At 63.1% G+C, this 56,457-nt stretch carries 56 protein-coding genes (2 of these 56 cut by a window edge); 17 read left to right on the forward strand and 39 right to left on the reverse strand.

The genetic code is table 11. The annotated features are described in order from the left end of the window. From EN808_RS14855 to EN808_RS14895, 9 genes are all read right to left on the reverse strand, one after another. Positions 1-1,141 carry the 5' portion of an FMN-binding glutamate synthase family protein gene (locus tag EN808_RS14855; protein WP_015318914.1) on the reverse strand. The gene continues 188 nt to the left of window position 1, outside the view, so the window shows 1,141 of its 1,329 coding nt (coding positions 1-1,141); its start codon is at positions 1,139-1,141; its stop codon lies off the left edge, out of view. Positions 1,142-1,147: 6 nt separating this feature from the next. Continuing rightward, on the reverse strand, positions 1,148-1,870 hold the full coding sequence (locus EN808_RS14860; RefSeq protein ID WP_135916235.1) for a GXGXG domain-containing protein: 723 nt from the start codon (positions 1,868-1,870) through the stop codon (positions 1,148-1,150). A gap of 4 nt (positions 1,871-1,874) precedes the next feature. Beyond that, positions 1,875-2,771, reverse strand: a complete 897-nt coding sequence (locus EN808_RS14865) for a glutamine amidotransferase family protein (RefSeq protein ID WP_127870649.1) — start codon at positions 2,769-2,771, stop codon at positions 1,875-1,877. Between the two features lie 84 nt (positions 2,772-2,855). Then, positions 2,856-3,185, reverse strand: coding sequence for a hypothetical protein (locus tag EN808_RS14870; RefSeq protein ID WP_127870650.1), 330 nt, complete (start codon positions 3,183-3,185; stop codon positions 2,856-2,858). Continuing rightward, positions 3,182-3,871, reverse strand: a complete 690-nt coding sequence (locus tag EN808_RS14875; RefSeq protein WP_167531348.1) for a hypothetical protein — start codon at positions 3,869-3,871, stop codon at positions 3,182-3,184. The genes EN808_RS14870 and EN808_RS14875 overlap by 4 nt, the downstream gene beginning before the upstream one ends. A 45-nt stretch (positions 3,872-3,916) precedes the next feature. Then, positions 3,917-5,323 carry an APC family permease gene (locus EN808_RS14880; RefSeq protein ID WP_127280936.1) on the reverse strand — a complete coding sequence of 469 codons (1,407 nt, stop codon included), beginning with the start codon at positions 5,321-5,323 and terminating at the stop codon, positions 3,917-3,919. A gap of 14 nt (positions 5,324-5,337) precedes the next feature. Beyond that, entirely contained in the window at positions 5,338-5,499 is a 162-nt protein-coding gene (locus EN808_RS14885; RefSeq protein WP_127280937.1) for a hypothetical protein, read from the reverse strand. A 32-nt stretch (positions 5,500-5,531) separates the two neighbouring features. Continuing rightward, complete coding sequence (locus EN808_RS14890) at positions 5,532-5,909, reverse strand: hypothetical protein (protein WP_127870651.1); 378 nt, start codon at positions 5,907-5,909, stop codon at positions 5,532-5,534. 11 nt (positions 5,910-5,920) lie between these two features. Further along, a complete protein-coding gene (locus EN808_RS14895; RefSeq protein ID WP_127870652.1) occupies positions 5,921-6,208 on the reverse strand; it encodes a hypothetical protein in 288 nt (95 codons plus the stop codon). A gap of 287 nt (positions 6,209-6,495) precedes the next feature. On the opposite strand from EN808_RS14895, the gene EN808_RS14900 reads away from it, so the two are divergent. The 4 genes from EN808_RS14900 (at position 6,496) to EN808_RS14915 (ending at position 10,358) form a co-directional block, all read left to right on the forward strand. Continuing rightward, positions 6,496-7,629: an aminomethyltransferase family protein gene (locus EN808_RS14900; protein ID WP_127870653.1), complete on the forward strand. Its 1,134-nt coding sequence runs from the start codon at positions 6,496-6,498 to the stop codon at positions 7,627-7,629. Between the two features lie 40 nt (positions 7,630-7,669). After that, positions 7,670-8,266 carry a dimethylamine monooxygenase subunit DmmA family protein gene (locus tag EN808_RS14905; protein WP_127870654.1) on the forward strand — a complete coding sequence of 199 codons (597 nt, stop codon included), beginning with the start codon at positions 7,670-7,672 and terminating at the stop codon, positions 8,264-8,266. Further along, complete coding sequence (locus EN808_RS14910; protein WP_135916236.1) at positions 8,263-9,228, forward strand: PDR/VanB family oxidoreductase; 966 nt, start codon at positions 8,263-8,265, stop codon at positions 9,226-9,228. The genes EN808_RS14905 and EN808_RS14910 overlap by 4 nt, the downstream gene beginning before the upstream one ends. Positions 9,229-9,317: 89 nt before the next feature. Beyond that, entirely contained in the window at positions 9,318-10,358 is a 1,041-nt protein-coding gene (locus tag EN808_RS14915; RefSeq protein ID WP_135916237.1) for a DUF3445 domain-containing protein, read from the forward strand. 151 nt (positions 10,359-10,509) lie between these two features. Here the strand turns inward: EN808_RS14915 and EN808_RS14920 are convergent, their stop codons facing one another. Then, complete coding sequence (locus EN808_RS14920; RefSeq protein ID WP_127278422.1) at positions 10,510-11,223, reverse strand: XRE family transcriptional regulator; 714 nt, start codon at positions 11,221-11,223, stop codon at positions 10,510-10,512. 260 nt (positions 11,224-11,483) lie between these two features. Between EN808_RS14920 and EN808_RS14925 the strand changes: the two genes are divergently transcribed. Continuing rightward, positions 11,484-12,842, forward strand: a complete 1,359-nt coding sequence (locus EN808_RS14925; protein WP_127873042.1) for an NAD(P)/FAD-dependent oxidoreductase — start codon at positions 11,484-11,486, stop codon at positions 12,840-12,842. A 19-nt stretch (positions 12,843-12,861) separates the two neighbouring features. On the opposite strand, the gene EN808_RS14930 is transcribed toward EN808_RS14925, so the two are convergent. The 7 genes from EN808_RS14930 to EN808_RS14960 all read right to left on the reverse strand — a co-directional run bounded on the left by EN808_RS14930 (position 12,862) and on the right by EN808_RS14960 (position 21,623). Then, positions 12,862-14,844, reverse strand: coding sequence for an ABC transporter permease subunit (locus tag EN808_RS14930; protein ID WP_135916238.1), 1,983 nt, complete (start codon positions 14,842-14,844; stop codon positions 12,862-12,864). Continuing rightward, positions 14,841-15,914, reverse strand: coding sequence for a glycine betaine/L-proline ABC transporter ATP-binding protein (locus EN808_RS14935; protein WP_127278418.1), 1,074 nt, complete (start codon positions 15,912-15,914; stop codon positions 14,841-14,843). Before EN808_RS14935 ends, EN808_RS14930 begins: the two co-directional genes overlap by 4 nt. A 76-nt stretch (positions 15,915-15,990) precedes the next feature. Further along, positions 15,991-16,965, reverse strand: a complete 975-nt coding sequence (locus EN808_RS14940; protein WP_135916239.1) for an ABC transporter substrate-binding protein — start codon at positions 16,963-16,965, stop codon at positions 15,991-15,993. Between the two features lie 423 nt (positions 16,966-17,388). Further along, a complete protein-coding gene (locus tag EN808_RS14945; protein WP_135916240.1) occupies positions 17,389-18,153 on the reverse strand; it encodes an SDR family oxidoreductase in 765 nt (254 codons plus the stop codon). Between the two features lie 57 nt (positions 18,154-18,210). Then, complete coding sequence (locus EN808_RS14950; protein WP_135916241.1) at positions 18,211-18,792, reverse strand: hypothetical protein; 582 nt, start codon at positions 18,790-18,792, stop codon at positions 18,211-18,213. A 100-nt stretch (positions 18,793-18,892) separates the two neighbouring features. Next, positions 18,893-19,690, reverse strand: a complete 798-nt coding sequence (locus tag EN808_RS14955) for a DUF427 domain-containing protein (RefSeq protein WP_245525076.1) — start codon at positions 19,688-19,690, stop codon at positions 18,893-18,895. A 277-nt stretch (positions 19,691-19,967) separates the two neighbouring features. Then, positions 19,968-21,623 carry an ABC transporter substrate-binding protein gene (locus tag EN808_RS14960; protein WP_135916243.1) on the reverse strand — a complete coding sequence of 552 codons (1,656 nt, stop codon included), beginning with the start codon at positions 21,621-21,623 and terminating at the stop codon, positions 19,968-19,970. A 116-nt stretch (positions 21,624-21,739) separates the two neighbouring features. Here EN808_RS14960 and EN808_RS14965 point away from each other — a divergent pair, with 116 nt between their 5' ends. Continuing rightward, complete coding sequence (locus tag EN808_RS14965) at positions 21,740-22,642, forward strand: LysR family transcriptional regulator (RefSeq protein ID WP_127873046.1); 903 nt, start codon at positions 21,740-21,742, stop codon at positions 22,640-22,642. A gap of 32 nt (positions 22,643-22,674) precedes the next feature. On the opposite strand, the gene EN808_RS14970 is transcribed toward EN808_RS14965, so the two are convergent. The 8 genes from EN808_RS14970 to EN808_RS15005 all read right to left on the reverse strand — a co-directional run bounded on the left by EN808_RS14970 (position 22,675) and on the right by EN808_RS15005 (position 32,441). After that, positions 22,675-24,717 (reverse strand): ABC transporter ATP-binding protein, encoded by a 2,043-nt coding sequence (locus EN808_RS14970; RefSeq protein ID WP_127873047.1) that lies wholly within the window; start codon positions 24,715-24,717, stop codon positions 22,675-22,677. Then, on the reverse strand, positions 24,710-25,582 hold the full coding sequence (locus EN808_RS14975) for an ABC transporter permease (protein WP_127279103.1): 873 nt from the start codon (positions 25,580-25,582) through the stop codon (positions 24,710-24,712). Before EN808_RS14975 ends, EN808_RS14970 begins: the two co-directional genes overlap by 8 nt. Further along, positions 25,579-26,532, reverse strand: coding sequence for an ABC transporter permease (locus EN808_RS14980; RefSeq protein WP_127279106.1), 954 nt, complete (start codon positions 26,530-26,532; stop codon positions 25,579-25,581). The genes EN808_RS14975 and EN808_RS14980 overlap by 4 nt, the downstream gene beginning before the upstream one ends. Before the next feature lie 70 nt (positions 26,533-26,602). Beyond that, a complete protein-coding gene (locus EN808_RS14985; RefSeq protein WP_127873048.1) occupies positions 26,603-28,267 on the reverse strand; it encodes an ABC transporter substrate-binding protein in 1,665 nt (554 codons plus the stop codon). A gap of 258 nt (positions 28,268-28,525) precedes the next feature. Beyond that, complete coding sequence (locus tag EN808_RS14990) at positions 28,526-29,710, reverse strand: mandelate racemase/muconate lactonizing enzyme family protein (protein ID WP_135916244.1); 1,185 nt, start codon at positions 29,708-29,710, stop codon at positions 28,526-28,528. Further along, positions 29,707-30,813 carry a mandelate racemase/muconate lactonizing enzyme family protein gene (locus tag EN808_RS14995; protein ID WP_135916245.1) on the reverse strand — a complete coding sequence of 369 codons (1,107 nt, stop codon included), beginning with the start codon at positions 30,811-30,813 and terminating at the stop codon, positions 29,707-29,709. The genes EN808_RS14990 and EN808_RS14995 overlap by 4 nt, the downstream gene beginning before the upstream one ends. 33 nt (positions 30,814-30,846) lie before the next feature. After that, on the reverse strand, positions 30,847-31,539 hold the full coding sequence (locus tag EN808_RS15000) for a GntR family transcriptional regulator (RefSeq protein ID WP_127279207.1): 693 nt from the start codon (positions 31,537-31,539) through the stop codon (positions 30,847-30,849). A gap of 113 nt (positions 31,540-31,652) precedes the next feature. Beyond that, positions 31,653-32,441, reverse strand: a complete 789-nt coding sequence (locus EN808_RS15005; protein ID WP_135916246.1) for a 2OG-Fe(II) oxygenase — start codon at positions 32,439-32,441, stop codon at positions 31,653-31,655. 114 nt (positions 32,442-32,555) lie between these two features. Between EN808_RS15005 and EN808_RS15010 the strand changes: the two genes are divergently transcribed. Beyond that, positions 32,556-33,464, forward strand: coding sequence for a LysR substrate-binding domain-containing protein (locus tag EN808_RS15010; protein ID WP_135916247.1), 909 nt, complete (start codon positions 32,556-32,558; stop codon positions 33,462-33,464). Positions 33,465-33,508: 44 nt separating this feature from the next. Here EN808_RS15010 and EN808_RS15015 read toward each other — a convergent pair whose 3' ends face one another. Further along, positions 33,509-34,660 (reverse strand): efflux RND transporter periplasmic adaptor subunit, encoded by a 1,152-nt coding sequence (locus EN808_RS15015; RefSeq protein WP_127279204.1) that lies wholly within the window; start codon positions 34,658-34,660, stop codon positions 33,509-33,511. Between the two features lie 15 nt (positions 34,661-34,675). Then, a complete protein-coding gene (locus EN808_RS15020; protein WP_135916320.1) occupies positions 34,676-37,852 on the reverse strand; it encodes a multidrug efflux RND transporter permease subunit in 3,177 nt (1,058 codons plus the stop codon). A gap of 491 nt (positions 37,853-38,343) precedes the next feature. On the opposite strand from EN808_RS15020, the gene EN808_RS15030 reads away from it, so the two are divergent. Next, complete coding sequence (locus EN808_RS15030) at positions 38,344-38,934, forward strand: TetR/AcrR family transcriptional regulator (protein ID WP_127278974.1); 591 nt, start codon at positions 38,344-38,346, stop codon at positions 38,932-38,934. Between the two features lie 305 nt (positions 38,935-39,239). Here the strand turns inward: EN808_RS15030 and EN808_RS15035 are convergent, their stop codons facing one another. The 5 genes from EN808_RS15035 to EN808_RS15055 form a co-directional block, all read right to left on the reverse strand. Next, entirely contained in the window at positions 39,240-40,262 is a 1,023-nt protein-coding gene (locus tag EN808_RS15035; RefSeq protein ID WP_135916248.1) for a LacI family DNA-binding transcriptional regulator, read from the reverse strand. Positions 40,263-40,289: 27 nt separating this feature from the next. Next, positions 40,290-41,081 carry an ATP-binding cassette domain-containing protein gene (locus tag EN808_RS15040; RefSeq protein WP_135916249.1) on the reverse strand — a complete coding sequence of 264 codons (792 nt, stop codon included), beginning with the start codon at positions 41,079-41,081 and terminating at the stop codon, positions 40,290-40,292. Between the two features lie 3 nt (positions 41,082-41,084). Continuing rightward, complete coding sequence (locus EN808_RS15045; RefSeq protein ID WP_135881563.1) at positions 41,085-42,071, reverse strand: ABC transporter permease; 987 nt, start codon at positions 42,069-42,071, stop codon at positions 41,085-41,087. Between the two features lie 116 nt (positions 42,072-42,187). Continuing rightward, positions 42,188-43,123 carry a substrate-binding domain-containing protein gene (locus EN808_RS15050; protein ID WP_127278978.1) on the reverse strand — a complete coding sequence of 312 codons (936 nt, stop codon included), beginning with the start codon at positions 43,121-43,123 and terminating at the stop codon, positions 42,188-42,190. A gap of 293 nt (positions 43,124-43,416) precedes the next feature. Further along, entirely contained in the window at positions 43,417-44,574 is a 1,158-nt protein-coding gene (locus EN808_RS15055) for a fumarylacetoacetate hydrolase family protein (RefSeq protein WP_135865253.1), read from the reverse strand. Between the two features lie 295 nt (positions 44,575-44,869). Here EN808_RS15055 and EN808_RS15060 point away from each other — a divergent pair, with 295 nt between their 5' ends. The 5 genes from EN808_RS15060 (at position 44,870) to EN808_RS15080 (ending at position 49,533) form a co-directional block, all read left to right on the forward strand. Continuing rightward, positions 44,870-45,754 carry an ABC transporter permease gene (locus EN808_RS15060; protein ID WP_135881561.1) on the forward strand — a complete coding sequence of 295 codons (885 nt, stop codon included), beginning with the start codon at positions 44,870-44,872 and terminating at the stop codon, positions 45,752-45,754. Next, the gene (locus EN808_RS15065) at positions 45,751-46,572 is read left to right on the forward strand and encodes an ABC transporter permease (protein WP_189524119.1); all 822 of its coding nucleotides are present in this window, start codon (positions 45,751-45,753) and stop codon (positions 46,570-46,572) included. Before EN808_RS15060 ends, EN808_RS15065 begins: the two co-directional genes overlap by 4 nt. Positions 46,573-46,601: 29 nt before the next feature. After that, complete coding sequence (locus EN808_RS15070) at positions 46,602-47,672, forward strand: ABC transporter substrate-binding protein (protein WP_135916251.1); 1,071 nt, start codon at positions 46,602-46,604, stop codon at positions 47,670-47,672. A gap of 177 nt (positions 47,673-47,849) precedes the next feature. After that, complete coding sequence (locus tag EN808_RS15075) at positions 47,850-48,458, forward strand: cupin domain-containing protein (protein WP_127278569.1); 609 nt, start codon at positions 47,850-47,852, stop codon at positions 48,456-48,458. Continuing rightward, positions 48,448-49,533, forward strand: a complete 1,086-nt coding sequence (locus EN808_RS15080; protein ID WP_135916252.1) for an ABC transporter ATP-binding protein — start codon at positions 48,448-48,450, stop codon at positions 49,531-49,533. Before EN808_RS15075 ends, EN808_RS15080 begins: the two co-directional genes overlap by 11 nt. 165 nt (positions 49,534-49,698) lie before the next feature. Here EN808_RS15080 and EN808_RS37615 read toward each other — a convergent pair whose 3' ends face one another. After that, positions 49,699-49,830, reverse strand: a complete 132-nt coding sequence (locus EN808_RS37615) for a hypothetical protein (protein WP_272483024.1) — start codon at positions 49,828-49,830, stop codon at positions 49,699-49,701. Positions 49,831-49,992: 162 nt separating this feature from the next. After that, complete coding sequence (locus tag EN808_RS15090; RefSeq protein ID WP_135916253.1) at positions 49,993-50,697, reverse strand: SOS response-associated peptidase; 705 nt, start codon at positions 50,695-50,697, stop codon at positions 49,993-49,995. A 166-nt stretch (positions 50,698-50,863) separates the two neighbouring features. On the opposite strand from EN808_RS15090, the gene EN808_RS15095 reads away from it, so the two are divergent. Continuing rightward, positions 50,864-51,217 carry a nuclear transport factor 2 family protein gene (locus EN808_RS15095; RefSeq protein ID WP_127278566.1) on the forward strand — a complete coding sequence of 118 codons (354 nt, stop codon included), beginning with the start codon at positions 50,864-50,866 and terminating at the stop codon, positions 51,215-51,217. A gap of 99 nt (positions 51,218-51,316) precedes the next feature. Here EN808_RS15095 and EN808_RS15100 read toward each other — a convergent pair whose 3' ends face one another. Both EN808_RS15100 and EN808_RS15105 read right to left on the reverse strand, forming a co-directional pair. Then, on the reverse strand, positions 51,317-51,796 hold the full coding sequence (locus EN808_RS15100) for an SRPBCC family protein (RefSeq protein WP_127278565.1): 480 nt from the start codon (positions 51,794-51,796) through the stop codon (positions 51,317-51,319). Then, positions 51,793-52,149: a metalloregulator ArsR/SmtB family transcription factor gene (locus EN808_RS15105; protein WP_127278564.1), complete on the reverse strand. Its 357-nt coding sequence runs from the start codon at positions 52,147-52,149 to the stop codon at positions 51,793-51,795. The genes EN808_RS15100 and EN808_RS15105 overlap by 4 nt, the downstream gene beginning before the upstream one ends. 151 nt (positions 52,150-52,300) lie before the next feature. On the opposite strand from EN808_RS15105, the gene EN808_RS15110 reads away from it, so the two are divergent. Beyond that, positions 52,301-52,654: an ArsC family reductase gene (locus tag EN808_RS15110; RefSeq protein WP_135916254.1), complete on the forward strand. Its 354-nt coding sequence runs from the start codon at positions 52,301-52,303 to the stop codon at positions 52,652-52,654. 61 nt (positions 52,655-52,715) lie between these two features. Here EN808_RS15110 and EN808_RS15115 read toward each other — a convergent pair whose 3' ends face one another. Genes EN808_RS15115 through EN808_RS15125 form a run of 3 tightly spaced genes read right to left on the reverse strand, consistent with a single transcriptional unit; the run spans position 52,716 to position 55,341 of the window. Next, a complete protein-coding gene (locus EN808_RS15115; protein WP_135916255.1) occupies positions 52,716-53,072 on the reverse strand; it encodes a DUF488 domain-containing protein in 357 nt (118 codons plus the stop codon). A gap of 14 nt (positions 53,073-53,086) precedes the next feature. Then, positions 53,087-54,352, reverse strand: coding sequence for an aminopeptidase (locus tag EN808_RS15120; protein WP_135916256.1), 1,266 nt, complete (start codon positions 54,350-54,352; stop codon positions 53,087-53,089). Positions 54,353-54,375: 23 nt separating this feature from the next. Further along, positions 54,376-55,341: a LysR substrate-binding domain-containing protein gene (locus tag EN808_RS15125; protein ID WP_135916257.1), complete on the reverse strand. Its 966-nt coding sequence runs from the start codon at positions 55,339-55,341 to the stop codon at positions 54,376-54,378. Positions 55,342-55,435: 94 nt separating this feature from the next. Here EN808_RS15125 and EN808_RS15130 point away from each other — a divergent pair, with 94 nt between their 5' ends. Beyond that, positions 55,436-55,660 (forward strand): hypothetical protein, encoded by a 225-nt coding sequence (locus EN808_RS15130; RefSeq protein WP_127278571.1) that lies wholly within the window; start codon positions 55,436-55,438, stop codon positions 55,658-55,660. Between the two features lie 71 nt (positions 55,661-55,731). Then, positions 55,732-56,457, forward strand: the 5' portion of a protein-coding gene (locus tag EN808_RS15135) for a YbfB/YjiJ family MFS transporter (RefSeq protein ID WP_135881556.1). The gene runs 435 nt beyond the window's last position; 726 of the gene's 1,161 nt are visible here — the first part of the coding sequence; its start codon is at positions 55,732-55,734; its stop codon lies off the right edge, out of view.

The raw sequence follows: 56,457 nt of genomic DNA on the forward strand, positions 1-56,457 counted from the left end.
CGGCGGCCACGGGGTCGACCCGCTTCATCAGTTCCGGGTCCTGCGTGGTGATGCCGGCAGGGTCCTTGCCCTCGTGCCAGTCGTCATAGGCGCCTGATGTGGTGCCGAGTTCGTTGTACTCCGCCTCCCAGCGGGGATCATTGTCGCCGAGCGCGACGAGCGCCGCGGTGCCGATCGACACCGCGTCGACGCCGAGCGCCAGCGCCTTGGCGACATCGGCGCCGTTGCGGATGCCGCCGGAGACGATCAGCTGCACCTTGCGGTGCATGCCGAGGTCCTGCAGCGCCTGCACCGCCGGCCTGATGCAGGCGAGCGTCGGCTGCCCAACATTTTCGATGAACACTTCCTGCGTCGCCGCCGTGCCGCCCTGCATGCCGTCGACCACGACGACGTCGGCGCCGGCCTTCACCGCGAGCGCTGTGTCATAGTAGGGGCGGGCGCCGCCGACCTTGACGTAGATCGGTTTTTCCCAGTCGGTGATTTCGCGCAGTTCGAGGATCTTGATCTCGAGATCGTCCGGGCCGGTCCAGTCGGGGTGGCGCGAGGCCGAGCGCTGGTCGATGCCTTTCGGCAGCGTGCGCATTTCGGCGACACGGTCGGAAATCTTCTGGCCGAGCAGCATGCCGCCGCCACCCGGCTTGGCGCCCTGGCCGACGACCACCTCGATGGCATCGGCGCGGCGCAGGTCGCGCAGGTTCATGCCGTAGCGCGACGGCAGGTATTGATAGACCAGTTGCTTGGAATGGCCGCGCTCTTCCTCGGTCATGCCGCCATCGCCGGTCGTGGTCGAGGTGCCGGACAGCGTCGCGCCGCGCCCGAGCGCTTCCTTCGCCGGGCCGGACAGCGAGCCGAAGCTCATGCCGGCGATGGTGATCGGAATTTTCAGTTCGATCGGCTTCTTCGCATGCCGCGACCCCAGCACCACGGATGTGTCGCAACGCTCGCGATAGCCTTCCAGCGGATAGCGCGAGATCGAGGCGCCGAGGAACAGGAGGTCATCGAAATGCGGCAGCTTGCGTTTGGCGCCGGCACCTCTGATATCGTAGATGCCGGTCGCCGCGGCGCGGCGGATTTCGGAAAGCGTGTAGTCGTCGAAGGTCGCGGATTTGCGCGGTGTCGTCGGCGGGTTGCGGTACGTCATCTTGCCTCAATACGCGTCGGCGTTGTCGATATTGAAATTGTAGAGCGTGCGCGCCGAACCGTAGCGCTTGAACTCCGACGGCTTTACCCCAGTCACGCCGGCGCGGTCGAGCAGGCCCTGCAGCAATTCCAGATGTTCGGGCCGCATCTCCTTGGCGATGCAGTCGGCGCCCAGACTATCGACCTTGCCGCGCACGAAAAGCCGTGCCTCGTAGATGGAATCGCCCAGCGCATCACCGGCATCGCCCAAAACCACGAGATTGCCGGACTGCGCCATGAAGGCCGACATGTGGCCGATATTGCCGTGCACGACGATGTCGATGCCCTTCATCGAGATGCCGCAGCGCGACGAGGCATTGCCCTCGATGACCAGCAGCCCGCCCCTGCCGGTGGCGCCGGCATACTGGCTGGCGTCGCCTTTCACCGTTATCGAGCCCGCCATCATGTTTTCACCGACGCCGGGGCCCGCAGAGCCGTGCACGGTGATGGCGCTGCCCGAATTCATGCCGCCGCAATAATAGCCGACGCTGCCGCGCACATCGATGCTGACGGGCTGGTCGACACCGACGGCGACCGAGTGGTTGCCTTTCGGGTTGAGCACTTCCCATGCCGTCTCATTCGAGCCGGCGGTCAGCTTATGGAGCGCCTGGTTGAGTTCCCGCAACGACTGGACGTCGAGGTCGAAGACGCGCGCATGGCTTTCGCGCGTTGCCTTGGAGGTTGCCGGCATGAACTCAATGCTCCCAGAAATAAACGGTTGCGGGCTCCGGTTCCCAGACCCTCGCATTGTCGATGCCGGGCAGTTTGGTCAGTGCCCGATATTCCGAGCCGAAGGCGACATACTGGTCGGTCTCGGCCATCACGGCGGGCTTGCAGGCGATCGGATCGCGCACCACGCCAAAACCATTCTTGGTGCCGACGACGAAGGTGAAGAAGCCGTCGAGGTCGGAGAGCGTGCCTTCCAGCGCCTCGCCGAGATTCTTGCCGTGCGCCATCTGCGAGGAAAGGTAGGCAGCGGCGACCTCGGTATCGTTCTCGGTCTCGAATTTCATGCCTTCGCGCACCAGCTCGCGGCGGACATTGTTGTGGTTGGACAGCGAACCATTGTGCACCAGGCACTGGTCGGCGCCGGTCGAGAAGGGATGCGCGCCCATCGTCGTCACGGCCGATTCCGTCGCCATGCGGGTGTGGCCGATGCCATGCGTGCCGGTCATCTTGCGGACATCGAAGCGATCGACGACGGCCTCCGGCAGGCCGACTTCCTTGTAGATTTCAACCGCTTCGCCGGCGCCCATGATGCGGACATCGGGCCTGAGCGACTGAAGGGCTTCACGCGCCGCGTCGACCTTGTCGGGCGTGGTCCTGACCACCGCGTGTGTCGATTTCACCGCAATGCTCACCGGCGCTCCGAGAGCCTTGGCGAGTTCGGCGTCCAGCCCGCGGAAATCGCGGTCAGGCTTCGGCGACTGGATGGTGATCTTGGCCTCGTTGCCCGATGTCGCGCCATAGATGGCGATGCCGGCGCTGTCGGGGCCACGATCGCTGAGCGATACCAGCATCTCCGACAGCATCGCGCCGAGCTTCGGCTCCAGCGCCTTGTCCTTCAGGAAAAGTCCAACGATTCCGCACATGTCAGCCTCCCGACGTTTGTGACTAGAGATGATGTACCGAATGAAATCCTTGAATTCAATGGGATGAAAAAAATTTTCCTCTGGTTACGTATGCGGCTCAATGCCACTCTGCGTAACATCGCCCTCGCGCTGGGCATTATGAGCCCATTTGGCGGCGCGGATACGGGCGATCTTATAGGCGTCGAGGATCGACAGCGCATAGATCAGGAAGCCGCCGGCGTGACGGCCGACGAAGTTGGCATCCGGCGGCGAAATCTTGGCGGTCACCCAGGCCAGAATGACCATGAAGAAAAGGAACTGCAGTCCGCGCACCGGTACGCCAAGAATGACATGCCCGCTTGCCGGCAGCACGATTGCGGCGCCCAGGACGAGATAAGGGCTCACTGGCGCCGGCGAAGTGTTTGAAGTGCTCATGCGGCCTGCCGTTCGCTTCGGTTGATGGCGTCGCGCAGCTTCGAGAGAGATACGAGCAGCCGTTCGATCAGCGTCGCATCGATACGCGTGTCACCGAACGCGGCCTGCCTGAAGACCCCGTAGCGTGCCCGCTCGGCCTCGGCCAGCAACCACACGATGCGCACTCCGTTTGGCGTGATCAGCAGCTCCTTGGCGCGGCCATCCGCAAAGGGTTCGAGATGGCCGGCGATGATGCCTTGCGGAAAACGCGTGCCTCTGCGGTCCGTCCGCAGCACCGCTTCGGCCGGAAATCCCGGAGCTTTCGGCAGCGTATGGTCCAGATGGTCGAAATTGGAGAATGTCGTCGGCGAGCCCGGCCGCATCATCATGTCGAACACCGCCGGCACCGCGACCTTTTCGGTAAGGGACACCGACAGCCAGCGCGCCGGCAGCTTTCGTGTCGCAAGCGTGTCGACGATGGTGCGCAACTGGACATGATGGCCGTTCCACGATCCTTCCCAGGTGATGACGCCGGCCGTGCCCTCCGAGACATTGGCCACGTCCGCGACGACGGTGCGAATGCTGGCCTCGTCGGCGGCGAGCGCGGCCGAGGCCCTGTCGCGGCTGCGGCGTGCCAGCCACGCAAAGTGAAGGACGAGAGCCAGGACAATTGCCCCGGCAAGCAGTGCTGATGTCACCTCGGACATTTTATCGTGCAAGGCCCGTCCAGATCCTGGGCGGGCCTACTCCCATCAATAGCCCTGCGGTTTCGGCCACGGCATGGTGAACTGGTCGCCACGCCGCACGAATTTGTAGCGGTAGAAGTGGAACCACAGCGAGATCAGGAAATAGAAAGCGACCATGGCGATCAACTGCGAGCCGAAGCCGAGGAAGATGGCGAAGAAGGTCACCACGCACAGGCAGAACAGCACGATTGCCGGCAGCGGATGGAAGGGGTGCGTGTAGCCGCGGCGGATCGACCCCAGCGGCCACTTCTTGCGGAACATCATGATGTTGATGCTCATGAAAGTGTACTGCAGGACCCCCGACAGGATCGAGAAGGTGATCGCCTGGTTGAGATCGGCGATGAAGGCGAAGGCCAGCGCGATCGGCAGCAGGAACAGGATCGAGCGGTAGGGCGTGCGGTATTTCGGATGCACCGCCGAGAACCAGCTCGGCAGATAGCGGTCGCGGCCGAGCGAGAACCAGGCGCGCGCCGCGTCGTTGATGCAGCCGTTTGCCGAGGCAAGCGCGGCGAGCAGCGTCGCTATGAACAGAAGGTTCTCGAGCAGCGGGCTTCCGGTCAGCTTGCCGGCATCCCACAGCGGATAATAGGTGATGCCGAGATATTCCCAGGGCATCAGCGAGGCGCAGACATACCAGGTCATGGCGGCGGCGATCAGAAGCGTGATCATGCCGGCCATCGTGCCGTAGGGCAGCGAGCGTGCGGGCGAGCGCACCTCTTCGGCCGCCTGCGTGGTGCCTTCGATGCCGAGATAATACCAGATGCCGAACTGGAAGGCGGCAATGACCCCGATCCAGCCATAGGGCAGCGCGTTGCCTGGAGTGACCAGTTCGTTGAGCTTCAGCACCGCGCCTTGCGTCCACGGGCTGACCGAGAAGAACAGGACGACGATCGAGACATAGGCGATTGCCGTGATGACGAAATTGACGTTGAGCGTCATCAGCACGCCGCGATAGTTGAGCCAGGCCAGCACCACGATGGTCGCGGCGATGAAGGAATTGTGGGTTAGCCCTTCGACTCCGGCCTTGGCGACGATCGTGTCGCCGAGCAGGATGGCGTCAGACACTTCCAGCATCGTGTAGGCAAAGACCAGGAACAGCGCGACGTTGAACGCCATCAGCGGGCCCACGATGTGCTTGGCCTGGGCGTACTGGCCGCCGGCGGCGGCGACAGTCGACGTCACCTCGGAATCGATCATGGCCACCGAGGTGTAGAGCAGTCCGACGACCCAGCACACGATCAGGGCCGCCAGCGCGCCGCCCTTGTCGGCCGAGAAATTCCAGCCGGTGAACTCGCCGACCAGAACGATGCCGACACCGAGCGCCCAGACATGGGCCGGGCCGAGCACCCGAAGCAGCGATACCCGGTCGCCGTGAATTGTGGTGGTGATGTTGTTTTCAAGCGCGACCGTCATCGATCAATCCCCACTCAGATCCGGTGTTTTTCGGAAGCGGCTTCAAGCTCGCCTTCACGCGACGAGGTCAGAACGTCCTCGGAGTAGTTTGTATCGATCTTGAACCAGTCGTAGAGCATCCACAGCGCGAGCACGATCGAGATGCCCCAGCATGCGTAAGAGAGTGCCACCCACATGATCGTGTCCCCAAATTCTTCGTCGCCAAACTCTATTTGTCGTCGAACTTCTCGTTGATGACATCGCGATATTCGCGGTCGGATGCCCGGAACAGGAACACGAAATAACCGATCAGGACGGCCGCCATGATGATCAGTGTCGGCCAGTCGATGATGTAGTGGAACCGGTTCTGGATGATGTCGTGCGCGGTCTCCGGCGTATAGCCGAGCTTTTCCCAGATCGAGGCCATGGTCGGATTCTGCCCGAGCGCTTCCCAGGTCTTGGCATCGAGTGCATCGATGGATTTTGCGGCCCCGGCAAGACCAAGCTTCAGCGGTAGCCACAGCGCCACGAAGATGGCGACCACGACAACGGCGATGTCGAAGACTTGCGCGGCCTTGCTCTGCTCCGGCGGCGTGTAGCGGGACATTGTTTCTCCCCTCAGGACTTGCGGTTGCGGGACGCGTCGGCGTTCTTGATGTCGAGCCCGTAGATGAACTCCTTGTCTTCCTTGTAGTGTTTGACCATCGCCAGGATGGCCGCCGTGTTGAAGATGAGCACCGCGGCGGCGGCCATGGCTACGACGGCCTTGATGCCGCCCTGCGGAATGTATGGCCAAGTCATGAGGAGGACGAAGAGGATCGTCGCCCACAGGCAGACGATCAGAAGCGCGGATCCGCGCAAATCGGAGCGGTACAGCGCTTCGATGCGCTGCTGCAGGTCTGACATCGGTTTTCCCCTTCTTTGCCGACGCCCGGTTCCGAATCCACCGCCCGCCGCCCTCTTTCAAGAGAGTGAAATTTTTTTCATAAGTTCCGCTCGAATCCCCGACTTGTCAAGACGAATTTGCGTAGAGTTAACCGCTCGCTTCGAGTGAACAATTTTGCCTGACAATGAAATTATTTGCTTCAAGGGGATTGCAGGCTTCCCGCGTTTGCGGTCAATATTCCATCCAAAGCTCCGGCCTCGGGCAAAGGAGCAGGGAACAGCATGATTTTCGAACGGAGGACGAGCGGATGACGGCATCCTGGAGATTTTCAACCCTGGCGGATCGCCATCGCGCTCTGGGGTCGAAACTCGAAGACTGGAGCGGAATGGGCACCGCCTGGACCTATGACAAGGATGCCGATGAGGAATATGTCGCCATCCGCACCAAGGCCGGACTTATGGATGTTTCCGGCCTGAAGAAGGTTCACATCACAGGGCCGCACGCCTCGCACCTGATCGACCTCGCCACCACGCGCGACGTGGAGAAAATCTATCCCGGCAAGTCGGCTTACGCCTGCATGCTGAACGAAGCGGGAAAATTCACCGACGATTGTATCCTCTACCGTACCGGGCCGAATTCCTGGATGGTGGTGCACGGCTCGGGCACCGGCCATGAGGAATTGCAGCGAGCGGCCATGGGCCGGGACGTGTCGCTGCGCTTCGACGACAATCTGCACGATTTGTCGCTGCAGGGGCCGACGGCGGTCGACTATCTGGCCAAGCACGTGCCGGGCATTCGCGACCTCAACTACTTCCATCACATGCAGACGCAGCTCTTCGGCTTCCCCGTCATGATCTCGCGCACCGGCTACACCGGCGAGCGCGGCTACGAGATTTTCTGCCGTGGCCAGGATGCCGGCACGATCTGGGACAGGATCCTCGACGAGGGCAAAAGTCTCGGCATCATTCCCTGCCGCTTCACCACGCTCGATATGCTGCGAGTCGAGAGCTATCTGCTCTTTTACCCCTATGACAATTCGCAGAAATACCCGTTCGACAATGAAGGCCCCGGCGACACGCTGTGGGAACTCGGCCTCGACTTCACCGTCAGCCCCGGCAAGACCGGTTTTCGCGGTGCCGAGGAGCACTATCGCCTGAAAGGCAAGGAGCGCTTCAAGATCTACGGCGTCCTGCTCGACGGCAAGGAGCCAGCCGATGAAGGCGCGCCGGTCTATCGCGACGGTAAAAAGGTCGGCGTGGTGACCTGCGCCATGTATTCGCCGCTGGTCAAGAAATCGATGGGCATCGCCCGGCTCGACGTCGACTGCGCGGTCAAGGACACCAAGCTCGAAATCCGCAACAAGAGCGGATCGATCAAGGCGACGGCGCAGCCCTTGCCGTTCGACGATCCCAAGAAGACCAAGCGCACGGCGAAAGGCTGAGGCATAATCGACAGCGAGGGTTTCGAGGCACAAAGACAGAATGGCAGCCAAGACCATCATCAGCCGGCCCATTTACGGGACCCTGTCTCCGCAGCCGGGCAAGCATCATCTTTTCGTGGCGGATGCCGAAGGCGCGCTCGCGATAAAAGACATGGCCGCCAGGGCTCCGGCCGGATTCTTCGACGGAGCCGAAATCGTCTTCATTGCCGGTCCAGACGGCAAATACGTTGCCGCTCTCGAAGCCTTGAAGCCGGCGCAACTGCACATTGCGCCGTCCTTCGCTAGCCTGCTGCCGCGTCTGAAGCAGACCCTGACCAACGCGCATATGGGCTTGCGCCTTTATCTTGCCGGCACCGAAGGGCTGATCGGCCAGGCCATGCAGGTGGCGCTCGAAGCCGGCATCGACCACACCTCCATGCAGACCGAGCATCGCGGCTCGCTGGCGCGGCGCATGCAGTGCGTGCACTGCAAGGGCATAACCGAAAATGTGACGACGCAGCCCGCGACCTGTTCGCATTGCGGCCTGCTGCTTCTGGTGCGCGACCACTATTCGCGACGGCTCGCCGCCTTCCAGGGCGTCTGCATCAACGCCGAGGACCGCTCCGAGATTCCTCCGACCGAGGAGGCCTTCCCATGAGCACCGGCACCACCAAGCTCGATGTCGTCGTCAGCGACGTTGTCCCGGTCAATGACCTGGTCACCCGCTTCCATTTCCGCCGGCGTGACGGCGGGTTGTTGCCCACCTTTTCTGGCGGCGCCCATGTCGTGGTCGAGATGCGCGATGGCGAGCGCACAAGGCTCAATCCCTATTCGCTGATGGGCTCGCCGCTCGACACGCGCGAATACACCATCTCGGTGCGCCGCGACGATGTCGGTCGTGGCGGCTCGCTGTTCATGCACAACCAGGTCCGGCCGGGGCTGGAGATGGTGGTAAGCTATCCGGTCAACCTGTTCTCGCTTGATCTCAGGGCGAAAAAACACCTGATGCTGGCCGGCGGCATCGGCATCACGCCGTTCATGGCGCAGACCGCGCAACTGGCTGGCGAAGGCGGCAATTTCGAACTGCACTACACCTGCCGCACCGCCTCGCTTGGTACCTATGCCGACCTGCTCCGGGAACGCTACGGCCGTCGGGTCCGACTCTATCACGATGACCTTGAGGAGCGCATCGATCTCGACCGGCTGTTGTCCTCGCAACCGCTCGGCACGCATCTCTATGTCTGCGGCCCCGCCGGCATGATCAACTGGGTGCGCGACCGCGCCGCCGCGCTCGGCTGGCCGCCGGAGACCGTGCACTACGAGCATTTCGCGGCGCCCCAGCCCGGCCTGCCATTCGACGTGACGCTCGCCGTCAGCGGCAAGACGATCCGCGTCGGCTCGCAGCAGAGCCTGCTCGAAGCCATCGAGGCGGCCGGCGTCGATCCACCCTATCTCTGCCGTGGCGGCGTCTGCGGCCAATGCGAGACCAACGTCATCTCGTGCGACGGCAAATTCATCCACAACGACCATTGGCTGAGCGAGGAAGAACACCGTTCCGGCAGGAAGATCATGCCGTGCGTGTCGCGCTTCGAAGGCCGGTCGCTGGTGCTGGAACGGTAGAGCATTTTGCAGCCAAGTGGATACTTGGCGTCGCAGAAATGCGGCTAAAACAAAGAGATAGAGCGGGCATCCCGCTCTAGGAGGAAATCATGGGCATCACCTTTCGCAAGGAAACGTTCCGCGACGACTTCACCTTCAGGAACAGCCCTGAGCACATCAGACGATTTCCGTTCCCGTTCCACGAAGACAGCTACATGTATGCAGTCAATATCGAGCCGCATGTCGTCGGCCCGAAGGGCTCGGTGCTGGAGAACCTGATCGACGTCGACGAACACTATGTCGCCGAGATGCAGGACCGCGCGATGGTGCTGGCAGAGGATCCGCTGCGCTGCCAGTCGCTGCCGCACATGACGCTCGCCAGCTGGGATCTGCTGGAACTTTTGATGGAGCAGCAGGCACTGGGTTACCCCGAGCATTTCACACTGATGCGCGACGGCGATCGCTGGCGCTGGATCAACCGGCCGCTCGGCATCGATGACACCTTCACCTTCGGCGACACCTCGACTTTGCCTTACGGGCCGATGGAATACATCACCCGCCAGAGCCAGGGCGATTTCTGCATCCTCGACCAGCGCGACGGCAATCTGTGGATGGATGCCGGCATGGTCACCACCCAGGCCGACTGGTCGCTCGATTTCGACATCGGCATGAATTTCTTCGAGTGGCACGCGCCGGTGCCGCTGGCGCATGAGAAGGGGATTTTCGTCAGGGCGCTGAAATTCCTCACCAATATCCAGCAGGGCAAGCCGGCCAGGCGACTGAACTGGACGATGACCATCAATCCGCGCCTCGATACCAGCCCCGAAAACTACCACAAATGGGGTCCGGACCGGGCAACGGTGACGCCCGAGAACGTCGGCGACAAGGTGCATCTGCGGGTCGAGTTGCAGAGCTTCTGGCGGCTGCCGCGCTCCAACGGCATCGTCTTCCCGATCCGCTGCTACCTGATCAAGATGGACGAACTGGTGACGCAGCCGAAATGGGCGCGGCGCCTGCATCGCGTCATACGCGACCTGCCGGAGGAACTCGCCACCTATAAGGGCTTGACCCGCTATCGGTCGACATTGGTCGAGTGGCTGTCGAAGCTGGATGATGGGAGCGCGACATCACCGGGGTTTGGGCCGGATTGACCTCCAAAGACTTGGGTTCCTCGCCCCCGCCAGAGGCGGGGGAGAGGTGTCCGCGAAGCGGACGGAGAGGGGGCCTTCGTAGGGCGCTCCCCTCTCCGTCTCGGCTTCGCCGAGCCACCTCTCCCCACTACAGGGGCGAGGAACCAAGTGCCTAACCAGCGCTGTTCTGCGGATAGCAGATAATCGAAAGGTACCGCATCGGCAGCCGCGTCAGTTCTTCCGGCCCGTGCGGCGCGTCGGCGTCGAAGAACAGGCTGTCGCCGGGCTTCATCGGATAGAGGTTGCTGCCATGCCGGTAAACGACCTCGCCCTCGAGCATGTAGAGGAACTCCATGCCTTCGTGCTGGAAGGTCGGGAACACGTCGGAATCCTCGGTCAGCGTGATCAGATAGGGCTCGACCACGACGCCGCTGGTGTTGGAACCGATATGACCGAGCAGATTGTACTGGTGGCCGGCGCGCGTGCCGCGGCGTTCGACGTCAAGGCCTTGGCCGGCCTTGACGAAGACAGCGCTGCGTTCTTCCTCGAAACGGCGGAAGAAGGCGGTGACGGGAACGCCGAGCGCCCGCGACAGCGCCTGCAGCGTGGTCAGCGACGGCGAAGTGATGCCGTTCTCGATCTTGGACAGCATGCCCAGCGAAATGTCGGTGGCGACGGCGAGATCGGCGACGGTGATGCCGAGTTTCTTGCGGAACGCCCGCACCTCGCGGCCGATCGCCACCTCCAGCACCTTCTCGCGGGTATCACGGATGGCGTGCGGGTTCTGCGTCAGCGGCGCTCGGATAGTCTTGCCGTCCGCCGAGACCTTTGGCTGCGGCTTTGGTTTGGCGCCGGCAAGCCCGGCCTTGGTACTGTCTTTCGCCATGTCGCCCCCGGACTTCGCGGATTTATTTCACTCAAGGTGAACATGTCAGGTGGCGATACAGCAGCGCAACCGCAACGGCAAGCCGTCTTGTGGTGCATGCGCCGGTCCTTTGAGTGCGAACGTCGCGGGTTTTTCGCCAGGAATCGATTGTGCGCAAATGCCGTTTCCGCAGATCGCTGTTGACAGCACGGAAGGGCCAATTACTGTCCTGTCAGTGAAATTTGTTTCGCTGGGGAAATCAAAAAAGAGGAGGCCCGGAAATGAAAACTCGTGTTGCCGTCATTGGAGCCGGGCCGTCCGGTCTGGCTCAGCTCAGGGCCTTCAAGTCGGCTGCCGACAAGGGCGCCGAGATTCCCGAGATCGTCTGCTTCGAAAAGCAGTCCGACTGGGGCGGCCTGTGGAACTACACCTGGCGCACCGGGCTCGACGAACATGGCGATCCCGTGCACGGCTCGATGTACCGCTACCTCTGGTCGAACGGGCCGAAGGAATGCCTGGAATTCGCCGACTACACATTCGAGGAGCATTTCGGCCGGCCGATCGGCTCCTACCCGCCACGCGCCGTGCTGTGGGACTACATCAAGGGCCGCGTCGAGAAGTCGGGCCTGCGCAAATGGGTGCGCTTCAACAGCCCGGTGCGCATGGTGACCTTTTCCGACGAGACGAAGAAATTCACCGTCACCGCGCATGACCGGACCAACGACGTGACTTACTCCGAAGAGTTCGACAACGTCGTTGTTGCCTCCGGGCACTTCTCCGTGCCCAACGTGCCTTATTTCGAGGGCTTCTCGACCTTCAACGGCCGCATCCTGCACAGCCACGATTTCCGCGACGCGATGGAGTTCAAGGGCAAGGACATCCTGATCATCGGGCGTTCCTATTCGGCCGAGGACATCGGTTCGCAATGCTACAAATACGGCGCTAAATCGATCACCTCCAGCTATCGCTCCAAGCCGATGGGTTTCAAATGGCCGGAGAATTGGAAAGAGGTGCCGCTGCTGCAGAAGGTCGTCGGCAAGACGGCGCATTTCAAGGACGGCACGACCAAGGATGTCGATGCCATCATCCTGTGCACCGGCTATCTCCATTCCTTCCCCTTCCTGACCGATGACCTCAAGCTCAAGACAGCCAATCGCATGTGGCCGCTCGACCTCTACGAGGGCGTGGTCTGGGAGAAGAACCCGAAGCTGTCCTATATCGGCATGCAGGACCAGTTCTACACCTTCAACATGTTCGACGCGCAGGCCTGGTTCGCCCGCGACGTCATCATGGGCCGCATCAAGCTGCCCTCGGCCGAGGCGATGGCGGCGCATGGCGCCAAATGGCGCGCCCGCGAGGAGACGCTTGAGGACGCCGAGCAGATGATCTGGTTCCAGGGCGACTACACCAAGGAATTGATGGACCAGACCGACTATCCCGGCTTCGACGTCGAGGCGGTCAACCAGACCTTCATGGAGTGGGAGCATCACAAGGCGGAAGACATTATGAGCTTCCGCGACCATTCCTATCGCTCGCTGATGACTGGCACCATGGCGCCGCTGCACCACACACCGTGGCTGCAGGCGCTGGACGATTCGATGGAGAGCTATCTCGAAGTGAAGGGCGTCGCGGCGGAGTAGCCGCCGCGCACCTTGCTGACTATCCCAATCTTGCCCGCGCCTTCGCCGTCCAGGCGTTGAACACCCGGTCGGCGACGATGCCGATGAAGGCGATGGCGAGGCCGGCGACAATGCCGCGGCCGGAATCGGCCTTCGACAGCGCGATGAACACTTCCTGGCCGAGGTCGCGGGTGCCGACCATGGCGCAGATGATGATCATCGCCAGCGCCATTAGGATCGTCTGGTTGACGCCGAGCATGATTTCGGGAAGCGCCAGCGGCAATTGCACACGGAAAAAAGTCTGGCGCGGCGTGCAGCCGGAAACCTTCGCCGCCTCGATCAGTGCCGGCGGCACCTGCCTGATGCCATGATTGGTGTAGCGGATCGCCGGCACCACGGCGAAGGCTATCGTTGCGATCATTGCGGTGACATCGCCGACACGAAACAGCATCACCACCGGAATGATGAAGCAGAACGACGGCAACACCTGCAGGGTGTCGATGACGGGCGTGACGATCTTTTCGAAGCGGTCGCTTCGCGCCGCCGCAAGCCCGATCGGAATGCCGATCAGGCAGGCTATGAAGGCCGAGATGCCGCAGAGATAGACCGTCGCCATGGTCTTTTCCCAAAGGCCTGTGATGGCGCAGAAGGCGGTGAGTGCCGCGACAAGTGCAGCCAGCCGCAAGCCTGAGAGCTGGTAGCCGGCAAGGCCGAGCAGGAACACCGCGCCCAGCCAAGGAAAGCCCTCGCAAAAGGCACGCAGCGGGTTAAGCAAGTTGAGGATAAGCGCCACCCGAAACGCTTCGATGATGTCGAAGAAGTTGATCGTCACCCAGTTCACCGCCGCTTTCCACAATGGCGCGGTGGTGAAGGTGATCGCCTTCGGCACGGCCGCGAAAGCCGGCACGAACAGGCCGAGCAGCGTGGTGACGGCAAGAATCGCAATGGCCAGCGTCAGATTGGGGTAGCGCCGCCAGAAACGCGGGCTGGCGGACGACCGGTGGACATTGCCTGTTGCCTGTTTGTGGGCGATGGCCTGGCTCAGCCGGTCGAGCGCGATGGCGAGCGCGACGATGGCCAGCCCGGCTTCCATCGCCTCGCCGACCTTCAGCGCGCGCAGGGCGAGCAGCACGTCGTAGCCGAGCCCGCCGGCGCCGATCATCGAGGCGATGATCACCATATTCAGCGCCAGCATGATCACCTGGTTGACGCCAACCATCAGCGTCGGCCGTGCCGAGGGCAACAGCACCCGCCACAATTTCTGCCGCGCGGTGCAGCCGGCCATGTCGCTGAACTCGCCGATCTCCAAGGGCACCCGCGTGAGGCCGAGCATGGTTGCCCGCACCATCGGCGGCGTGGCGAAGATGGCGGTGGCGATCATCGCCGAGACCGGGCTGTTGCCGAACAGGAGCAGCATCGGGATCAGGTAGGCAAAGGTCGGGATCGTCTGCATGAGGTCGAGGGCAGGGGAGACGATGAGCCTCTCCGCCCACGGCTTGCGCCACGCCCAGATGCCGGCGAATAGCCCGGTGAGAATGCAGAACGGCACCGCGATCGAGATCAGCGCCAGGGTCAGCATGGCGCTGGTCCACTGGCCGAACAGCGCGATGTAGAGGAAACAGCCGCCAACCAGCATGCCAAGTTTTCTGCCGCCGGCTGCATATCCTGCAATGAAGGCGGTCGCACAGACGCCAACCCAGGACAAACGCGGCAGCACGAAAGCGTCCGCGCCGTGACCGATCTTGAAATTCTTGGCCAAGAGGTTGAGCGCGAAGTCGAGCGGCACGCCGAGCATCGCGGTGACCGAGCGGGTCAGCCAGGACAGGTTCGACTTGATCCAGCCCATCAGCGCGCTGACCCAGTCGGCGACGGGCACGACGGCGCTCGCCGGATAGTCGACAGCCCAAGGGACGACGTCCTGCAGCAGGAACACCACCAGCACGGCGGCAAGCGCCAGCACCCAGATCACCAGCCACCGTTGAATCGGCGGCCTTGCCTGGCTGCTGCTTGCCGTTACAGTCATGCGCCGGCTCGCTCGATGCCGGCCAGAAGATCGATCACCGCTTGCGGCGTCACCTCGCCGATCGGCTTGCCGGTGCCGTTGACCACGGCGAACGGTTTACCGGCGGCAACGATGCTGGCCGAGAAGCTGGCGATCTTGGCCTCCGGCGCCACCGTGCCGCCATGTTCGGCGCCATCGCAAGGGCGCATCAGGCTGCGTGCCGAAATCACCTTGGCGCGGTCGACGTCACGGGTGAACTCGGCGACGTAGTCGGTCGCCGGATTGACCACCAGTTGCTCCGGCGTGCCGATCTGGATGACTTCGCCGTCCTTCATGATGGCGATGCGGTCGGCCAGCCTTATCGCCTCGTCGAAATCATGGGTGATGAAGACGATGGTCTTGTGCAGCATGGTCTGCAGCCGCATCAGCTCATCCTGCATCTCGCGGCGGATCAATGGATCGAGCGCCGAGAACGGCTCGTCGAGAAACCAGATTTCCGGCTTGGTGGCGAGACTGCGGGCGATGCCGACACGCTGCTGCTGGCCGCCCGACAATTCGCGCGGATAGAAATGCTCGCGCCCGCGCAGGCCGACGAGTTCGATGACTTCCCGGGCGCGAGCCTCGCGTGTCGAACGATCCTGTCCCTGGATGCTGAGCGGGAAGGCGATGTTGTCGAGCACGTTCAGATGCGGCAGCAGCGCAAAATTCTGGAACACCATGCCCATGCGGTGGCGCCTGAGTTCGATCAGCGCGGCATCGGAAATCTCGAGCAGGTCCTTGCCTTCGAATTCGACCTTGCCATGTGTCGGTTCGACCAGCCGCGACATGCAGCGCACCAGCGTCGACTTGCCAGACCCTGACAGGCCCATGATGATGAAGATCTCGCCCTGTCGGATTTCGAGGTCGACGGCGCGCACCGCGCCGACCAGCCCGGCTCCGGCTATGTCGGCTGCGCTGGCCTTGCCGTCGCGCTCGCGGATGAAATTGGCGGCGTTCGTCCCAAACAGTTTCCAGACATTGCGGCAGGCAAGTTTTATCGGCCGGGGATCTTTCCCCGTTGCGTTCGATGCCTGTTCAATAGCTTTCGTCATTCAGTCGTCCTTCTGGAACACCAGGAATTGAGACCCGGCTGGTACCAGCCGGGTCTCCCTTTTCCAGTCGGAGCGATCACTGCGCCCAGGCTTTCCAGTCGGCTTCGTGGGCGGCGATCCAGGCAGCGGCGACATCCTCCGGCGTCTTGCCGTCGAGATCGATCTCGCCGCTCATCTTGTTCAACTCGTCGGTGTCGATCGTGTAGGCTTTGGCCACCTTGTAGGCGACCGGCCATTTGTCCTTCATGCCGTTCCAGGAATATTTCCAGATCTCGCCATGCGGCTTGCCGCAGTCGTATTTGGCGTCCGGGTTCACGCCCCATTTCGGGTCGTTGTAGCACTCGGGTGTGTATTCGGGGAATTGCACCCATTCGCCCTTGTATTTTGCAGGCGCCCAATGCGGTGAGTAGATCCACAGCATGATCGGCGCCTTGCGCTGATAGGCGGAATCGAGTTCGGCGAACATCGCCGCATCGGTGCCGGCATGGATGACGGTGAAGGGCAGTTTCAGCGCCGCGACACGTTCGTCGTCAAAACCTTCCCAGGTCACCGGGCCACCGAGATAGCGCCCTTTCGGTGCCGTCTCGGCGGTCGAGAACGATGCCGCGCAGGCGGCGTCGAGCAGGGCGTGCCAGTCCGGCAAGGTCGGGCACTTTTCCTTCATGTATTCGGGAAACCACCACTCTTCCTTGGCTTTTGGGCCGAGCTTGCCGAGCCGTTCGGTCTGGCCAGTGGCGTCGGAGGCCTTCATGGCCTCGCCGGCGGTGGTGTCCCAGAACTCCAGGCCGACATCGATGTCGCCATTGGTGAGGCCGGTGGTCAGGCTGGAGAGATAGTCGGCGGTCGGATATTCGACGGTATAGCCGAGCTTTTCCAGGATGCCGCCGAGGATCTTGGCGTTGAGGTTGACGCTGGTCCAGTCGAACAAGGCAATCTTGATCGGGTCGTTGGACTCCGGTGCCGCTGCCTGCGCTGTCGGCGTCATGACACTTGCCGCGGCAAGTGCAAAAGCTCCCATTGAGAATTTCGAAATCACACTGCGAACTGGCATTGCTTGGTTCTCCTTCAAGCTGTGACGTTTATTGGTCGTTCCCTTCTTGCGTCTTTTCTTGATTGTGTTGGAAAGGCTGGCTGTTGCGCAAGGCTGTTGTCGCCAGCGGCGCAAGGCCGGCGCGGCGATGCTCGATTTCGATGATGACGGATGCTGCCGGGGCGGCCCAGTCTCATGGCCGATCGATCGCCGCGATAGCAATCCGCGGATCACTTGCCAGTCCTGCGGCGCTCTGCAAGGTGCGAGCCATCAAGGTCATGATCTCGGCTGTTGGCCGGCAAGCCCCGTCTCGCCAGCGCGTTTCATAGGATGAAATTATATATACCAACGTTCATGCCGCGCAACGACTAACGCTACGTTCGCGGCGTATTTCAGGCTGCAGGCCAAGTCGGCCGACGCCGACGGACAGGGCTCGCATGCCTGTTACCAGCAGACGTAGCCGCCGTCGACGATCAGGTCGAGGCCGGTGACGAAGCTCGACGCCCGGCTGGCCAGGAACACTGTCGGCCCGACCATTTCCTCGGGCGCCGCCATTCGTCCCATCGGCGTGTCGCGTTTGAAGATCTTGACCTCTTCCGCAACCTCCGGCCGCTTGTTCATCGGCGTCAGCGTGTAGCCCGGGCTGACGACGTTGACGCGCAGCCCGCGATCGGCCCACTCCATGGCCAGGCTCTTCGACATATGGATGACGGCGGCCTTCGAGGAATTGTAGTGCGCCTGCGTCAGCCCGCGATTGATGATGGTGCCCGACATCGAGGCGATGTTGATGATCGAGCCCTTGCCGCGCGCCAGCATCTTGCGCGCTTCGGCCTGGCAGGACAGGAACACGCCGGCGACATTGACTTCGTGCACCCTCCGCCATTTGTCCAGCGACAGCGCCTCCGCCGGTTCCGAGCCGGCAATGCCGGCATTGTTGACAGCGACCGTCAACGCACCGAGTTCGGCTTCGATGCGATCGATGGCCGTGGCCAGGTCGCTCTCCGACGTCACCGTGCCTGTCAGCACCAGCGCCCGGCGGCCGAGCGCGGTGATCCGGTGGGCGGTTTCGTCCAGCCCGCCCTTTGATGCATGGCCAAAACAGGCGACATCGGCGCCGGCTTCGGCCAGCCCGATGGCGATTGCCTGGCCGATGCCGCTGCCGGCACCGGTGACCAGTGCGACGTCACCATTCAGTTTGAAAAGATCCATTGCTAGCCCTCCCTGTGCGGTGAGGGTATTCGCTATGCCGTCTCTCGATCAACCTCTTCAGAAATCACAGGCCTTCGGGCGCATTTCAGAGGACCAGTCCTTCAGCGGTACCGGTTTGAACTTGCCCTTGATGGGTTTGCCCGCCTCCAAATCCTTGGAGACGGTACCCTTGCCGGTGAGATAGTTGATGTCGCAATCGCCAAGCGTCGTCTCGACGCCGCTCGACGTCTGCTGGTTCCAGTCCCAATTGCGGCTATAGCCGCCGACCAGGAACTTGCCCTGGCGATGCACGATCGTCAGCGTCTCTTCCGTCGATTTGCTGGCGCCGCAGCCGAAGCAGGACGTAACCGACAGCGATCCCTTGTCCTTGCTTTCGAGATCGATGACCCGGTCTTCCGTCAGCCCTTTCCTGACGAAATCCGCTTGGCGTGAGGGACCGGGCTTTTCCGCGTCCAGATAGATGTAGAGATCGGCGGGGCCGCCGGCCTCTTGCTGGACGACCGCCCGGTCGCTCTTGCCGTCCCGATCGATGTCGAGCTTCAACTCGAAGGCGGGAGCGTTCTTGGCAAGCACCGGCATCGGCGTCGCCGCCAGGGCGACAAGCCAGGGCCAAATCGCATGATGGAGTGCTTTCCTCATAAGCAGGTGTCCGCCGCGGCACAAAAATAGCACCGCTGCCGACGGACGCAAATGCGAAACGCAAGGCTGAACCAGGTCCTGACCAGTCGAGCGTGAAGGCTCAGAAATATCCGTCGGACGCGGCCGTGGCCTCCTTAGGGATTTCGACGCCGTCGACCAGGATCTTGTCGACCAGTTCGTGGTGGAAACAGACCAGTCCCTTGATGCGTTCTGCTTCATGCACCGGCTCTGGATAGTACCAGACCAGGTTCTCGTGGCGCTTCTTGGCTGTCGTCACGTGATAGTAGTTGGAGATGCCCTTATAGGGGCAGCGTGAGATGTAGCGGCTGGGCGCAAACATATCGAGCCGTGTGTCCGAAATGGGCAGATAATGGCGCACTGGATGCCCGGTCTCGAACAGGAACACGCCGCGCCGTGAATCTGCGACCTGCTCGCCATCGAGGATAACCTGTACGCGCCGCGAGGAGGGCAGGCAGTCGACGCGGCGGAACGGATCGCGGGCATGGACGAAGATCTCCTCGTCCTCCTCGAACCAGTGGCCCATCTTGCTCCACACGAACGACATGTAGCCTGAGATCGGCGGGCAACCCTTGACGGGATCGAGATAGCGCCATGCGCCATCCTCGACCAGGGTGATGCCTGTATTGAGCGAGTAGTGCGTGGCGACGCCCTTATATGGGTCTTCCGTCGTCGTCTTCGAGGGCAGCAGGAATTCCTCGCGCACGTCCTCGATCGGAAAATAGTAGACCGGCAGATGGTCGGATTCGTACAGAACCAGTGCCCTGGTGGTGTCGGCAACGGTCATCGAACCGACCTGGACCCGCAGCCGCTTCAGCGAGGGCATGGCGAAGGCGACATAGCCGGGCTCGAAATCGTACTGCACGATAGTGTCGAGCACGGGGAAATGCGGTCCGCGACCGCGCAGATGAGGCTTGCGAATGGTAGTCTCCCGTTTCTTGTCTGTCGTGGCCGGACGAGGGCGCATGGCTAGGGCGATATGAGGCCGAGCCGATGGCCGGCGAGGGCTTCCGGGCGGCGGGCGTTGCCGGTGTCGAATCGCTGGAACGATGGCCCCCCATCGTTCGTCGCGGCCCTGCTGCCGGATAGCCCCACCGCCCGAAACCCGGAGCGGTCCGATCTGGCCTCTGCCTGTTCGAGCATGATCTCGGCAGCCTCTACCCCAGCGACACACGATCGAGCAGCAACCCGGCGGCGATCGGCGGCAGGCCGCTGACATTCTTGCGCACCGGCACCAGAAGGTCCGGGAAATAGCTGAAGATCACAGGCGTCTCGTCGAGCAGCAGTTTCTGGATGTCGGATGCAGCCGCGCGCTGCGCGCCGATGTCGAGCGCCTTGAGGTAGCTGGCGACCATGCCGTCATAGGCAGGGCTCTTGAAATGCGCGGCGTTCCACGGGCCGTCGCTGACCAGCGGGCTCTTCAAAAAGACATTCGGCACGCTGCGATGCGCGTAGTCGGTGATCCCCAACGGGCTGTCCAGCCAATCCGATTGGCCAAACACCGCCTTGCCGTAATATTTGTCCTGATCCTCGATGTTGAGCGAAATGCGGGCGCCGATCTCCTTGGCGAAATTCTGGAACAGTTGCGCATAGCCCGGAATGTCGGAATAGCGCAGCGTCGTCAGCGTGATGTCGAAGCCGCTGGCGAGGCCCGCCGCATCCATGAGTTGCTTGGCCTTGGCGATATCCTGGGTGCGCTGCGGCACCGACTTGTCGGTGGCGGGGAAGGCCGGCGCGAACGGGCTGTCATTGCCGGTGGCCGCCATGCCGCGGCACAAGCCGTCGACCAGCTTGGACCGATCGATGCTGAGCGCAAGCGCCTGGCGCACGCGCTTGTCGGTGAAAGGCGCCATGTCGCAGCGCATGTGAAGCTGGCGGTGCGCCGTCGAGGCGACGCGCAGCACCGTGATGTCGGGGCTGTTCAGCACCACCTGGCTGACATCGAGCGGAACCGCGTCGAGAATGTCGACCTCGCCGGCCTGCAGCGCCAGGATGCGCGGTTGCACATCACCGTAGAACTTGAATTCGAGACGGTCGGGCAGCGCTTTTTCGCCCCAATAGTCGGGGTTGCGGACGAAGGTCGCACCGACCTTGGGCGTGTAGGTCTCCATCCGGAACGGCCCGGTGCCCTCGAAGGTCTTTTCGTAGTCGCCCTTGTAGCTCGCCGGCAGGATGACGGCGTTGTAATTGTCGATCGACACCGAGTAGGGAAAACTGCCGTTCGGCGCGTCGAGATGGAAGGCGACGGTGTGGTCGTCAACCTTCTGGGTTCCGCCTTTCGACAGCAGGCCCTTGAACACCGACAGCGCGTTGGAGGCGCCATTGGGATCGGCCAGCCGATCGAACGTCGCGACAACGTCCTCGGCCTTGAAGTCCTCGCCATTGTGGAATTTCACGCCCTTGCGCAGCTTGAAGGTCCACACGCTGCCGTCTTCGTTGGGCGACCAGCTTTCCGCCAGAACCGGTTTCAGGGTCAGGTCCGGCTGGGTGATGCAGAGGAATTCGGCGGTCTGGAAAACCAGCTGGTAGCTGCCGCTGTCATAGAAGGTGACGGGGTCGATGGCGCCGCCCGGCGTCGCCACGCCGGCGCGCACCGTGCCGCCCGGCTTCCCCTCGGCGAGGGCCTTTTGCGTCCCGAAACCCGCCGCTCCCAAAATGCCACCAAGCAACGGCAGCGACAGGCCAAGCACGCTGCCGTGGCGCAGGAAATCGCGCCGGTCGACCCTGCCGGCCAGCAATTCGTCGACAGCGGAATTTTCGATTGCGGTCAGGTTTTTGCGGGCGGCGTCAATCGTCATGAAATGCCTTGGCATGGCTGCATTCCTCGCTTGCCCTTGGGAGATCGGCCATTTAGGGCATTGTTGACCGCGACCGGAAAGCGATATTTTTTGATAGGGTCCATCGAAATTTTCGATGGAGGAGGGATGGCATGGATACCGAAAACCTGCGCAGCTTCCTCGAAGTCGCCGAACATGGCAGCTTCACTGTCGCCGCCAACCGGCTCAATCTCGCGCAATCCACCGTCAGTGCGCGGATAAGGGGGCTTGAGGAGCAGTTGGGGCGCCGGCTCTTTGTCCGTGACCGCGACGGCGTCACGTTGACGCCAGCCGGCCGGCAGTTCCTGCCGCATGCCTCCTCCATCACTCGCACCTGGGAGCAATCCAGGCAGGATATCGCCGTTCCCGATGGCTACGAGACGCTGTTGCGCTTCACCGCGCCAGCCTATCTCTGGGAGCGCATCACCTCGCCATGGGTCGAGTGGATGCGCACCAGAAGGCCGAACGTGGCGCTACGGCTGGAAGGAAGCTTTCCCGACCAGGCAATCGACCAGTTGGCCGAAGGCTTGCTCGACATCTGCATCCTCTATCTGCCGCGCCCACATCCCGGCATCGTCTACGAGACGCTCGCCGTCGACCAGGTGGTGCTCGTCCAGCATGCCGCCCAGACGCAGCCGTGGACCGAAAACTACATACTGATGGACTGGGGGCTCGAATTCCGCATCGAGCATGACCGGGCATTCGCCGGCATGGTCAAACCGGCTATCTCGGCGGGGCTGGTCTTCATCGGGCTCCAGTATGTCCTGTCGCAGCACGCCGCCGCCTATCTGCCGCTCAGCGCCGTCAGCGGCCATATCGAGCGCGGCGAAATGCGACGCATCGACAACACGCCGGTATTTCAACGGCCGATCTATCTCGCCTATCCCAGCAATCCCGCCTCGTCCGACACGCTCGACGTCGCGTTGACCGGGCTGCGCACGCTGGCCAGGGATTGGACCGAAGGTCAGGGGTTTTCGGAAGGCGACCGTTCCCTGGGCATCGCCAGCCAGGTGTAACCGGCCAGGCAAATGCCCCATGCGATGTCTCGCTATGCCGGTTCGGCCACCGCTGTCTTTTGCAGCCGCGCCAGTTCCGCGTAGGGAATATGGCAGCGGATCGAGTGTCCCGGCTGCGCCTCGGCCAATGGCGGCTCCTGCTGTTCGCAGATGGACCCGATCTTGCGTGGACAGCGCGTGTGGAAGACGCAGCCCGAGGGCGGGTTGGTGGCGCTGGGGATTTCGCCGTCGAGCCGAATGCGCGCCGTCTCGGTCTGGTCGAGCTTGGGCACCGCCGAGAGCAGCGCCTCGGTATAGGGATGATGCGGCCCGGAGAAAACGTCCTCCGATGGCCCGAGCTCCATGATGCGGCCGAGATAGAGCACGGCGATCTTGTCGGAGAGGTACCGCACCACGCCGAGGTCGTGCGAGATGAAGATATAGCTGACGTCCTCCTTGGATTGCAGGTCGGCAAGCAGGTTGAGGATCGCCGCCTGGACGGAGACGTCGAGCGCCGAGGTCGGCTCGTCGCAAACCACGATACGCGGATCGCCGGCGAAGGCGCGCGCAATGGCGACGCGCTGCTTCAGCCCGCCCGAGAGCTGGCGCGGTTTGACAGCCAGATGCCGGTCGGTCAGGCGTACCGAGCGGACGAGATCGTTGAGGCGCGCCTCGAGGGCGGCACCCCTGAGCCCCGCCAGCCGCTTAAGCGCCCGGCCAATGAGATGGCGGATTGAATGCGAACGGTTGAGCGCCGAATCCGGGTTCTGGAAGACGATCTGCATCGCCTTGACCTGGTCGTCGTCGCGGTTCTCCAGCTTCGGCGCCAGCGCCTTGCCCTCGAGCTCGATGGTGCCGCCGGCATCGGGCGGCACGAGCCCGAGCAGCAGCCTGGCGAAGGTGGTCTTGCCCGAGCCGGATTCGCCGACCAGGCCGAGCGTCTCGCCGGGCCTGAGATCGAGCGACACGTCCTTGACCGCGCGCAGCGGATAGCCATGGCTGGCATAGGTCTTGTTCAGCCCCGCCACACGCAGCACCGGCGCGCTCGCGGGCTTCGGTGCCGGCGCCACGTCGGCGGGCGTGGCGCGCGGCAGCGATTGCGCCTTGTCGTGATGGAAGCAGCGCGACAGCCGGGTTCCGCGCTCGTCGCTCAGCTCATAGAGCGGCGGCAGTTCGGTGCGGCAGCGGTCGTCGGCGAGCGCGCAGCGGTCGGCGAAGGCGCAACCCTTGATGACGGCGCCGATGCCAGGCAGGAAACCCGGAATGGTGTCGAGCCGGCCCTGGTCCTTGCGCTGGCCGCCGCGCGGCAGGCAGCGCAGCAGCGCGACAGTGTAAGGATGGCGCGGATCGTTGAAGACGACCTCCGTTGGTCCTTCCTCGACCAGCATGCCGGCATAGAGCACGCCGACCCGGTCGCACATGTTGGAGACGACGGCGAGGTTGTGGCTGATAAACAGGATCGAGGCTGAGAGTTCCCGCCTGAGCTGCGCGATGAGGTCGAGCACCTCGGCCTCGACTGTGGCATCCAGCCCAGTCGTCGGCTCGTCGAGGATCAGCATCGAGGGGTCGTTGGCCAGCGCCATGGCGATCGCCACGCGCTGCTGCATGCCACCCGACAGCTGGTGCGGATAGCGCTGCATGACGCTTGGCGGATCGGAGATGCGCACCCGGTTCAGCATGGCGATGGCGCGATCGGTGGCCGCCTGGCCGGTTATGCCGCCAAGCTCGAAAATCTCGGTCAGTTGCCGGCCGATGCGGATCGACGGGTTCAGCGCCTTGCCCGGATCCTGATAGACCATGGAGACGCTTTCGGCCCGTGCGCGCCGCAGTGCCTCGGCGTCGAGCTTCATGACATCCTGGCCGTCGAGCGAGATGGCGCCGCCCGATATCGAGCCGTTGCGCGGGAGGTAGCGCACCACGGTGAGCGCCACCGTCGACTTGCCGCAGCCGGATTCTCCGACCAGCCCGTAGGCCTCGCCCTGGCCGATGGTGAGGCTGAGATTGCGCAGCACCGCGCGATTGCGGCCGGCGACCCGGTAGGCAACCGACAGGTCTCTGAGTTCGAGCGCGTTTTTTGCCACGGCGGGTTCAGTCATTGAAGGCCCCATGCACACCGTCGGCGGCCAGGTTGACGCCGATCACCAGCGAGGCGATGGCCAGCGCGTCGAACAGCACCGTCCACCAGAAGCCGCCGCCGATCATGCCGTAATTGCTGGAGATCGAGAGGCCCCAGTCGGGTGACGGCGGCTGGATGCCAAAGCCCATGAAGGAGAGCGTGGCGACGGCGAAGATGGCATAGCCCAGTCGCACGGTGGTCTCGACCAGGATCGGCGGGATGACGTTGGGCAGGATCTCGACGAACATCGTATGCAGCGCGCTCTCATGCCTGAGCTGTGCGGCCGCGACATAGTCGAGTTCACGCTCGGCCAGCACCGCCGAGCGCACGGTGCGCGCGATGATCGGCGCGAAGCTCAGGCCGATGACGATGATGACGGTGGTCTTGGAGGTGCCGAGCGCGACGATGGCGAGCAGTGCCACGATCACCACGGGGATCGCCATGAAGGCTTCCAGGATGCGGCTGACGACATCGTCGACGATGCCTCGGAAATAACCGGTGAGCAGGCCGAGCGCGGTGCCCGCGACCGTCGCCAGCAAGGTCGCCAGCGGCGCGACGGTGAGGATATCGCGCGAGCCGACGATGACGCGCGAGAACACATCGCGGCCGATCTGGTCGGTGCCGAACCAGTGCTCACGCGAGGGCGGCGCCAGCGCGTTGATGATATCGTCGGCGAGCGGATCGTAGGGCGCGAAGCGTTCGCCAAACAGTGCGCAGGCAACCCAGAACAGCACGATGGCGAGACCGACAAGGAAGGTTCGCGATCGCAGCAGGGAGAAAAAGACTTCGGCCAGCGGGCCGCGCTTGCGCGTGTCGTCCTGTGAGGTGGTCTGGACGGCGCTCATTGGTCTGACCCCAGGCGGATGCGCGGATTGAGCACGGAATAGAGGAAGTCGGCGGCCAGGGTCGCCACGGCATAGACGATGCCGATGGTGAGGATGCCGGATTCCAGCATCGGAAAATCCTTGCCGCGCGCCGCGGTGAAGATCAGCGAGCCGATGCCCTGGTAGCGGAACAGCGTCTCGATCACCACCAGCCCGCCGATGAGGTAGCCGGTCTGGGTGGCGATGACGGTGATGGTCGGCAACAGCGCATTGCGCAGCACATGGCGCCAGATCACCGTGCGCCAGGGCAGGCCCTTCAGCACGGCGGTCCGCGTATAGTCGGAATCGAGCGCCTCGATCATGCCCGAACGCGCCATGCGCGCGATATAGCCGAACAGCACCAGGAACAGCGGCAGCGATGGCAGGATCAGGTAATAGAGCTGGGTGAAGAAGCCGGCATTCCTGGGCCAAGCGGCCGAGATCGGCAGCCAGCGCAGCCATACGCCGAAGATCAGGATCAGGATGATGCCGGTGACGAACTCGGGCAGCACCGTCACCGACAGGCCGCCGAGGCTGATGATGCGGTCGAGCGGACGGTTGAGGTTGAGCGCCGCAATGACGCCGCCCAGAATGCCGATCGGCACCACCAGCACGAAGGCGACGGCCGCCAGCTTCATCGAATTGCCGAGCGCATCGATGACGAACGGCGCCACAGGCGAGCGGAAGATGTAGGAGGTGCCCATGTCGCCCTGGACGAAGTTGGAGATCCAGCTCCAGTACTGGACAAGCAGCGGGCGATCGACGCCGAGTGTGTGATTGAGCGCGTCCACCGCGCGCTGGTCGGCGAACGGGCCGAGGATCGCGCGCCCGACATTGCCTGGCAGAACCTGGCCGCCCAGGAACACCATGATGCTGAGCAGGAACAGCGTGATCAGCGACAGGGACACACGCCGCGCAAAGAAGGAGAGAATGGCTAAGACTCCTTGCAAAGCCAGCTCCCCGGAGGAGCTGGCTATTAGAGGACTGGCTTTCCCTTTTCGCTTACGCCTTCGACGCCTTATCGAGGAACAGCTGCGACATTGCTGTCGGCTGCACGCCGGCCACGCCCTTCGCCGTTGCCGTCAGGTAGTCGTAGAAATAGCCGAAGATGACCGGGGTTTCCTCGAGCAGAAGCTTCTGGATCTTGCCGGCGTCGGCCTTCTGGGCTTCGAGATCGAGTGCCGCGATATAGCTGGTCGCCAGCGCGTCGTAGTCCTTGTTCTTGAAGTGCGCTGCATTCCAGGTGCCGTCGCTCTTCAAGGGAGCGGCAAGATAGACATTCGGCACGCCGCGATGGCCATAGTCGGTGATGCCCATCACCGAATCCAGCCAGTTCGATTTGCCGAACACCGCGTCGCCGTAATAGGCCCCCTGGTCGAGGATGTTGAGTTCGAGCTCGATGCCGATCTCCTTGACCCAGTTCTGGATGAGCTGGGCGTATTCGGGGATTTCGAGGTAGCGCTCGGTGGTCAGCGTGACTTTGAAGCCCTTGCCGGCACCGGCTGCTTCCATGAGCTGCTTGGCCTGCGCGATGTCTTGCTTGCGCTGCGGTATGCTCGTATCGGTCGAGGGGTAGACCGCGGCGAACGGGCTGTCGTTGCCGGCCACGGCACGCCCCTTCATCAGGCCTGCGACCAATTTGTCGCGATCCATGCTGAGCGCGATGGCGCGGCGCACGCGTGCGTCCTTCAGCGGGCCGTCGTCGCAACGCAGATGCAGCTGCTGATGCGCTGAAGACTTCAGGCTGATGATGTCGACGCTTGGATCACTGAGCAGGGCCACGCCGGCCAGCACCGGCATCTGGTTGATGATGTCGACCTGCCCGCCCTGCAGCGCCAGGATCATCGGCTGTACATCGGTGAAGAAGGTGAATTCGGTGCGTTCCGGCAGCGCCTTCTCGCCCCAATAGTCCTCGTTGCGGACGAAGGAGGCGCCGACCTTCGGCGTGTATTTCTCGATCTTGAACGGCCCGGTGCCGTCGAAGCTCTTTTCGTAGTCGCCCTTGTAGCTCGCCGGGACGATGACGGCGTTGTAATTGTCCGACGACAGCATGTAGGGAAAGTTGCCGTTCGGCGCGTCTAGGTGGAATTCCACCGTGTAGTCGTCGACCTTCTTGCTGGCGCCCTTCGACAGGATGCCGGTGAACACCGACAGCGCGTTGGACGAGTTTGCCGGATCGGCGAGGCGGTCGATGCTCGCCACCACGTCCTCCGCCTTCATCTCGCCGCCGCTGTGGAACTTCACGCCCTTGCGCAGTTTGAAGGTCCACACCGAGCCGTTGTCGTTCGGCTTCCAGCTTTCGGCCAGTGCCGGCTTGAGCACGAGGTCGGGGCCGTCGACGCAGAGGAATTCGGCTACCTGCTGCATGACCAGGAGGCCGCCGGCGTCGGCAATGGTGACCGGATCGATGGCGGCTGCCGGCACGCTGCTGGCGACACGGATGGTGGCGCCGGGTGCGCCCTGGGCGCGGGCCAGCGACGGCATGCCGCCAAAGCCGGCGGCCGTGGTGATGCCTCCAAGCAGCGGCAGCGACAGGCCGAGCAGGCTGCCATGGCGGATGAAGTCGCGGCGGCTGACACGGCCATCGACGAGCCCGTCGATCAAGTGATTTTCGAGCGGCGAGCGATTACGCCGGATCAGGTCGAGAATGCGGTAGTTCTTGATCATGGGTTTAACCCTTTCCCCTGTTTCTTATGGTTGATGAATGTGTTTTCAGTTGACGAAAGTCCGTGGAGTTCTCCTGTCCCGGCCATCAACGATGTCAGTCGACCGGGACTGTAGCATGCGGTTTTTCTGGGTCCATCCGATCCTTCCGGCGTGCGGGTCAGATTTTCTTGAGGCAATGCTTCCATCCGTCCGGTCCTGCCGTCGCCATCCGCGCGCGGCGGCGGACTCTTATTCCGTCTCCTTTCCCGTCTCGTACTCCTAGTTCAGCGGCAAACGGCGATATGTCCCGGGCTTGGCCGGGTCGTAATATTTGTTGCACGGGCCGTTCTCGGCGAAGTCGCGATGGCAGGCCGCGAGATTTTTCCGCGACAATGTGACACCGAGACCCGGGCCTTCCGGGACACGCACCGTATTGTTCTCGGGCGAAAACGGCCCTTGCTCGGTGATGTCAATCGGTTGCATGCGAAACAGCGACTGGTTCGGCTCCCGGACCCAGCCGAGCGCCGCGCACAGGTGCAGGTAGGCCGCGCTGCCGATGCCGCTGTCGCCGCTGTAGCACCAGAAATCGATGCCCGCGTGCTCGCAGGCACCGACGAACCGCAGCATCCGGCCGATGCCGCCATGCACCGTCGGGTTGCCGACGAAAGCATCCGGCACCTTGAGGTCCATGGCGCGCGCAATGTCGATATTGTGGGTCGAGAACGGGATCGAACAATGGCGGCGAAGCTCGCGCATCTCCTCGATCGTCGCCACCGGATCCTCCCAGTTGCGCACGCCGAGATCTTCCAGCGGCCGCGCCAGCCGCCGGGCGGTGGCCAGCGAATAAGCCTGGTTGGAATCGATGCGGATCATCGCATCGTCGCCGAGCTTCTTGCGGATCAGCTCGACCATTCTCAGCGAGACTTTCGGGTCGTCGGTCGAGAACTTGCCTTCGAAGAACGTCGTTCCATGCGTCTCGTGCAGTTCGACGCAATAGTCGGCGACGGCTTCCGGCGTCGTCTCGCCCTTTACACCAGCCCCATTGCCGCGCAGCGAGAAGTAGTCGGTAAACGGGATGTCCTTGCGCACGGCGCCGCCAAGCAATTGGTAGAGCGGCTGGTTCCATGCCTTGCCGCGTAAGTCCCAAAGCGCCATCTCGATTGCGCCGAAGGCCATGATGCGGGCGCGGTCGTTGATCGACTGCACGCCGGTCCAGAAGGGCAGGCTGACATGCTCGGCGCCGGCGATGTCGAAGGCGTCGCGGCCGACCAGCCGTTTGGCGAGACCATCGTTGATGATGGCGGCCGCCGCCGGCGTCGGCGCTTCGCCCAGCCCGACAAGGCCGTCCTCGGTCTCGACTTCGACGATGGTCGGCGAAAAACCGTCGAGTTCGCCGAACACCCAGGCATAGGGCGCTTCGAGGCGAAGATTGATAGGCGTCGCCTTGATGCTGCGGATCTTCACCGGCTGACCTCGAAGAAAGGCTTGCCGAGCAGGTCGGGAACGACGTCGATGCCGAGGCCCGGCCCGTCGGGAATGCCCATGCGGCTGCCGGTGACCGGCGGCGCGTTCGACGCGGTGCGCACGGTCACCCATTCATGGAAGGCGATCGCATGCAGCCGCCGCTCCTCCGGCGTCGACAGCGACAGATGCGCCATGGCGGATGTGTCGATCTCGGCGCCGCCGGTGTCCTCGACCGTGATCATGAAGCCGAGATCGACGGCGACGTCACGGATCAGCCGGGTCTTGGTGACGCCGCCGAGCCGCGAAATCTTCAGCGTCAGGCCGTCGGCCGCGCCGAGGCGATGGATTTCCAGCATCGCCTCGAGCGAGGTGACGGATTCGTCGAGCACCATCGGCTTGTCGAGCATGCGGCGCACCGACATGTTCTCGTCGATCGTCCTGCAGGGCTGCTCGAACGTGTAGTCGATCGCCCGCGTGGCATCGGCGAACTGCCGCGCCTGGTAGGGTGTCCAGCCGGCATTGGCGTCGCAGAAGATGACCGTGCCTTTCGGTACCGAGGCGGCGACCGCCGTGACGCGCTCGATGTCGTCATGGACATTGCCGCCGACCTTGACCTGCAGCCGTTGGAAACCGTCCTTGATGATGCGCTTGGCAAGTGCGGCCATTTGATCGACCGTGCCATGGGTGACGACCTTGTAGAGTTCCGCCGTGTCGCTTTCCTTGCCGCCGAGCAGCGTCACCAGCGGCACGCCGGCCGCGCGCGCCGCCAGATCCCAGCAGGCCATGTCGAACGCCGATTTGATGTAGGGATGGCCCTTGAACACGGTGTCCATCAGCCGGCCGATGCTGGCCAGCCCGCACGGGTCCTGGCCGATGAGGTGCGGTGCGATCTCCGGCACGCCGGCTCTCGTGCCGGCCGGGAAGGCGGCCGAGTAGAAATTGCCGAGCGGCGCCATCTCGCCCCAGCCGGTCAACCCGCTGTCGGAGGTGATGGACACGATCACGGCGTCGAAGCAGTCGGCCACGCGCCCCTTGGACATGCGATAGGGGCCGTCCACGAAGGGCTGCACGACGCGATAGGCTTTGATGGTTTCGATCTGCACGTGGGTATCCATTGTCCGCGATGATGGGAGGGATCAGGCGCCTTTCGACGGGCGCCGTTCGAGGCCGCGCGCATAGGCAAGAAGCTCTTCGAAATCGAGGTCGATATGCTCGCGGGCATGGCGCTGGGCGGCCCGCATGTCGTCGCCCTTGAGCAGCGCCACATAGGTCTCATGGACATTTTCGGCCGGCACGGCTTCCTTGCGCGCCTGCTGGTGCAGGGCGAAGTACATCTGCAAACGGCTGGTCAGCCTTTGCCAGGTTTCCAGGAGCACCGAATTGTCGGCCCATTCATGGATCAGGCCATGCAATTGCAGGGCGGTTTCGATCTGCCTTGTGGTGTCGCGCTCGCGCGTCGCCTGCTTCACCGCCTCGTGGCGCCGGTCAAGCTCGTCCAGGAAACGCTGGTCGCGCTGCTTCCACATCCGCTCGATGGCGAACTCGTCCAGCACCTTGTTGAGCGAATAGGCATCGTCGATGTCCTTGGCGGTGACATTGATGACGAAGGTGCCGGCATAGGGGATGCTGGTCAGGATGCCTTCCTGCACCAGCTCGCGCATCGCCTCGCGCAGCGGCGCGCGGCTGACCCGCATCTGTTCGGAAATCCGGAGCTCGTTGAGCTTCTGGCCGGGCTCGAGCTGACCGGTCAGGATCGCGCGCCGCAGCAGTGCCACGATTTCGGCACGGCGCGTCGTGTCGGCAATCGGGCTGAACTCCGTCTTCACCATTCGGCCCACTCCAGTTGGAACAGAAGGCAAGACAATCAGATTGTCGACAATCTAACAAGAGGCCATGCTCGAATTTCTGAGCTTTGCTTGGCAGCCCGGCCGGCTGGGCTGAATCAAGCCGCGCGGCCATAAAAACCGACACGCTCCTCATCGCTGAACATCACGCCCGGCTTCTCATAGTAGGAGAACACCGCGATCATCCGTTCGCGGTCGCCTTCGACCGTGGTGACGCGATGCGCGGTGTTCTTGCCGCGAAACACGTTCAGCGTACCGGGCTTCATGCGCAGGACCCTGGCTTCGGGATCGCGCCCTTCGAGCAGTCTGGCAACGCCGTCATAGTTTGGATCCTCATCCGATCTGAGATCGGTGCGGTATTCCAGGTCACCGCCGCGCTCCGCCTGTTGCAGGAGCAGCGTGGTGGTGAATTCCGAGCGGTCGAAGTGCCAGTTCAGCGCTTCGCCGGCGCGATAGGCCATCACATTGGCGCGTGCCAACGGATCCTGCATGACATGCAGTCTGGCCTTGCCCATCGTCGCGGCGAGGAAACGCACCAGCGGTTCGTATTCGTAGATCGCCATCACCATGCTGCCGGGAATCTGGTCGGCGCAGACGGTGTGGCTGATGGTTTCCACCTTGCGCAGCGCCGGGTGGTCGGGTGCCAATGCCGGAATGCTGGGCTTGAAGTAGATGTTGTGCAAACGCTTGTGGACATGGGACCGCGCGTCCATGACCGGCTTGATTTCCCGCACCGCTTGTTCGGCGATACCGGGCCGCAGAAAGCCCTCGAGATTGAACATGCCGTCGGCTGCGAGCGCGGCGAGCGACTGCTGGACGAGGCGATCCCATTCGGGGCTGCCTTCGCGATCGAGCGGATAGCGGTCGAGGTCGAGAATGTCTTCCATGTCGTATGCTCCAATCAGGAAGCTCCAAGGTTGGGCACAGAAGACGGCAAAAAATTCTTTCTCTCAACGTGGAAAATTATTAGGATTGGCCAAGAAAAACTTCTGGAGGCTGATGTGGACCGGCTGCCGCCGTTGAATGCGATCAAGGCCTTCGAGGTCGCCGCCCGCGCCGGCAGCTTCACACTGGCCGCGAGCGAGCTTGGCGTCTCCTCGGCGGCGGTCAGCCAGCAGATCCGCAATCTCGAAACCTGGTTCGGCAAGCAACTGTTCGTGCGCACCGGCAATCGCATCGCGCTGACCGACGCCGGCCACGCCATCTATCCGCAGACGGCGCGTGCGCTCGGTGACATTGCCGCCATCGGCCAGCGCATGCTCGAAGGCGGCCTGAGGACACGGCTTGTCGTCAGCGTGCCATTCTCGCTGGCCGAACTGTGGCTGGCGCCGAGGCTGGCCGTGCTCCTCGAGGCCTTCCCGCACATGGCGATCGACGTGCGTGCCGAGGATGATCCGATCGACCTGATGCGCCAGAACGTCGACCTGCGCATCAGCTATGGAGACTATCACTATCCCGGCCTGCGGATGGTCCGCCTGGTCCATGACGATGTGCTGCCGGTCTGCGCGCCGGACTTCTGGCAGCGGCACGGCAATGGCGATACGGGCCTCACCGATCTGCATGAGAGCCTGTTCATCCACACCAATTGGGGGCCGAACTATGCCTCGCACCCGAGCTGGGCCGATTGGTTCGCGGCATGCGGCGGCAACCGGTCGCCCGACCCGTCGCAGGGGCGCCGCGTCGGCCTCTCAAGCTTGGCGATAGCCTCGGCTCGGTTGGGCCTCGGCATTGCCCTTGGACAGCGGGTGATGGCCCAGGCCGATCTGGATGCGGGCCGGCTGATTGCGCTTTCTTCCGTCTCGGTGCGCCTGGGGCACCCCTATTGCGCCTTCGTGCCGCCGGCAAAGGCCGATCGCGCCGACGTCGCCGCTCTGGTCGGTCTGCTCGTGAAAACGGCGCCCGCGACCTGAGAAAGGGTCGAGGGCGCCGCGCGGAAACCGGGCCTGCGGGGGAGTCAGGTAGCCGGTTTCTGTGGGAGGGGCGAAATCGGCATTCCGGGGCCGATCTTCTGCAGATTGCCTGTGATCACCTGGTCGCCTTCGGCGACGCCGCTGAGGATGGCGACCATGTCGCCGCTGGTCGGCCCAAGCGAAACCAGCCGCTGGTCGACCGTATTGCCCTTGCCGACGACGTAGAGATATTTGCCGAGCTGGCTTGATCCCAGCGCGACCTGCGGCACCATCAGCGCGTCGGGCTGTTGTTTGACGTGCAGCCGCACGCGAACATACTGGCCTGGCAAGAGCGTGAACTTGGCGTTGCCGATGGTGGCGCGTGTGGTGATCGTGCCGGTCGAGTGATCGATCGTATTGTCGATGAAGGTGAGCTCGCCCTTCTGGTGGGCTTCGGTCTCACCCGGAAGCAGGACCTCGACCTCGATTGGGCCGGCAGCACGCGCTTCCTCGATCTGCGCCAGATCCGTCTCGCTTGGATTGAAGGTGACGTAGATCGGATCAAGCTGCACCAGCGTGTTGAGCACGGTGCCGGCAACGCTGACCAGCGTTCCCACGGAGGCCTGGTTGCGGCCCAGGCGTCCGGGGAATGGCGCATGGATTTCAGCGTAGCTCAAATTGAGCTCGGCCGTGCGCACGGCGGCCTGGTTGAGCGCCAGCGACGCCTGCGCCTCGCGCAAGGTGCTGGTGCGCTGGTCGAAGCTGTCCTTGTCCAGGTAACCGCTCTTGGCAAGCTCGGTACCGCGGCCGAGATTGGAACGCGCATAGTCGAGCGTCGCCGTATCGCGCTGCACCTGGGCCTTCGCCTGATCGAGCGCGGCCTGGAAGTCGTCGGGCGAGATCTTGTAGAGCGTGTCGCCCTGCCGCACATCGGCGCCGTCTTGCGCCGTCTGTTCCTGCAGGTAGCCAGGGACGCGCGCCTGCAGCGTGATGCTGCGGATCGGCTCGGTCCGCGCGGCATAGTCGAGGTAGATCGGGATCGTCTTTTTGACGACGCTCGCCACCGGCACCGGCATGACGAACGCGGCTGGAGCGGGCGCGGCCCCGGCCGTGCCGGCATTCAGGCTGAGATTGCCCATGTCCAGCAGGTGGACGCTGGCCACCGAGATCGCACCCAGCGCGACAGCCGTTCCCAACGCGATTTTCCATTTACGCATGATGATTCTCCAATCTTATTCGGCCGCTTCCGCCAGGGGAGGGAAGGCGGGTTTGGCCGTTGGTTCAGTGTGTTGAGAGGCGGGCTCGTCGCCGCCGCGCCGTTCGCGCAGCTGTTCGATGACCGCGTAGAAGACAGGCACGAACACCAGCGACAGGACGGTCGCCGCGACCATGCCGCCAAACACGGTGGTGCCGATCGACTGACGGCTTGCGGCACCCGCGCCGGTGGCGATCATCAGCGGCACCACGCCGAGGATGAAGGCAAACGCGGTCATCAGGATCGGCCGCAGTCTCAGCCGGGCGGCCTCCATCGATGCCTCGACGATGGTGAGGCCTTCCTCGCGCCGCCGTCTTGCGAACTCGACGATCAGAATGGCGTTCTTGGCCGCCAGGCCGATCAGCATGACGAAGCCGATCTGCGAATAGACGTCGATCTGCATGCCACGCACCCAAAGTGCGGCGAACGCGCCGAACAGGGCGAGAGGCACGGCCAGCAGCACCATGAACGGCATCGCCCAGCTCTCGTACTGCGCCGCCAGGATCAGGAAGACGAAGACGATGGCGAGGGCAAACACAACCGACGCGATCGATCCAGCCTTGAGTTCCTGGAAGGTGATGCCGGTCCATTCGAAACCGAAATCCCTGGGCAGCGCGGTCGCCGCTGCCCGCTCCATGGCGGCGACCGCCTGGCCCGACGAATAACCGGGCGCGGCGCCGCCATTGATGGTGGCCGAGGCGTTGTTGTTGTAGTGCGGCACGGTTTCCGGGCCGACGAACGGCACGAGCTTGCCCAGCGTGCTGAGCGGCACCATGCCGCCGGAGGCATTGCGCACATAGAGCCGTGAAATATCGGCGGCACCCGCACGAGAATCCTTGTCGGCCTGGATGGTCACCCGGAAGGTGCGGCCGAACAGGTTGAAGTCGTTCACGTAGAGCGAGCCGAGATAGATCTGCAGCGTGTTGAAGACGTCGGGCAGGTTGAGGCCGAGCAGTTTCGCCTTGGCGCGGTCGAGATTGTAGTTGAACTGCGGCGTCGAGGTCGAGAACGGCGAGAACAGCTGCTGCGGATTGATTTCCGGTTGCTTGCGCGCCTCGGCGATCACCGCTTGCGTGGCGTCGTTGAGGGCCGTGCTGCCGCGGCCGGTGAGATCCTCGACGACGAATTCGAAGCCGCCTGTCGTACCGATGCCGGGGATGGACGGCGGATCGAAGGAGAGCGCGAAGGCCTCCGGGATCTGCAGCAGCTTCATGCGCACGTCGGCGACCAACTTGGAGGCGCTCTGGTCGGGACCACGCTGTTCCCACGGCTTGAGGATGGCGAACTCGACGGCCGAATTCGACTGCGCCGCGCTGGTCAGGAAGTTCAGGCCGCTGATCGAGCCGACGATGTCGACGCCGGGAGTCGCCTGCAGGATGTCGCGCGCCTTCTGTGCCACCGCATCGGTGCGCTCCAACGAAGCGCCGTCGGGCAGCTGGATGACGACGAAGAAATAGCCCTGGTCCTCGACCGGAAGGAAGGTCGAGGGCAGCTTCTGCCAGACGAAATAGGTGGCGACTAGGCCGGCCGCGAACAGGCCAAGCATGATCCAGCGCAGCCGGATGAGGATGCGCACGCCATGGGCATAGGCATGCGACAGCCTGTCGAAGCCTGTGTTGAACCAGCGGAACAGGAAGAATTGCGTCTCCCCGCGATGGCGCAGGAAGGCCGCGCTGAGCGCGGGACTGAGCGTCAGCGAGTTGAATGCGGAGATACCGACGGAGATCGCCACCGTCAGCGCGAACTGGTTGTAAAGCTTTCCTGAGACACCGGGAATGAAGGCGACCGGCACGAAGACCGCCATCAGCACCGCGGTGGTGGCGATGATCGGGCCTGTCACCTCGGCCATGGCGGCTTTTGTCGCCGCCAGTGGTTTCAGCCCGGCCTCCAACTGTCGCTCGACGTTCTCGACCACGACGATGGCGTCGTCGACGACCAGACCGATCGCCAGCACCATGCCGAGCAGCGAGAGCATGTTGAGCGAGAAACCCATCATCTCCATGATGACGAGCGTCGCCACCAGCGACACCGGAATGGCGATGGTCGGAATGATGGTCGTGCGCCAGCTCTGCAGGAAGATGAACACCACCGCCACGACGAGCACCAGGGCTTCGCCGAGCGTGATCAGCACGTCATGCATCGAGGCCGAGACGAAACGCGTCGTGTCGTAATGCATGGCATAGTCGACGCCCTTGGGAAAACGGGCCGACAGTTCCTGCATCTTGTCCTTGACGCGCTGCTGCAGATCGAGCGCGTTGGAGCCGGGCATCTGATAGACGGCGAGCACCACTGTCGGGTCCTTGCCAAAGAAGGCAGAGGACGAATATTGCAGGGCGCCAAGCTCGATACGGGCCACGTCGCGCAGCCGCACCAGCGAACCCGTATCCGTGTTGGCACGCACGACGATGTCGCCGAATTCCTTCGGATCGCTCAACCGGCCGACGGCGTTGACCTGCATCTCGAAGGCGGTGCCGGCGGGCGCCGGCGATTGGCCGATCTTGCCGGCCGCCACCTGGACGTTTTGTTCGGCGATGGCGTTCTGGACGTCGACTGCGGTAATGCCGAGATTGGCGAGCTTGTCCGGGTCGAGCCAGACGCGCATCGAATAGCGCCGTTCGCCGAAGATCTGCACGTCGCCGACGCCAGGCAGCCGCTTCAGCGGATCCACCACCTGCAGATAGGCCAGGTTGGAGAGCGCCACCGGGTCGACGGAATGGTCGGGCGAGGTCAGGTTGACGATCAGCACGAAGTTCGGGTTCTGCTTCTTGATCGTCACGCCGCCCTGGTTGACGATCGCCGGCAGCGAGGATGCCGCCTGCGAGACGCGGTTCTGGACGTCGACAGCGGCGGTGCTCAAGGAATAGCCGACATCGAAGGTGATGGTGATGGTCGACGAGCCGTCATTGGAACTCGTCGACGACATGTAGGTCATGCCTTGCACGCCGTTGATCTGCTGCTCCAGCGGCGTCGTCACGGTGTCTGCCACCACTTGCGCGCTGGCGCCCGGATAGTGGGCACTGACCACGACCTGCGGCGGCGTGATGTCGGGAAACTGCGAGACGGGCAGCAAGAAATAACAAATCGTCCCGGCGAGCACCATGATGATGGCGATCGCAGAGGCGAAGATCGGACGATGGATGAAGAAGTTTACCACGACACGCACGCCTCTCCAGCCGCTCTTACCCGCCCGAAGGCGTTGGCGACCCTGGACAACTGGCCATGCCCGTCACGGGACATTTCCCGTGAACGCAGCAACGGCACCCCGCGACGCTGCCCATCGGCAAGCGAGCGCAACATGTTCTCGAAGGCGCGGGGGTCGACCCCATCTGCTTTCATGACCAGCCGGATCATCGGATCCCGGACGGCCTCATCTATGGTAAGATCGCGGCGCTGTGGCATTGGCCGGCTCCTTGTCTGTCGATTCGCAGCCCATGCTCACGAACCGTTTTTCATCTCTTCACCGGCCGAAGCCGCATGATTGGCAATCTTTTCGTCCATCTCGATCTGGTAGGACCAGTTCACGACCTTGTTATTGACGACGGACGCTATAGGTGTTACCAGTAAGTAACATGCTGGAAGTTACAGACCGGTAACACCCTAGTCAAGAGGTGGCCGAGGGTTTTTTGGAAACGAAAGGAGATCATGATGACAGACGGCGTCGTGGAGCGCTCTCGTCCCCGGGATCGGATTCTGGAGACGGCGCGTGACATGTTCCATAAGCACGGCATCAAGGGCGTCGGCGTCGACGCCATCACCGAGGCTGCCGGCACGAACAAGATGACGCTCTATCGTCACTTCGAGTCCAAGGACGAACTGATCGTCGAATGCCTGCGCGCCAACGCCTTGAAAGCCGGCGCGATGTGGGAAACGTTCGAGGCCGAGCATCCGGGCGACAAACTCGCCCAGCTTCATGCCTGGGTTCGCAAGGCCGCCGCCATGCTCAACACCGATGGCCGCGGCTGCGACATGGCCAATGCCGCCGCCGAACTGACCGAACCTGATCATCCGGCAAGGCGCGTGATCAAGGAGCTCAAGGAAGCCCAGCGCGAACGCCTGGTCGGGCTCTGCCGGGATGCCGGTATCGGCCAGGCCGAACTTCTCGCCGATACGCTGTCGCTGCTGTTTGAAGGCGCGCGTGTCAGCGTGCAGACCGTAGGCGCCGAAGGCCCCAGCACGCAGTTCGTGCGTATGGCGGAAGGGCTGATCGTTTCCTTCAGGGGAACTGCAGCAAACTGACACCTGCCGGACTGCCAACGATCCATGCGATTCCGTGACCGGGAAGGACCGGGTGGCGTGGCGGCGTCGCGATTGCTGCCGATCGGAACGAAAAAAGCCCGCTGCCGGGAGGAGGTGGCAGCGGGCTCGATTTCGAATGTGGCGCGGGAGGAGGTGCGCCCCATTCAGCATCGGCATCGCATCTGGGAGGAGTAGATGGCCGACAACCAGAAACTACGAATTGCCCAATGATTCGGCAACAATGAATTGTGCATAGCTGCTGTGCAGATTCGCCGTGGCGCCGCGCGAATTCGGGAAAGTGGGCCTCACTGCACCGGCACGTTTTCCCGGAAAATCAGTCGCGGCTCGATGAATTTGCGTGTGAGATAGGGCGCCGATGAGGCGATCGAGCCGAGCAGTTGGATGACCGACTGCTCCGCGATCAACCTGGCGTTCTGGTCGATGACGACGTCGGTGAGGTCGTCGACGAGATAGCCGCGCGTCTCCCTCGTCAGGTCGTGGCAGATGAACACCGGCTTGCGGTTGGGCCTGGCTTCCCGGATCGCCTTGGCAATGCCGGAGCGCCCGGCGCCGACGCAATAGATGCCGAGCAGTTCCGGTTCGTTGCGCAACGCCTTCATGGTTTCCGCATAGCTGGCATCGGGTTCGTCATTGATCTCGACGGCGCTGCTGACGGTGAGATTGGGAAATTCCTCGCCGAGCACCGAGCGGAATCCCATCTCGCGCTCTTCATGGCCGCGATAGGAGCGCGAGCCGACGACCATCGCCAGCCGCCCCTCGCGTCCGCCGAGGAAGCGTCCCATCAAAAGGGCCGCCGTCCGTCCCGCCACGCGGTTGTCGATGCCGACATAGGCCGAGCGCGGTGCGGCCGGAATATCGGATACCAGCGTCACCAGGCGGATGCCGGCCTCGACGATGTCGCGCAGGATGTTGCGTGTCCTGGGATGATCGACCGCGATGACACCGACGCCGTTGGCGCGCAGCGACAATTTTTCGACCGCTGTCTGCAGGGCATTGGGCGAGATGCCGGCAAGATTGTGGATCCGGCAGGATGCCACCAGCGGCAGGCGTGAGGCGTAGTCCTCGATATGCTTTGCCAGATCCTGCATGAAGGCGTTGCTGCCGATCGGCAGGAAGAATTCGAGGTTTGCGGGCTTCGAGGGAAGCGTCACCTGGTCGGCGACAGGCAGATAGCCGAGCTGCTTGGCGGCCTCCATGACGCGTTGCCGGTTGGCGGCACTCGCTCCGGGCCGATTGTTGAGCACCCTGTCGACCGTGGCGGTCGACAGCCCGCAGGTCCTGGCGATGTCGGAGACGGTGGCCTTCATGCCGCGACCCTATATGCCGATGCTCCCTCAGTGCCCCGGCTTGCCATCGGCGAGGGCGTCGCGGATGTCCTTGTCCGACATGCCGGTGATGATGCGTTCGACTTCCGTCACGGTTGTCGTCTTTGGATCGATGTCGTCGGCGACCACCTTGCCCCTGCGCATGACGACGATGCGGTCGACCACCTGGAAGACATGGTGGATGTTGTGCGCGATGAAGATGCAGGAGTGGCCAGAATCGCGCGCGTTGCGCACGAAGCTCAGCACGCCTTGTGTTTCGGCGACGCCGAGATTGTTGGTCGGCTCGTCGAGGATGATCAGGTCGCTGTCGAAATGCATGGCGCGCGCGATCGCGACCGCCTGGCGCTCGCCGCCAGAGAGCGAGCCGATCGGCGTCGTCGGCGGGATGTTCTTGGAGATGCCGACCTGTTTGAGCAGATCGCGGGCGACCGTGTTCATCGCGTCCTGATCCATGCGGTTGAGGAAGCGCGGCGGCTTGATCGGCTCACGCCCCAGGAACAGGTTGCGCGCGATCGACAATTGCGTGACCAGGGCGGAGTCCTGGTAAATGGTCTCGATGCCGTGGGCGATGGCATCGCTGGTGCTGCGCAAGGCGACCTTCTTGCCGCGGATGAAGATGTCGCCGCTGGTCAGCGGCACCGCGCCGGAGAGAACCTTGATCAGCGTTGATTTGCCGGCGCCATTGTCGCCCAGCAGGCCGACGATCTCACGCTCGTTGACATGGAAATTGGCGTCCACCAGCGCCTGCACGCGGCCATAGGACTTGCGGATGTTCTGCATGCGGATCAATGGCTCGGCCATGGTTCAAGTCCCCGCCTGGTGCCGGCGTTCCAGCCACGAATGCAACGCCATCATGCCAAGGATGATCGCGCCGATGAAGATGTTGTAGGCAAGCCCGGGCACGCCGATCAGCACGATGCCGTTGCGCATGACGCGCAGGATCAGGATGCCGAGCACGGTGCCGATGATGGTGCCGCGCCCGCCGGTCAGCGCCGTGCCGCCGATCACCACCATGGCGATCACCTCCAGTTCGTAGCCGGTGCCGCTGTTGGGGTTGGCGGCGGATGTGCGCAGTGAGGAAATGACGCCGGCAAGCGACGCCATGAGCGAAGACAGCACGAACAGGCCGACCTTGACGCGGTTGACATTGACGCCACGGGCGCGCGCCGCGTTGGGATTGCCGCCGGCCGCCTGGATCCAGTTGCCGGTCCGGCTTTGCGTCAGGACATAGCCGAGGGCGATCGCGGCGGCGATGAACCAGAACAGCGACATGTAGATGCGGAACGGGCCGATGAAGAAATCGCCGACCAGCGCCTCCGCCAGCCAGCTGCCCTCGGCGCTCCAGGTGCGCTGCGGAAACCCGTCGGTGATGAAAAGCGCACTGCCGCGCACCACCAGCAGCATGCCGAGCGTCACCAGGAAGGACGGGATCTTGAGCCGCGTGACGAACCAGCCATTGACCAGGCCGATCAAGGCGGCAACCACCAGCGCGACGACGAAGCCCATCTCCAGCGAGGTGACGCCGGCATTGAACAGCGTCCACATCAGCACCGGCGAGAAACCGAACAGGGACCCGACGGAAAGGTCGAATTCGCCCGACGTCATCAACAGCGTCATCGCCAGCGCGATCAGGCCGAGCTCGACGGTGAAGGCCAGCGTGTTGGAGATGTTCTGCGGCGACAGGAAGTCGTGGTTGAAACCCCAGAAAACGGCGATCTCGGCGATGAGCAGAACGAAGGGTCCGAATTCCGGCCGCGCGATCAGGCGTTGGATGAGCGAATGATTTTCCACTGGGAACCCGCGACATGGTTGGAACGGGCCGCGACCTCCACCGCATCGGGTGGACATGCCGCGGCGCAGGAAGATAGCTGGCGCCGCGCGAGATGCGCGGCGCCAGGGATCGCGGATTATTTGCCGGACAGGATCTTGTCGTAGACCGCCGCGGTGTCCTTCTCGTAGAGCGCGCCGGTGATGACGTTGAAGCCCGGGGGAATGCCGCTGGCCGCCATGTTGGCGAGCGACAGCGCGACGTAGCTGGTCGCCTGCGGGTCCTGCCACTGGCCGGCATTGACGTAGCCGTTCAGCACTTCCTGGGTGGTGTCGAGCGAGTTGCCCCAGCCGACGACCGGGATTTCGCCCGGCTTGACGCCGACCTGGTCGAACACGCGCTTGATCGAGCCGGTGACGAGGTCGCCCAGGCCGATGATGGCGTTGACCTTGCCCTTGTGGGCGGTGAGGTAGTCGACCATGCGGTTGATCACCTCGGCCTGGTCGAGCGTCGCTTCGGTCACCTCATAGGTGATGCCGAGCGGGCCGAAGACGCTCTTGATGCCTTCCTCTTCCTGCACGCCATAGGTGGCGCCGGGGATCTCGACCGGCATCCAGACGAAGTCGCCCTTCTTCACGAGGCCCTTGTCGACCAGGTACTGCGCCCAGTGCTTGCCGAAGGTGACGTTGTCGCCGCCGACATAGGCGTTGAAATTGGCCTTGGGATCGGGCGTGTTGAAGTTGATGATCGGGACGTTGGCCGCGCGCGCTTCCTTGACGATCTCGACAAGGCTGCCCGGATCGGGGCTGGTGGTGACGATACCGTCGGCCTTGGCGGAGAGGGCGGCGCGGACCGCTTCCTGCTGCGAGGCGACGTCGCCATTGTGGAAAGAGGTGTTGACGGTGTTGCCGGTGTCCTTGGCCCATTGCTTGGCGCCGGCGAGGAAGTAGGTCCAGACCGGGTCGGCCGGCCCGCCATGTGAGATCCAGTAGAACGTCTTGGCCTGCGCGGCTGCCGGAATGACCGTCAGCGCGACCAGCAGGCCGTAGAGCACAAGTCTTAGTCTCGTCAGCATGTGATTTCCTCCCGGTTGAAGATGATCCGTCCCTTGTTCCGGCTTCGGCCGGATTGCGTCTTTTGCCAGCGCCGCTCGGATGCCTAAGAGCATTCCCTTTTTCGGCGGATGGCAAGCCTCCATCTGCAGATGTAGTTGGCGCCTGACACGGCGCCATCAACGACCCCATCAGATCGCATCAGTTGGGATGATTTTTTCCAGGCAGTCGGATGATTGTCGCCGAGGCGCAGCCCGGCGGACTGTCCCGATCATGTTTGGGCGGTCACTTGGGGCGAAAGCCCCTGAAGAACCACTTAGAGCAGGCCGGCTTTGGCGAGGTCGCGCATCAAATGGCTGGCGCCGTAGGTCCAGTGCGGGCAATCAGGCGACAGCCGCACGCGGTTGACCAGCGCGCCGAATTTTTCCGACGAGATGGTGACGATGTCGCCGACCTTGTGCGTGAACCCCTTGCCCTTTTCGCCGCGATCTTTCGATGGCACGAACATCGTGCCGAGATACAGCGCCAGCCCGTCCGGATACTGGTGGTGCGGCCCCATGGCCGCGGCAACCAGTTCCTCCGGCGAGCGGCTGATCTCGGCCATCGAACTCGCCCCCTCCAGCGAAAATCCGTCCTCGCCCTCGACCTTCAGGCGCACGACGGCCTGCTTCACCTCGGCGATGGAGAACGTGTCGTCGAACAGCCGGATGAAGGGGCCAAGCGAAGCCGAGGCGTTGTTGTCCTTGGCCTTGCCGAGCAGCAGCGCCGAGCGCCCTTCGACGTCGCGCAGATTGACGTCGTTGCCGATGGTGGCGCCGACGATCCTGCTGCTCGAGGCGGCGATCATGGCGATCTCCGGCTCCGGATTGTTCCAGGTCGACACCGGGTGGAGGCCGACATCGGCGCCGAAGCCGACCGAGGCCATGGGCTGGCACTTGGTGAAGATCTCGGCATCCGGGCCGATGCCCACTTCCAGATATTGCGACCAGGCGCCGCGCGAAATCAGCTTGGCCTTGATCTCCATCGCCTCGGGCGAACCGGGCTTGAGCTTGGAAAGGTCATGGCCGATCAGGCCGGCAATGTCGGCGCGTATGGCGTCGGCCTTTTCCGCCGAGCCGCGGGCCTGTTCCTCGATCACCCGTTCGAGCAGGCTGACCACGAAAGTGACGCCGGATGCCTTGATCGCCTGCAGGTCGACCGGGGACAGCAGAAAGGGTTTTGCCGGATCGCGCGTGGCTTCGAAACTGTTGGCCGCGATGTCGCTGACAGAACCGATGGGAGTGCCCTTGGCCGAGCCCACATGGCCGGCCGGATCCGCCAACTCGCAGACGTCACGGACGGTAGGCGCCGCGCTCGAGGTGATGTCGAAGACGGTGCCGTCACGCACGGTGACCACCATGGGATGGGAGACATCGCCGCTCCTGGCGCGCCCGACAAACAGGCCTTCGGAGGGCAGATGTGTCGGATTGGTCATGAGTTGGGTTCCTCGAATGGATCGAAAATTCTGGCCGGATCGGCGCGGCACTTTCACCGGATTCCACTCAAAGGTCTATCCCGTCCGGGGGCAAATTCGAGCTGCCATAACCGGTTGTTCATTGAAGCCGTTCCTTCAGAAATGTGAAATCCGCGTCGGGTTTTATTGCCGACGGCAACTGTACCTCAAATGCGAGATCGCCGTTCACAGCAGCGCAGTACTCTGAATCCGCTTGACAGTTTCACAAATATGAAAAATCCTTAGTCAATTTCAAAATCCTGGGACGGGCAGGTCGATGTCGACCCTAGTTGCAGCACATGTGCCAGAGACCCGGGCTTCATCGGGCTTCCGGTTCGCCATGTTGCTGCCCGGCGCGCTGGTCACTTTCCTGCTGATCCTGTTTGCGCTTGGCCTGGTGCTTTTCCTCGCCTTCCGCGGCAATGACGGGTCGCTGCTTGGCGCCGGCTTCAGCCTGGCCAACTTCATCACCGTGGTTTCCGATCCGCTGTACTGGACGGTCACGCTGCGCTCGCTGATCATCGCCGCGCTGGTCACGCTGGCCACGGTCGTCACCGCCTACCCCGTCGCTTACTATCTTGCCTTTCACGCCGGCCGGCGGCGCGGCCTGCTGCTGTTCCTGGTCACGCTGCCGTTCTGGACCAGCTATCTCCTGCGTGTCTTCGCCTGGAAGATCGTGCTGGCCTACAATGGGGTGTTGAATTCGGCGCTGATCGAAAGTGGCATCTGGTCCGAGCCGACACTGACCTTCCTCAACACGCCCGCCGCTGTCGTCGTCACGCTCGCGCACGCCTATGCGCCGTTCGCCATCCTGCCGATCTATGTGGCGCTGGACACGATCCCGAAATCGTTGATCGAGGCCGCTTCCGATCTGGGCGCGAGACCGTTCACTTCCTTCCGTCGGGTCGTGTTGCCCAATTCGATGCCGGGCGTGCTGGCCGCCGCGCTTGTCGTCTTCGTGCCGACGGTCGGCGACTATGTCACGCCGGCCATGGTGGGCGGTCCGGCCAGCACCATGATCGGCTCGCTGATCCAGTCGCAGTTTGGCAAGGCCAATGACTGGCCGTTCGGCGCAGCCCTTTCGGTCTGCGTCATGCTGGTCATCCTGCTCGTGGTACTGGTCGCGCGCGGCGCGGACCGCCGGTTTGGCAGCCGCACATGAAAACAGGGCGCGCCAGCATGAAACGGGATGGCCGCTGGCTCGGCCTCTATGTGCTTGCCTATCTGATCTTCCTTTATCTGCCGGTCCTGCTGATCCCGCTGTTTTCCTTTAACGATTCCATCCAGGCCGCGTTTCCGCTGCAGGGCTTCACGGTGCAATGGTATGCCACGCTCTACGGCAATCCGGCACTGTCGGGTGCGCTCGTCAACAGTCTCGTCATCGGCGCCATCGCTGCCTCGGGCGCCACGCTGTGCGGCATCACCGTGTCCTATATGGATCTCTATGGCCGCTCGCCGCTGGCCGCCACCATCAGCGCCATCGCGCGGCTGCCGATCCTCATTCCTGGCGTCATTGTCGGCATATCGCTGCTGATCCTGGTCAACCTCGTCGGCCTCGGACCGTCGCGTGTCGCCATCGTGCTCGGCCATATCCTGGTCGCGTTGCCGACCACCGTGGTCGTCATGCGCAGCCGTTTCGCCGCCATCCCCAGGACGGTTCGCGAGGCGGCGCTCGACCTCGGCGCCTCGGACTGGATGACCTTCCGGCGCGTCATGCTGCCGCTCAGCCTGCCGGCCGTGCTGTCGGCCTTCATGCTCGCCTTCCTGATCTCCTTCGACGAGTTCATCGTCGTCTTCTTCCTGGCCGGCACCGAGCCGACATTGCCGCTCTACATCTGGAGCCAGCTGCGCTTCCCCCGATCGCTGCCGACCGTCATGGCGCTCGGGACGGTGATCCTGGCCATATCGTTCATCATCGCCGGCACCGCCGAAATCCTGCGCCATCGCGGGCTTGGCGCCGTACGCCGCAATCCAGCCTGAAGCACAACAACGAGAGAGGAGAACGAAAAATGACATTCCACCTGAAATCGGCATCGGGACACAAGGTCCGCGCCGGCCTCGCGGCACTTGCGCTCGCACTGTCGTCGACCGTGGCGCTCGCCGCCGAGAAGCTGCAGTACTTCACCTGGTCGGGCTATGAGTTGCCCGATTTCAACAAGAGCTTCCTTGCCGCGCACCCCGATGGCGTCGAGGCCTCGATCTTCGGCGACGACGATGATGCCTTCACTAAGGTCAAGGCCGGCTTCCGGCCCGACATCGCGCACCCCTGCTATGACAAGGTGGCGCGCTGGAACAAGGAAGGCCTGCTGCAGCCGATCGACACCAAGCGCATCAAGAACTGGGATTCGATCTTCCCGGTGTTCAAGAACCTGCCCGACCTGCAGGCTGGCGACGGCAAGGTCTGGATGGTGCCATGGGACTGGGGTAACACCTCGATCCTCTACCGCACCGACCTAGTGAAGGACCCCGAAGCGAGCTGGAACCTTCTGTGGGACAAGCAATATGCCGGCCGTATGGCGACCATCGACGCCGTGCATGACACGCCGATCGTCGCGGCTCTTCTGGCAGGCGTGAACCCCTTCGACATGACGGCCGAGCAGATGGACAAGGTCGCGGCAAAGCTGCGCGAACAGCGCCCGCTGCTGTCGAGCTACACCACCGACATGACCTCGGTCGAGCAGGCCCTGGCCAGCGGCCAGTTGGTCGCCGCCATGACCTGGAACGCGTCGGCAACCTCACTCAAGAAACAGGGCGTGCCGGTCGAGTTCATGAAGCCGAAGGAAGGCATGCTGACCTGGGCCTGCGGCTTCGTCATGCTGAAGGACGCCAAGAACGTCGATCTCGCCTATGACTTCATCAACAGCCGGCTCGACGCTGACTCCGGCAAATTCCTGATCCAGTCCTACGGCTATGGCAGCTCGCTCGGCACCGCTTTCGCCGGCGTGTCGAAGGACGAATTGGAGAAGCTGCAACTGCCGTCCGACCCCGAGGTGATGCTGAAGAGCACGATCTTCACCGGGCCGATGAAACAGAACGACGATATGGCGAAGATGTTCGAGAAGGTGAAGGCTGGCGGGTAAGCTACGGCCTTCCCTTCTCCCCTTGTGGGAGAAGGTGTCGCCGAAGGCGACGGATGAGGGGTGCTCCAGCTTGGCGCCGGCGGCGATCTGTCACTCACCCCTCAACCGTCTCGGCGCTACGCGCCGATCCACCTTCTCCCACAAGGGGAGAAGGAAGAAGCAAACGAGGACTTGCACATGGACATGCTTGACGAGGCCGCCGAAAAACCGAAGGACGATGCCGACGTTCGCGTCGGCCGGCGCGTGCGGGCGCTCAGGCTCGAGCGCCGCCTGTCATTAGCCGATCTCTCGGCAAAAGCCGGCATGTCGATCGGCGCGCTGAGCCAGATCGAGCGCGGCATGTCCTCGCTGCGCGTCAAGGTGATCTGGCCGCTCGCCGCCGCGCTCGACATCGAGCCGTCAGCGCTGATCGCCGACGGCAACGATGCGGTCAATGATCTCTATTGCGTGCGCGCCGACAAAAGGCGGCAGATCCCGGTGAAATCCGAAGGCATCGCCAAGGCGCTGCTGTCGCCGCCCGGCGCGACGCTGACCGGCATGCTGGTGACGGTGGAAGCCGGTGGCGGCACGGCGGAAGCCTACGCCCATGCCGGCCATGAATTCGGCTTCGTGCTTTCGGGCGAGGTCGAACTGGTGGTGGATTCGACAAAATACGGGCTGAAGACCGGCGACAGTTTTGCCTTCAAGAGTACGCTTTTGCACGCCTTCCGCAATCCCGGCGCGGAGCAGTGCCAGATCCTCTGGGTCAACACCACGAAGCCGTCCGAGGTTCGCGATGGCGCCTGATCCACTCGTCCGGCTGCAGGCGGTTTCGAAGGTTTTTCCAGGTGGCATCGTCGGACTCGATACCGTCGATCTCGACATTGTCAGCGGCGAATTCATCACGCTCCTCGGGCCGTCCGGCTGTGGCAAGACCACCAGCCTGCGTGTGATTGCCGGCTTCGAAAGCCCGTCGAGCGGCGAGGTCTTGCTCGACGGTCATGACATCACGGCCCTTCGGCCGTTCGAGCGGCCGGTCAACACCGTGTTTCAGGACTACGCGCTGTTTCCGCACATGAACGTCGCCGAAAATGTCGGCTTCGGCCTGTCCCTGCGAAAACTCACCAGTGCCGAGCAGGCAAAGCGCGTCGGCGAAGCCCTGGAGATGGTCGGACTCGCCGACAAGCTTCGCGCTCGCGTCCTGGAACTGTCGGGCGGCCAGCGCCAGCGCGTCGCGCTTGCCCGCGCCATTGTCTGCGAGCCGCGCGTGCTCTTGCTCGACGAGCCGCTGTCGGCGCTCGACGCGCATCTGCGCGAACAGATGCAGGTGGAGCTGAAACGGCTGCAGTCGCGGCTTGGCACCACCTTCGTGATGGTCACTCACGACCAGACCGAGGCGCTGTCGATCTCCGATCGTATCGTCGTCATGAACAAAGGCCGCATCGAGCAGATCGCGCCGCCGGCGACCCTCTATGACCGGCCGGCCACGAAGTTCGTGGCGAGCTTCATCGGCACCATGAATCTGCTGCAATCACGTTTTGTCGGCCGGGATGGCCACCGCCTGCGTTTCACCGCCGGCACCTTGCCGCTGGAGGCCATGTCCGAAACCGGCCAGTGGCCCGGCGAAGGCGAGGTCCGCACCATCGGCGTGCGCCCGGAGGATTTGCTGGCGGCGGCCGAGGCTGCGCCCGGCACGGCGCCGGCGCGGGTCAACAGCATCGTCTTCCATGGCCGCACGTTGCGCCTGCATGCCGAACTGGGGCAAGGCATGCCCGTTGTCATCGACGCGCCCCGCCAGGCCGAGGGGTTTCAATTCAGCGCCGGCGACGTGGCGCACGTCAGCCTGCGCCGTGGCGCCAACTGCCCCATGCTGCCCAGCTAGCCTCATTCAACTGCGCAAGGTCGCCTGCACGGCCGTGGGGTTGGCCTGATCGACATGTGGACGAACGACCAAGGAAACTAAGTAGGAATTGACTAATGTAGGAAGACATTCCTAAATTAGTTGATGCCGGAATTGAGCACCCGACCGCGCCGAAATGTGCAAACCCTATGCCTCGCGCACGAAGTCGGGCAACTCATTCGTGTCCGATGCCGGCACTGCAACATCACCCGGCATTATCTGCCTGGCGATCTCGCGAAGCTTGTCGGTGACATTCCCTTTTGGGATGTCGAACGGCATATGCGGTGCGAGCGCTGCAAGCTTCGCGAACTTGATGCCGACATAATTTTGCCGAGTGCTGCGGAGCGCTTGAAAATTCGTGTGAGACGCCTTGTCGAAATCCGCATGGTTCGCCGTGTAATATGGCGAGACGAGGAATGAGGAACGCGGCTATCCCTTAGCCTAGAAGAGAGACCCTTGGACTGGCACCTGCTGCGGGAACTTAATCTGTGTGGGTGGCTTTTCAACGATCACCAACGCGTCGTTGGGCGCTGTCCGCTGCAAATGCCGTGCTTCCGTCCACGGCGCTGTAAGCCAGATCTCCGTCTCTTCGGCTGTTGTCAGGATCACAGGCATGGCCTTCTCATGGATCGGCGCGACAAGGGGGTTCGGCTTCGTTGTCATGAAGGCGTAGAGTTCAAAGTCGCCGGGGCCATCCTTGACTTTTCGCACGCCCTGCCAGCGAGTCCAGAAACCAGCGAAGAAGAATAGAGATCGGCTTTCGTCACGGGCAAACCAGTAATTTCGCTGGATTCCCGTTTCTGGGTCCTTGTCGTTCGGGGTAGGGCTGGGTTCGGCAAAGCTGGTCACCGGCACGACACATCTGTGTTCGATACCCACATACTGTTGCCAGTGCGAATATTGCGGATTGCGAACGTTCGTAGTGCCGTAATCGGCCTTTCCTTTCATCCGCTCTGGCGGAGTCGGCAAACCCCAAAGCAATTTCGCCAGCTCGCGATTCCCGTCTGGCGTGTTGCGAACAACCGGGCCTAGCTGATTGGGATAGATGTCGACTGAAGGTTCGAGATTGCCGATGACGTCGCGCATGGCCCGTGTCCATTGGCGGACCGCCTCTTGCGTCGTGGTGATGTTGTAGAGGTTGCACATTCACACAGCATTGCGGAATTGGCATGTGTCTGCAACCGAAGTCGGTCCGCGATAGGCTGGTCAGGCGCTTATCCTGACAGGGTCATGTCAGCTATCGACCCGTCAGCTGATGGCATGTCAGCGGGCTGTTCCCTACTTGCAATGCGTCCAAACAGGAGGAACACAAATGACCATCACGGAAATCGCCAAGGACTTCACCGAGCTTCTTAAACAAGGCAACAGCGACGGCGCTGCCGAAAAATACAATGCCGACGCTATCGTCAGCTACGAAGCCATGGAGGGGCCGATGGCCGTCAGCCGCGGCAAGGAGGCCCTCAAGCAAAAGAGCCAGTGGTGGCAAGAGAACCACGAAGTGCATGGCGGCTCGGTCGAAGGACCCTATGTCAACGGCGACCAGTTCGCGGTGCGCTTCACGTTTGACGTAACGCCCAAGGCCACCGGCGAGCGTGTCACCATGGATGAGGTTGGCCTGTACACGGTCAAGAACGGCAAGATCGCCGAAGAGCGATTTTACTACTGAGGTCGGAAACACAGCTGGCTTTCCGGAGTCCGCGCTCTTCGCCGCGAAGGCGGAGATCAACATGGCGGCCAGCGATGCCCTGGCCGCCACCCAGGAAGCTCAAATCGTCTTCACATATTGCGCAAGCTGATCGGCTACCGTGCCCCAGCCGTCGAAGAAACCCATCTCTTCATGGTTGTCGCGGGTCGCCTCGTCGCGGTGGATGGCGGTGGCGGTGTAGCGCGTGCCCCGGCCATCCGGCTGCAGCGAAATCACAGCAGTGATGAACGGCTCGCCTGACGGCCGATAGCCCGGCAGCAGCGCATCCGTCCACACCAGCCGCTCGTTCGGCACGATTTCCAGATAGCAGCAATGGCGGTCGCTGACCTCGTTGCCGTCGCGCGACTGCATGCGTGTCCGGAACAACCCGCCTGGCCTGAGGTCGATCTCGCAGTCGGTGATCACCCATGGTTTTGGTGTGAACCATTGCCTGACATGCTCCGGCGTCGTCATGGCGCGCCACAACAGTTGGTGCGGCGCGTCGAGCACGCGCTCCAGCACGAGGTCCAGCCTGGGATCCGGCTTGAAGGGATAGCTCATGTTTCCTGCTCCTTGAGTGTCATCACATAGGCGTCGAACTGGTCGAGGCGGCGCTCCCAGAGCGTGCGCTGCTCAGCCAGCCAGCTTTCGGCGAGCTTCAATGGCTCGGGCGCAAGCTCGTAAGTCCTGACCCGGCCGGTCTTCTGCGACCGAACCAGCCCGCAGCCTTCGAGAATCTTGAGATGGTCGATGAAGGAAGGCAGGGCCATCTCGAAAGGCTGTGCCAGTTCGCTGACCGAAGCGGGGCTCCTGTTGAGTCGCTCGACCACGCGCCGCCGTGTCGGGTCGGCAAGCGCGCGAAAAATACCATCGATCGGCGGGGGGATCGGATTTGCGCTCTGGAGGCTGGTCATCGATGGTCCTGGGTCGTCAAAAGTGGTCATTAATACTTAGGTAAATTCCTTAGTGTTTGCAAGCGGCAAATTTCACGAGCTTCTGGCAAAGCGGGAAGGGCGGTTCTAGGTTGCGAAACGGATTCGACGGTCAGCCCAAAGGAAGCACGTCTTGACGATCACCATGTACGGCATCACCAATTGCGACACGATCAAGAAGGCGCGCGTCTGGCTGGAGAGCCATGACGTTCCCTATCGTTTTCATGACTATCGGGCCGAAGGAATCGAGGCAGGCAAGCTGAATGGCTGGGTCGGCAAGGTCGGCTGGGAAAAGCTGCTCAACAAAGGCAGCACGACGTTTCGCGAACTGCCGGAGGCGGACAAGCAGGGCCTCGAGGAGAAGAAGGCGAAAGCGCTGATGCTGGCCAAGCCGACAATGATCAAGAGGCCGGTGCTGGACGTCGGCGACAGCATCCTCGTCGGGTTCAAGCCGGATGTTTATGAAGAGGCGGTGGGCGGGAAGTAGACCCGACTCTCACCCGCGCCGCGATCCTTCGCGCCCCCTCTGTCCCGCCGGCGTCTCGATGTTACGGGTGGGCTCGCAAATACCCCGCCAGCGCCACGGCATTGTTGTGCGCCTCGTCATGGGCGCCGTAGAGCAGCGTTACCTTGCCGTCGCGAAGCAGGGCGCGCAAACTCGCCAACGCCTCCTCGTTGCGGTCCAGCTCGCCACCATACCGCTTCTGAAATTCCGCCCAGCGCTCCGGCTCATGCCCGAACCATTTGCGCAGTTCGTCGCTCGGCGCGATCTCCTTCAGCCACAGCGTCAACGCGGCATCCTTCTTGGCGACGCCGCGCGGCCATATCCGATCCACCAGCACCCGCTGGCCATCGGCCTTCCCGGGTGCTTCGTAGACGCGCCTGACTGCAATATCGAAGGCCATCACATCTCAGCCGGCTAGAGCCCCTGGGCCCACTCGCCCTTGCGCATCACCGGCACGCGGCTGCCATCCTTGGCGATGCCGTCGATGTCGATCTTGTCCGAGCCGATCATCCAGTCGATGTGGATGAAGCTCTTGTTGCCGCCGCGCGCCCCGATTTCGTCCTGGCTGAGCGAGGCGCCGTCGACGAAGCACTTCGAATAGCATTGGCCGAGCGCGATATGGCAGGCGGCGTTCTCGTCGAACAGCGTGTTGAAGAACAACAGGCCGCTGGCCGAGATCGGCGAGGAATGCGGCACCAGCGCCACTTCGCCGAGGCGGCGCGCGCCTTCGTCGGTGTCGAGCACTTTCTTCAGCACGTCCTCGCCCTTCGAGGCCTTGGCCTCGACGATCCGCCCGCCCTCGAAGCGCACCGAGATGTCGTCGATCAGCGTGCCCTGGTAGGACAACGGCTTGGTCGAGGAAACATGGCCCTCGACCCGCCTCGCATGCGGCGTGGTGAAGACTTCCTCGGTCGGGATGTTGGGATTGCAGGTGACGCCGTTCTTGGCGGTCGAGGCGCCGCCCATCCACTCATGGCCGTCCGCCAGCCCGACAGTCAGGTCGGTGCCGGGTCCAGTGAAATGCAGCGCATGGAAATCGTGGCCGTTCAGCCATTCAGTGCGGCCGCGCAAGGCCGCATTGTGCGCCTTCCAGTTGGCGATCGGGTCCTCGACATCCACACGCGAGGCGGCGAAGATGGCGTCGGCGAGTTTCGCCACCGCCACGTCGTCGGCGTCGCCGGGGAAAACCTGCCTGGCCCAGGCCAGATCCGGATAGGCGATGATGTTCCAGTTGATGTCGAAGCCGGTGATCTTCTCCAGCGCCGGCTGGTAGGCCATCGAATTGGCCTTGTTGGCGCGCGCCACCTTCGCCGGATCCTGCGCCGACAGCAGCGACGGATCCTCGCCGCGCACGGCGAGCCGGGCGGCATTGTTGGAAAAGGCCTTCGCCATGCCTTCATAGAGCCAGCCGGCGGCGTGGTCGAAGCCGGCGTCGGCGCCGAAACGGTAGCGTGCCAGCGTCATCTCGTCATCGTTGAAGATCGGCGTCACCAGCCCGGCGCCGGCCTTGTAGGCGTGCTCGACGATGCGCCTGGTCAGCGGCAGCGCCGCGATCGACGACGTCAGCACCAGGTCCTGTCCGGGCTGCAATTGCAGCCCGACCTTGATGGCGACTTCCGCCAGCCTGTCGAGCTTCACCGGGTCGATCGTTGCGGAAACGCCGCGCGAATGTGTGGTCATGATCCTGCCTGTCGTCGTGGGATTTATGATTGAACATAGACCGGTGCCGCGGTGCTTTCCACCGCGATCGCGTCGCTGGGCTCCGCGACCGACGATCCGAACTGCGCCATGGTCGCCGCGATCTCTTCCTTGATCCAGATTTTGAAGTCCCGGACCTTGCGGCTTTCAGGCTTGGTGGCGGAGGTCACCAGCCAGTAGCCGAGGCCGCTCTGGGCGCGGATTCCGAACGGCGCCACCAGCCGCCCATCGGCCAGCGCATCGGCCGTCAGCAATTGCCAGCCCAGCATCACGCCATGGCCGGCGATCGCCGATTCCAGGCACAGCATCGGGTCGGTGAAGCGCGCGCCTTTCTGGAAGTTGACGGGTGGAACGCCGGCAGCGGCGAACCAGCTTTCCCAGTTGATCATCGCCCGCTCGTCGGTGATGGCGCAGGTCCGCGCAAGGTCGCCGATCGACTTCAGTTTTCTTGCAATGCCCGGTGCGCAGACCGGGAAGACTTCCTGCGCCAAAATGAGCTCCGCCTTCCCGCCCGGCCATTTGCCGTCGCCAAGCCGGATGGCAATGTCGATGTCGGAATGATCGAGATTGGCCAGCCGCACCGAGGCGTCGATGCGCAACAGCACGTTGGGATGCCGGTCGAAGTGCCGCGACAGCCGTGGCAGAAGCCATTTGGAGGCAAACGCAGGTGCCGCCGAAACAACCAATGTGCATTGGGTTGCCTCGTCGGCCAGTGCCACGGCCTGCGCAAGCTCGCGAAATCCGGCGCCAAGGCGGGCCGCGAAGACGGCGCCGAATTCGGTCAGGACGAGACCGCTCGTCGTCCGCTCGAACAGGGCCTGGCCGAGCTGCTTTTCGGTGCGGCTGATCTGCTGGCTGACGGCGCTGACGGAAACGTTGAGTTCGCTGGCGGCGGTCGCGAGCGAGCCGAGACGGGCGACGGTTTCCACGGCGCGAAGGCCGTTGAGATGAACGCGGTTGAGCATGGCCATTTGAGATTTTCTAAACCGATCCGGCCGAAATCTCAATTGAAAGAGATACCGAAACGGCTGACTTTTGGACGGAGACAGGCCCATGGAACCGGAAATGCTGAGGATGTTGTCGTCGCTGAAGGTCCTGTTCGCCGCCACTTCGTCGGATGACACGCGCTGCGACGTCGACACGCTGAGCTGGCTGACCGATCCGCTTGCGCATCCCGCGCTTGACGCGATGTCGGAGCGCGAACTCGGCGATGTGCCGTTCCGCTTGACGGCGCGCCGGACCGTGCATGAGACCGTTTCGCTGAACGCCGGTTTCGGCGGGCGCTGCTGAGCGCGCGGTCCGGCACTGGCCCAACACAAGGCGGATTGTTTCACCCGTGCGCAGATTTATTGTGCACTGCAATGACATCGGCCCCATCGACAGCGCTTCGCTACGCCTTCGCCGGCATGATCGCCATGGCCGTCGCCATGGGCATCGGCCGCTTCGTCTACACGCCGATCCTGCCCGGCATGATGGAGGAACTGCATCTGTCGCCGGCCGATGCCGGCTGGATCGCCTCGGCCAACTATCTCGGATACCTCGTCGGCGCGTTGGTGGCGGCGGGCAACTGGGCGCACGGACGCGAGCGTTCGCTGATGCTGGCAGCCCTCGGTGCCAGCGCCGTGCTGGCCGCCCTTATGGGGCTGACCGATGCCATGGCCGCCTTTCTCGCCATCCGTTTTCTGGCCGGTCTGGCCAGCGCCTTCGTCATGGTGTTCATGGCCAGCATCGTTTTCAGCCATATCGCGGAGGCCGGGCGGGGCGACCTGCAGGCATGGCATTTCGGCGGCGTTGGCCTCGGCATCGCGATGTCGGCGGCGATGATGGCCGTGCTGGTCACAGAACATGCCGGCTGGGCGCAGGGCTGGCTGTGGTCGGGCGCGATTTCGGCTTGCGGCTTCGTCGCCGTGGCGCTGCTGGCGAACCAGGGTCCGCTCACCAATGGCGAAGCCGTCCACGAGCCGGCGCTGCCGAAAGACCTGTCGCTGATGAAGGCGATCGTCGCCTATGGCCTGTTCGGTTTCGGCTATGTGGTGACGGCGACCTTCCTCGTCGCCATCGTCCGCCAAGGCGGCGGCAGCCGCGTC

Origin of the sequence: Mesorhizobium sp. M8A.F.Ca.ET.165.01.1.1 (assembly GCF_004792065.1) — a bacterium.
GTDB lineage: Bacteria > Pseudomonadota > Alphaproteobacteria > Rhizobiales > Rhizobiaceae > Mesorhizobium.

Bases quoted from the DNA above. Each gene is read 5' to 3' on its own strand.
- EN808_RS14860 (WP_135916235.1), bottom strand. From the start codon at position 1,870: ATGCCGGCAACCTCCAAGGCAACGCGCGAAAGCCATGCGCGCGTCTTC.
- EN808_RS14865 (WP_127870649.1), bottom strand. From the start codon at position 2,771: ATGTGCGGAATCGTTGGACTTTTCCTGAAGGACAAGGCGCTGGAGCCG.
- EN808_RS14870 (WP_127870650.1), bottom strand. From the start codon at position 3,185: ATGAGCACTTCAAACACTTCGCCGGCGCCAGTGAGCCCTTATCTCGTC.
- EN808_RS14875 (WP_167531348.1), bottom strand. From the start codon at position 3,871: ATGTCCGAGGTGACATCAGCACTGCTTGCCGGGGCAATTGTCCTGGCT.
- EN808_RS14880 (WP_127280936.1), bottom strand. From the start codon at position 5,323: ATGACGGTCGCGCTTGAAAACAACATCACCACCACAATTCACGGCGAC.
- EN808_RS14885 (WP_127280937.1), bottom strand. From the start codon at position 5,499: ATGTGGGTGGCACTCTCTTACGCATGCTGGGGCATCTCGATCGTGCTC.
- EN808_RS14890 (WP_127870651.1), bottom strand. From the start codon at position 5,909: ATGTCCCGCTACACGCCGCCGGAGCAGAGCAAGGCCGCGCAAGTCTTC.
- EN808_RS14895 (WP_127870652.1), bottom strand. From the start codon at position 6,208: ATGTCAGACCTGCAGCAGCGCATCGAAGCGCTGTACCGCTCCGATTTG.
- EN808_RS14900 (WP_127870653.1), top strand. From the start codon at position 6,496: ATGACGGCATCCTGGAGATTTTCAACCCTGGCGGATCGCCATCGCGCT.
- EN808_RS14905 (WP_127870654.1), top strand. From the start codon at position 7,670: ATGGCAGCCAAGACCATCATCAGCCGGCCCATTTACGGGACCCTGTCT.
- EN808_RS14910 (WP_135916236.1), top strand. From the start codon at position 8,263: ATGAGCACCGGCACCACCAAGCTCGATGTCGTCGTCAGCGACGTTGTC.
- EN808_RS14915 (WP_135916237.1), top strand. From the start codon at position 9,318: ATGGGCATCACCTTTCGCAAGGAAACGTTCCGCGACGACTTCACCTTC.
- EN808_RS14920 (WP_127278422.1), bottom strand. From the start codon at position 11,223: ATGGCGAAAGACAGTACCAAGGCCGGGCTTGCCGGCGCCAAACCAAAG.
- EN808_RS14925 (WP_127873042.1), top strand. From the start codon at position 11,484: ATGAAAACTCGTGTTGCCGTCATTGGAGCCGGGCCGTCCGGTCTGGCT.
- EN808_RS14930 (WP_135916238.1), bottom strand. From the start codon at position 14,844: ATGACTGTAACGGCAAGCAGCAGCCAGGCAAGGCCGCCGATTCAACGG.
- EN808_RS14935 (WP_127278418.1), bottom strand. From the start codon at position 15,914: ATGACGAAAGCTATTGAACAGGCATCGAACGCAACGGGGAAAGATCCC.
- EN808_RS14940 (WP_135916239.1), bottom strand. From the start codon at position 16,965: ATGCCAGTTCGCAGTGTGATTTCGAAATTCTCAATGGGAGCTTTTGCA.
- EN808_RS14945 (WP_135916240.1), bottom strand. From the start codon at position 18,153: ATGGATCTTTTCAAACTGAATGGTGACGTCGCACTGGTCACCGGTGCC.
- EN808_RS14950 (WP_135916241.1), bottom strand. From the start codon at position 18,792: ATGAGGAAAGCACTCCATCATGCGATTTGGCCCTGGCTTGTCGCCCTG.
- EN808_RS14960 (WP_135916243.1), bottom strand. From the start codon at position 21,623: ATGCCAAGGCATTTCATGACGATTGACGCCGCCCGCAAAAACCTGACC.
- EN808_RS14965 (WP_127873046.1), top strand. From the start codon at position 21,740: ATGGATACCGAAAACCTGCGCAGCTTCCTCGAAGTCGCCGAACATGGC.
- EN808_RS14970 (WP_127873047.1), bottom strand. From the start codon at position 24,717: ATGACTGAACCCGCCGTGGCAAAAAACGCGCTCGAACTCAGAGACCTG.
- EN808_RS14975 (WP_127279103.1), bottom strand. From the start codon at position 25,582: ATGAGCGCCGTCCAGACCACCTCACAGGACGACACGCGCAAGCGCGGC.
- EN808_RS14985 (WP_127873048.1), bottom strand. From the start codon at position 28,267: ATGATCAAGAACTACCGCATTCTCGACCTGATCCGGCGTAATCGCTCG.
- EN808_RS15000 (WP_127279207.1), bottom strand. From the start codon at position 31,539: ATGGTGAAGACGGAGTTCAGCCCGATTGCCGACACGACGCGCCGTGCC.
- EN808_RS15005 (WP_135916246.1), bottom strand. From the start codon at position 32,441: ATGGAAGACATTCTCGACCTCGACCGCTATCCGCTCGATCGCGAAGGC.
- EN808_RS15015 (WP_127279204.1), bottom strand. From the start codon at position 34,660: ATGCGTAAATGGAAAATCGCGTTGGGAACGGCTGTCGCGCTGGGTGCG.
- EN808_RS15030 (WP_127278974.1), top strand. From the start codon at position 38,344: ATGACAGACGGCGTCGTGGAGCGCTCTCGTCCCCGGGATCGGATTCTG.
- EN808_RS15035 (WP_135916248.1), bottom strand. From the start codon at position 40,262: ATGAAGGCCACCGTCTCCGACATCGCCAGGACCTGCGGGCTGTCGACC.
- EN808_RS15040 (WP_135916249.1), bottom strand. From the start codon at position 41,081: ATGGCCGAGCCATTGATCCGCATGCAGAACATCCGCAAGTCCTATGGC.
- EN808_RS15050 (WP_127278978.1), bottom strand. From the start codon at position 43,123: ATGCTGACGAGACTAAGACTTGTGCTCTACGGCCTGCTGGTCGCGCTG.
- EN808_RS15055 (WP_135865253.1), bottom strand. From the start codon at position 44,574: ATGACCAATCCGACACATCTGCCCTCCGAAGGCCTGTTTGTCGGGCGC.
- EN808_RS15060 (WP_135881561.1), top strand. From the start codon at position 44,870: ATGTCGACCCTAGTTGCAGCACATGTGCCAGAGACCCGGGCTTCATCG.
- EN808_RS15065 (WP_189524119.1), top strand. From the start codon at position 45,751: ATGAAAACAGGGCGCGCCAGCATGAAACGGGATGGCCGCTGGCTCGGC.
- EN808_RS15070 (WP_135916251.1), top strand. From the start codon at position 46,602: ATGACATTCCACCTGAAATCGGCATCGGGACACAAGGTCCGCGCCGGC.
- EN808_RS15075 (WP_127278569.1), top strand. From the start codon at position 47,850: ATGGACATGCTTGACGAGGCCGCCGAAAAACCGAAGGACGATGCCGAC.
- EN808_RS15080 (WP_135916252.1), top strand. From the start codon at position 48,448: ATGGCGCCTGATCCACTCGTCCGGCTGCAGGCGGTTTCGAAGGTTTTT.
- EN808_RS37615 (WP_272483024.1), bottom strand. From the start codon at position 49,830: ATGCCGTTCGACATCCCAAAAGGGAATGTCACCGACAAGCTTCGCGAG.
- EN808_RS15090 (WP_135916253.1), bottom strand. From the start codon at position 50,697: ATGTGCAACCTCTACAACATCACCACGACGCAAGAGGCGGTCCGCCAA.
- EN808_RS15095 (WP_127278566.1), top strand. From the start codon at position 50,864: ATGACCATCACGGAAATCGCCAAGGACTTCACCGAGCTTCTTAAACAA.
- EN808_RS15100 (WP_127278565.1), bottom strand. From the start codon at position 51,796: ATGAGCTATCCCTTCAAGCCGGATCCCAGGCTGGACCTCGTGCTGGAG.
- EN808_RS15105 (WP_127278564.1), bottom strand. From the start codon at position 52,149: ATGACCAGCCTCCAGAGCGCAAATCCGATCCCCCCGCCGATCGATGGT.
- EN808_RS15115 (WP_135916255.1), bottom strand. From the start codon at position 53,072: ATGGCCTTCGATATTGCAGTCAGGCGCGTCTACGAAGCACCCGGGAAG.
- EN808_RS15120 (WP_135916256.1), bottom strand. From the start codon at position 54,352: ATGACCACACATTCGCGCGGCGTTTCCGCAACGATCGACCCGGTGAAG.
- EN808_RS15125 (WP_135916257.1), bottom strand. From the start codon at position 55,341: ATGGCCATGCTCAACCGCGTTCATCTCAACGGCCTTCGCGCCGTGGAA.
- EN808_RS15130 (WP_127278571.1), top strand. From the start codon at position 55,436: ATGCTGAGGATGTTGTCGTCGCTGAAGGTCCTGTTCGCCGCCACTTCG.